Genomic DNA, 50909 nt, shown 5'->3' with positions numbered 1-50909 from the left:
GGCGGAATGAGATTACATTGCTATCCACTCGCTTTTCCGATTGTTCCTCACCAGAATCCTCTTTATTGGACTCTTCTTGCTTTTGCTCCGTTTTCGTCTCACGAGACTTTCGAAGCTTTTCGATAGCAGCTGCATTCTTAGGAGAAAGAGCAAGGAAGCTAAGGACATTCAATGTGCTTTCGTCTGGACGGACGGAAACGCGCTCTTTTTCAAAACGTATGTATAGCCCTTGGGAGTCACTTCGTAGGACGCGTTCAATCTTTTTTCCACTAATGTAAATGCGGACCTTCTTGCCGATCATCTCTTCTACTTGCTTGGCGTGTCGAACATTCATGAAAGATTTCTCCTCTCGTTTCAGAAATTTTGATAGGTTTTGATAAACCACCTTTGATATGATTGTGTAAGTACGTTACCACTTGTTAATTTAAATTATACACGCTTTTTCGTGTAAGTCAATAAGAATAACCGCTTTTTCGTGTAAAAAAATACGATAATTCGTGTGGAGGGAAAAACTATGAAAAGTATTGATAACATTGGGGTTCGCATTAAGTATTTGAGAGAAAAGAATGGCTTGTCTCAAGCTGCATTCGCAAAAAGAATCGAGGTTTCTGCCGGGAACGTCGGTGATTGGGAAAGTGAAAAGAAGAAGTCTTTACCGGGAGCAAAGGCTATACACGCAATTTCGGGTGAATTCGGAGTGTCAGCTGATTGGTTGTTGACTGGTGAGGAATACATAGGCCATTCTATTTCCGAAAATGGTAATATACTTACACAATCCGACATGTTGATTATCGACAAGGTTGTCGCTGGAGGTCGATTTAAGGAACCTGAAATGACGAAACGTGTCATGAAAAATGTCGTTTCTAACCTTCGGAAAGAGGGAAATACAGAAGAATTTAACGAAGACGATCTAGTGGACCTATTAAAAATGGGAGCTGCTCTTTATGAAGATAGACATATCCAGAAGAATACTGAAGAAGAAAAAGAGAAATCTATTGAACTATCAGGGGAGGCTCAAGAACTAGTTCAGATTTTCAATAGTTTAAGTGATAGAGACGCTATTGAACTCATGACGATCGCTAGAATGAAACGCGATCTAACTGTAAGTCCTGTTAAAAGGGGAACGTCGTCGAAGTCGACTTCCAAAACCGAAAGCGTAACTCCTGCACCTGAAAAGAAGCACGCCTAATTTTTTACCCTAAAACGGTAAGTATTTTACCGCTTTAAAAATCGTTAAAATTGCAACATCGTATTTTTAGAGATTGCTATAATAGAAGGAACGAAGGTTGCTGGTTGACAGCTTTCGTTATCCTTCCTTGTTGTGGGCCATCAATAGAAATGTTGGTGGTCCATTTTAATTACTTCTATAGAAGAAAGTCGCTGAAGGCCACTAGAACGAAATTAGATTTGATTTCTCATATCAACCTCCATTTAATCGCAAATTTAAGCCTTGTATCGAGTTTGAATTTATATATTATTTCTATACATAATAATGAATTAATATACAATAAAGATTGCGGAAAGCATTGCGGAAAGTTTTTCGAAGTTAAAATCCCGAATCGCTTGATATGACTGGCTTGAAGGTATTGCGGAAACAGTTCCGCATTTCCGCAATAAAATTTCCGCAATCATCATATTCGATTCGCTGATTTAAACATCCTTTTAAACGCATTTAAACGCTATATATCAAGGGTTTAAACGTTTTTAAAGAATTGGTATTTAAAAAACGGTTTCCAGTCCATATCGAACCGAAAACCGAAAAATTTCTCATTTTGATTAGTTTTTTATCACTTTGTTTTTTCTTCTCTCAAATTTCCTCTAACCCTTGATAACACTACATTTCTTTACGAGATTTCACTTCACTTTACGAGATATTACGCATCATATATATTTATCACTTTGTATGTCATAGTACACTTGCCTATGTGCATTCGTCTAGAAATGTGGAAACCGTTGTTCAATTTGTGGTTCAGTCAGTAAAGTTCTAGTAGAAAAAGGGATGCAGAGAATTGATGAATTTGTTACTGATAGATTTGTCTATACATCAAATAGAGTGACGCATAAGATGTATTATACTTTGAAAGGAGGTCATGTAAATGAGCTGTGGTTACGGATATGGAGATGTTAGAGGTGCTAGAAGTGGCTGTGATTGCGATACGTTCTTTAGACATGTAGCAAGAAATCAATATGTAAAAGTCTATTTAAAAGCTAGTAAAGCGGTAGAAGGATATTATGTTGAATCTAATGGCAATGAAGTAACATTGTTTGATTTTGACGAAGAGTGTCATACAGTAATTACGATTTGTTGTGACGATATCGTATCAGTAGCAGTAAGTCAAGAAAATGTAAGATGTAAATATGACAGCGGTAAAAAAGGCTGCAAATAATAGTCTTTTAAAATGATGATTTGGAGCTATCTAGTAAAGTTGAAAATGCACTTTATTTTAGATAGCTCCTTCTTTAATATGAAATTCGATTTTCTATGAAAAGTTTCCAGATTTAAGGGAGTCGTCTATACAAGCGTTATAAGCTTGGCATAAGATGTACTATCAGAAAGGAGGGAATACTATGTACGGATGGGGAAATACAAGAGGAGCGAGTTATAACCAAGCTTGTGATTGTGAAACTTTCTTTAGACATGTATCACGTAATCAATATGTGAAAGTTTTCTTAAAAGCATCTAAAGCAGTAGAAGGTTATTATATCGAAAGCAATGGTAAAGAGGCTACGTTATTTGATTTTGATAAAGATTGTCATACTTTAATTACGATTTGCTGTGACGATATCGTAGCAGTAGCAGTAAGTGATGAAAATGTAAGATGTAAATTTGATAAAGGCTGCAAAAAATATTAAGAAATAACCTCAGTGTTGGGTTAGGTGAGGGGGGATAAAAATGAGCTGGAATGAATTAATGTGGGGAAATCGTAAAGAAAGTGGTCAAGAAGTCACTGAAACAAGGTGTAGTGGCGTGGCTCTTTTTCGTAATATTGCTAGAAATTCGTTGGTGAAAATATATTTGCATTCGACAACACCGATTGAAGGTTATTTTGTTGAGGTAAAAGATGGTGAAGTTCTCCTTTATGATTTTAATCAAAGTGTTCATTCTGTCATTACGGTTTGTGCTCACTCAGTCATTGCTGTTAAAGTAACAGACCAGAACCGAGTACCTAAAAAAGAACGGATTCCAAAAAGGCAGAAAAAAGTTCATTCCCCCCTATTGTTCATTTAGAGCCCTCTTTTTTGAGGAGGACATATTTAAGAACACTCTCCAAGTTAAAGGACTAACTCAGAAGACCATTCACTATTGAGTGGTCTTTTTTTGTATGAAATGTGGAATAAAGTCGTAAGCGAATGAATAAGAGCCGCAAAGGGAATCAAAGGCCAGCAATGAAGTCAAAAGCCATCGAATAAGAGCCGCAAAGGGAATCAAAGGCTAGCAATGAATCCAAAAGCCATCAAATAAAAGCCGTAAAGGGAATCAAAAGAGTGCTATAATTCCGCACCTCCCCTGTAGTCCAAATCCGAAGAGTAATCTTTGTCGAAAAAAGTGAATTTTATCTTTGGCAGAATGAGGAATACGGTTCATTCCGATTTATTGTTCGCATAGAATGTAGAGGCTGAGGATTGGAGGTGTCATTATATGGGAGTTGTTCGAACAGATAAATGGCTCCAGTATTACCTTAAATACTGGAAGGAAAAAAAGAATGCAAAAGAAAGATATGAATGGCAACAAAGAATGCTAATCACACCAATTATTGATTATTTTAAAAATCATAAAATAGAAGAAGTTCATCGCTATTTTTTAGATTTAGGCTTATCGAATCCAGAGACTGATTTAACGTTAATGGAGGAGGATTTATTAAATAAAAAATGGTGGAGTGTAACACAAAATAAATTTTTACAATTAAGAAAAGAATGGACCGGACCGGATGTACCTATTTTTATTTTTCCAATTGAACGAGCAAAAGAGCATTTATGGAGAGAAGTAGGCGGGAAAACAGGACTTTCAACAGATATGATCATTTGTTTATTTATTGATCCTAACATTAATGAAGAGCAATTATTAGCTTTAATTGTGCATGAATATCACCATGTTTGTCGTTTGGCCGTTACGAATAATAAAGAAGAGGAAGTCTCCTTATTAGAGTCGATTTTAATGGAAGGGCTCGCGGAAGCAGCGGTGAAGGAGGAGCTTGGAAAAGACGCTTTAGCCCCGTGGGTTGAGCAATATCGGTTGTCTGATTGTTTACCTTTGTTCAATAATCACTATCGTGAACATTTAAAACTAAAGGGAAGAAACTACTATCGTCATTTGTTGAATGGAGATACAAGAGAGGGGATTCCTCGGATGCTCGGATATTCGATTGGTTTTTATATGGTTGAATCCGTTATACAGAAGTTTGCACTCACCACATTGGATTTGTTAAAGATGGATACTTGGTCTATTTATAAAAAATCAATTTTTTTTGAAGAATCAAATTAAGTGGTTACGGTCTTTATAATGAAATTTGTCGATTGAAAAAAAGGGTGCGTGGAATAAATTGGTTAACGCTTGACCATACTGAGGGTACAATTCTTTTCGATGTTAGGAGGAGTATCAATGGTCCAGATGCGAGATGTTTGGGTAAATTGGTTTGAGGGTGAAGAAAATGGTTACAATGTTTGTCATTTTTATGAGTGGAGAAGCGAGGACCGTGTAGAAGTGTTGGATCAAGTGATCGTGATTAAGGTAACAAAGGAATTATTCAACTTCATTGAAAATGACTTAGCCGATTTGCCAGACTATCTTTTGAAAACTGTTCATAACCAGAGTTTCTTAAGAAAAAACATGTCCCGTGTTCAGCTTGATTATTGTTTTATTGCGACAGATGGTGAGCGAATCATCGCTATTGATACGATGGGATATAAAACACCGATTCGAAAAAGCAGACTCTCACCAAGGCAAGAGCAATTAGTCTTTGAATTACTCGAACAAAATGAATGTGAATCATTTGAATTGGAAATGCCTATTGAAAGGAAGCAACACCACTTATTATCTCCAGATCCAGCTGATATGCAAGGGCTAACAAGAAAAGAACGTCAATTGAAACAAATATTATATATGGCTTTGGAGCAGTTATTTACATCAAGTGAAGAAGCAGAAATTCGTTATTGGTATACGGAATGGGCACCTGAAAGCTATCGTGCGATTCAAACGATGGATAAAGAAGAAGTTACGGCAAGGATGTATGACGAAATAAAAGAAGGCTGGACAGATAAACACCATCAACTTTGCCAATCATTAGTAAAGGGACAAGTGTTTTTTGAGAAATTATGGGATTTAGAGCAAGGAGAAAGTGTAAAGTAAATCGCTTTTAACGGTGAATTTAGAAGTGTGAATGGCAGGGTTAGCTAAAGTGTAACTCAAGGCAATTATGTGAAATTGGCCTTGTTGTTTAAGTGAATCGTTTACATGTTGGATGAACTCTCCTATAATAGATAAGAATAAGCATAAGGAGGGGAGTCTTTAACATGGAAACTTGGGATTCATTTGCTTATACAATTATGCAGATTCTTGCTGTAGTTTTACTTGTTGGAACTTTAGGACTTTCGTTTTTCGTAGGGAAAGTTTGGAGAAAAACGAACGGCTATTAAGCCCAAAAACGTTTCTTAGTTGATATTTTCAACGGAGGAACGTTTTTATTTTGCGTTTTTGTTTGGAAGAAGTTTATCACGTCACCCTCTTCCTAATTAGATGCGGAATAAAAAAGACCTCACAAAGTCTATTCTGACTTTATGAGGTAATGTCATTTATTATCTTCTTTTACGACCAAGTCCCATGGCACGTTCAGCTTTTTCAATCATTTTATTTGCAGCACGGTTTGCTTTTTCCGCACCACGATCTAAAATTTGGTCAAGTTCATCTGATTGAAGAAGTTCATGATAACGAGCTTGTACGGGCTCAAGTTCTTGAATGACAACTTCTGCTAAGTCCGCTTTAAAATCACCGTAGCCTTTTCCTTCGTACTTTGCTACGATTTCATCAATTGATAAGCCTGAGCATAATGAATAGATCGTTAAAAGGTTTGAAACGGCAGCTTTATTTTCGCGGTCAAGACGAATTTCGCCATCAGTATCAGTTACAGCACTTTTAATCTTTTTACGAATGGTCGCTGGTTCGTCTAACATAGAGATGAAGCTTTTTACATTAGGGTTGGATTTACTCATTTTTTTAGAAGGATCATTTAAAGACATAATCCGAGCTCCAACTTTTGGAATTTTAACCTCTGGAATTGTAAAGATTTCATTATATTTTTTGTTAAATCGTTCTGCTAAATCTCTCGTTAACTCGAGATGTTGTTTTTGGTCTTCGCCAACTGGTACGATATCTGTTTTATATAAAAGAATATCGGCGGCCATTAATGGTGGATATGTAAGAAGGGCCGCAGATACAGCTTCTTTACCATCTGACTTATCTTTAAACTGAGTCATACGCTCTAATTCACCGATGTATGAAGTACATTGCATCATCCAACCTAGTTGTGCATGAGCCGGTACTTCAGATTGAATAAATAAAGTAGATTTCTCCGGATCAATGCCGACTGCTAAATAAAGAGCAGCAAGGCTACGGATATTTTCACGAAGTTTTAAACGATCTTGTGGTACGGTAATCGCATGTTGATCGACGATACAAAAATAACAGTTCGCCTCCTCTTGCATCTCCACAAAGTTTTTCATTGCTCCTAAATAATTTCCGAGTGTTAATGTTCCACTAGGTTGAATACCAGAAAATACTGTTTTCAAAATGTTCATCCTTTCAATATAAGTTCACAATCTTCTCTTTAGCTTAAGGAGAAGCGACTCCAATTAATATCATTACTTACTTTATCTTAACCAAATCTTCTCAAAAGGTAAACGACTTCGCTTAACTTCTCCAGATTTTAAGAATAAAAACAAATTAAATTTGTATATTAATAAGAAAGAAGATTTTTGAGAGAGTAGGGAGCAAATGGATAGTCAGCCACTTATTTTTTCAGCTTCAATTGGACAAGGTCATCAGCAAGCTGCTCTATCTCTGCAAAAAGAGTTAATGAGAAGTAGTTCATATAAACCAGAGATTATTGATATTTTTAAATGGATCCACCCAATGCTTCACTTTGGGATACGTAGCTCTTACTTGTGGATGTTAAAGAAAAAGCCTCAAATGTGGGGGCGTTTTTATTCACGGTTAAATCGCTTTAATTTTTTTGAAAGAAAAGCAATGAAGTGGCTCGCTTCTCAGCTTGAACAATTTATTTCAAAAAGAGAGGTGCCTTTTGTCATTTCCACTCACCCCCTTGCGACGTGGTTGTTAAGTATTGCAAAGGAGGAAGGAAGAAAAAGGTTCCCGCTATTTAGTGTTATTACAGATTTTCGTTTTCATCCTGCGTATATTTCTGAGCAGGTGGATGGTTATTTTACAATTGATGAAACGGCTGACTTGGTATTAAGGCAATTAGGTTTAAATAATCAACGTGTTTTTCAAACGGGAATTCCTTTTCCTTGTTCTCCATCCTCTTATGATCAAAAAACATTGAGAGAACAGTTTGAAATTAATTGTGAACAACCAGCGATTATGTTAGCAAGTGGTAGTGATGGTTTAATGGATTTTTTAACCATTATTGATAATCTAGAGGAGTTGCCTCTTGAAGTGACGGTATTATGTATGGTCGGACATAACCAAACCATGATGAAGAAACTGCAAACAAAAAAAAGCAAACATCGAATTCTCATTCGACCATTTACTTCCCTTTTTTTAGAATATATTCAGTCATGTGATTTAATTGTTACAAAAGCAGGCGGTTTGACAGTTAGTGAAGCATTGGCGTGTGAAACACCGATTGTTCTCTATGAACCGATTGTCGGTCATGAAGAAGAGAACGCACTTATTTTAGAAAAGTGGGGGGCCGCTTTATTCGCCAAAGATTCGAGTGAGCTCATCAAAGATATTTATTCGGTGATTGCCAATCAAGAAACAAGAAACGAGCTTTTAACCCGAGCGAGAAAGTACCGTAAGCCAGAAGCGGCAAAGGAGATTACGACACATATTCTTCATTTACTTATTCAATATCCTCTTGAGAGTCAGCATTCTTACGAGAGTTACGACGTTCTACCTGTCGCCAAATCCAAAGAGCAAGGTTAATGAGTGCTAAAATGGTAAAAATAACTTGGTTTACTTGATCGCTTGAATAAGCGATAAAAATATACAAAAGTAATGGAATGAGAGCGATAATTTGTAAGATTTGTATTTTAGTCATTTTATAAATCCTTTCATAAATTAATCTAACTTTTATTATAAAGGAGACTTAATGTATTAGCGACTTTTATTCATCAGAAACTGCTGTAGTTAGGAGGTTACAAAATGAAATTACTATTGATAAAACGATTCCTTTTACTTGGTTCTGTCTTAGTTGTAGGAGCGTTCTATTATCAATTTGAAACGATTTTTTCAACATGTGGACGAGGCATTGGCAGAAGAAGTGAAAGATGGAGTGAGAATTGGGAATCAAGCATTGCCGATTGAAGGGAAAACGTTAAGGGGCGATGGCTTTCATTTACAACAATTGCAAGGGAAACTTGTTGTCGTTAATTTCTTTGCTTCTTGGTGTCATCCATGTCAGGAAGAGATGCCATTAATTGTTGATTTGGAAAGGAAGTTAAAAGAGAATGGTTCCGAATTTGTAGCCATAAATTTGACGAGCCAAGAACGAAGCTTGTTAGACGTAAAACCATTTTTGGATAACTATCAAGCGAGCTTTGACCCGGTATTGGATTCCGATGGGAAAATCATGCAAGATTATCAAATTATCGGAATTCCAACGACCCTTGTGATCGATCAGAATGGCCTTATCGTGCAACGGATTGATGGAATGTTAACCCCAGAAATTATTGAGGACTTGATTCCGTTGCGAAATGAGTGACAACGGAAAGGAAAGCGGATATTAGTTGTGGGTGAATAGCTACACTTCTTATGTGGTGGTGATTTCATTTAGTGGGTCTTAAAAAATATTGCCGAATTCAGTATAAATTTTAAGCTAGAGCAGTCATTACACAGCTCTAGCTTAAAGTCTGTTAAACATCTATTTTGGGCTTAGTTACGAATCTTTTTGTAATGGAAGGGGATCTAATGCTTCATTTACGAGGTTGTCTAATTGTGTCAGCATTCGGCGCGCTCTTTTATCGGAAATGACCCGATAGTGGTGACCGCCTTTTGGTTCTTCATCTTGTTCATCAGCTAAAGCGACGATACGCTGCAAAGGAGTCAACTCTAATGAGCCTGTTGGTAAATAAGAGTCGGTGTGCAATAAAACCGCTAAGGCGATTTCTTTAGCGGCAACAGGGTGTTCTCCTAATCGAATCAGAAGTTTGTGAGCTCGTTCGGCTCCTTTTATTGCATGAATATCATTTGTTCGATATAGTTCGTAATCCCATTTTCCATCCCTATACCATGTGTAATGGCCGATGTCGTGTAGAAAAGCTGCTTTTGTAGCTAAATCAGGATTAACGTTGGATTGTTTGGCAAGATGAAAAGCGTGGTAAGCACATGAGATTGCATGTGCCATCCCTGAACGATTAACATATTTTTGCGTAATTCTATGGTTATATAAGTCCATTAACGTAACATATCTCATAGCTCTACTCCTTTTCCGGCATTTTCTCTAAATAATCAGGAAGCTCATCGTATCATTTCCTGACATGAAAAAAATATATTTTATCTATTATATAGGTGTTCAGTTACTGATGCAACGGATAAATACCTTTTTTGTGTATTTTCTTTTTTAATGAAAAGTATTATTTCTGTTATACTAGAACCGAAGCTAATGAAGGAGTGAATAAAATGGCGACAACCCATACCTTCTCTAAGTCAGAGGAAATAGCTAATGCAATCACGCATGGAATTGGTGCTATCTTAAGTGTAGCAGCACTTGTGTTATTAATCGTTTTTTCAAGTTTATATGGAACAGCTTGGCATATCGTCAGCTTTACGATCTACGGAGTTACGATGTTATTGCTTTATATATCTTCAACACTGTTGCACAGCTTACCTAAAGGAAAGGGTAAGGATGTTTTTGAAATATTAGATCATGCCTCTATTTACTTATTTATCGCGGGTACTTATACACCATTGATGTTTATTGTCGTACAAGGCAGTCTTGGTTGGACGATTTTTGGAATTGTTTGGGGTTTAGCGATTACGGGTATCGTTTTTAAAGTTTATTTTGTGAAACGTTACCTGTTTGTTTCGACATTGTTCTATATTGCAATGGGATGGCTAGTCATTGTTGCGATTAATCCAATTATCGAAGGTTTGCCAGCAATGGGACTATATTTATTAGTTGGAGGAGGACTCTCTTATACAATTGGGACGATTTTTTATATGTGGAGAGGCTTTAAATTTCATCATGCGATTTGGCATCTGTTCGTTTTAGTTGGTAGCATTATGCATTTTTTCCTTATCTTCTTCTTTGTATTACCACTTTAACCTTTAAGAAAAACCTAAATCGTTGTTTAATGATTTAGGTTTTTCTCTTTGATAGTAAGTATTTATATAAAAAGAGGCTTTGGAAAAAAAGGACAAACTTCATTGGCACAGAGAATTAGAGCGGTTATACTTTAATTAGGGGAGCGGATATATGTACATAACGATTTCAGAACTTGCCAATTTTTTAGGAGTGAGTGAACAGTATCTTTTTAAAAGAATTCAAAATGGGCAAATTACCGCTGTATTTGATGGTTCACATTATTTATTAAATAAAGAACAGTTTAAGTGGCATAAAGAGCAATTAGATTTAAAAAGAAGACAAATCATCGCAGGTCAGGAAGAGGAATTACCAGAAGATTGGGATGCTAAAGATGAGGATTAAGTGCAAGATAAAAAGAAGCATTAAATTTCTAAAAAGGCAGTGATAATCATGGGGAAAAAGTTATTTGGTCTTCTGTTTGCACTACTATGTGTATTGGTAGTACCTTCAATTATGTTGGCAGATGAGCAAACAGAAAAAGGAGAAACAGAAACAAGAGGCGAAAATCATCCGTTGATGCTCGTTGAAAAGCAATTATTTACGGTACCACAGTCATTAGCGCGGTTTTCGCACCAATCCGATTACAGCTTTGAATACCCTGAAGATGGAGTTCGAGGGATTTATGTAACCGGTCATTCAGCTGGAGGGGCACGTTTTAATTCGTTAGTAGAACTTATAAATAATACCGATTTAAACTCGATGGTCGTTGATATTAAAGATGATCATGGTTATTTAACATTTCGACCTGAACCTGAATCGAAGTATTATGATATTTCCCAAAGCTATATAAACGACATTGAGGGATTTATGGAGAAACTTGAGGAAGAAGAGATTTATCCAATTGCCAGAATTGTTGTTTTTAAAGATACGGTTTTAGCTGAAAAAAAGCCGGAATGGTCTTTTAAGGATAATGGTGAAGTATGGAAAAATGGCCGAGGAGAAGCATTTGTTAATCCTTTTTTAGAAGAAGTGTGGGAGTATAATGTAGAGCTTGCAAAAAAGGCAGCAAAATTAGGGTTTAAAGAAATTCAATTTGACTATGTTCGTTTTCCAGAAGGTTTTGAACGACGTGATGAAGATTTACAATATGAGGTAGGTAAATATAGTGGTGGAGATAGCGATAACATTCAAAAACGGGTTACGGCTGTGACGGATTTTGTAGCTTATGCACGGGAACAATTATCTTCATATGATGTTGATGTATCTGTTGATATTTTTGGATATGCAGCAACGATCAGTGAAGCACCTGGTATTGGTCAAAACTTCTCAAAAATCTCAGAAAATGTCGATGTCATTTCATCCATGATTTATCCAAGTCATTGGACACCGTATTTTGGGATTGATAAACCAGATACACAGCCTTATGAGTTAACAAAAGCATATGCTGAAGTGGAAAACGAAGTGTTAGGTGCATTAGATGATCCGCCTATTTCTAGACCTTGGATTCAAGACTTCACAGCGACCTGGCTTGGTTCCGGGAATTATATCCAATATGGCAAAGAAGAAGTGGAAGCTCAAATTCGGGCACTAAATGAAGCGGGAATTAATGAATTTTTACTATGGAATGCAAGAAACCGTTACACGGAAGGCGTTAATTATAAACCATAAAATGAGCGAAAAAGCTGCCTTGGCGTTTGTTGTTGAACTAGAGGCAGCTCCTTTTTTGACGTAATACTACATTGGTGCAGTTATTCGCCTGTTAATTTGTTTTCATATTCCAATAAAAAAGAGGTTTATTCTCACCAAACATGAGGAATATAAATAATATGAAGTATATAGATGGAGGCAAATAAAATAATGGATTGGTATGAGAAGTTAAAAAAATATTTTCCGATTGAGGAAATGAAATCAAAAGAGCACTTAGATGTATTATTGAAAGAAAAATCTGAAATTTATTATAAGGATGATGGACCAAATCATGTTATGATGTATGTAGAAACAGATGATTTTGTCTTTGTTGATTATTTATTTGTGTCAAAAGCTGCTCGTGGTCAAGGGCTTGGGAAAAAGTTATTAAATAAATTAAAAGCTAAACAAAAACCAATTATCCTTGAAGTGGAACCGATTGATTATGAGGATACAGATACAAAAAAGCGACAACGCTTTTATAATCGTGAAGGTTTTACCCACGCCAAGTCAATTGGTTATAAAAGAAGGTCTTTGGCTACAAATGAAGTAAATGAATTAGAAATCCTCTATTGGGCTCCAAACGGTGAGTCTGAAGAAACAATTTATGAGCAAATGAAGCATACGTATGAAAACATTCATACGTATAAAGACGAAGAGTTGTACGGAACAGCTTATGAAAGTGCTGATGAAGTCTTGACTTATAATAAAAAATTAGAAAATCGCTCTGAAGAGGAAAACACTGTTCAACCGTAAATAACTCCTAACTGGGAGGTGATTATTTATGAAGAAGAAGGAAAAGGATAAAAAAAGAAAGCAAAAAAATCGCGTCCTACAAGAATTGTGGAAAAAGAATTTAAAAGGTTGGAAAGAAAAGGCAAGTAATCAAGGCCCAATCACCCAATCTTCAAATAAAATCATTGCGTAAAGAGATGCAGTTCAAAGTCCTTAAATAGAAAAGAGGCCGGGACAAAACTAGCTATAGAAAGTAGTAGGCGAGTCCAAAGAACCTATTTTAGCTGTTTTTCGGTTCTTTATTTCTCTGTTTTGAATTTAGTCACTTCATGCTATGTCCCCCCAATTATGATAAAGAAGATTATCTTGTGCACTAGTGGACGAAAACATGCGGAGACTCCCGTGGGAAGTAGTGGCAGAGCCGAAATCCGCTAGCGAGGCTAGCTAGTTCGGCGCCACCCCACAGGACGCGGAGCATGATTTTCGGGAGCGGTGAGAAGAACGCTATCCACTTCCGTTTCAATACATATAATGAAAGCCGGTGACATTTTACAATGAGTAAAATGTTACCGGTTTTTTCATATCAGAGGAGTTTTTTGTCCCAGCCTCTTGATTATTTTTGAATGAGATTAGTGAGGAGGATCCCGGTTCACCCCGTGCAGTATATTAACTAATGTAACCATATTTTAACGTGTATTCCACGGATCCATTCTTAAGAAGCTCATTTATAAGATAAAAGAAAAATTCATGATCTTTTTGAAACCTTTTGCAAGCTATGACGTATATGAATAAGAAGTGATAATAAATAGGCTTAATTATGAAAAACTTGTGGCTAAAATAAGTAAATCCTCACATAAAGAAAAAAACTTTCTAAACATATATGTATAGAAAAGCTTTTTTTTAGTATAATAGGTTTAGAGAGAAAAAACTTTGGGTAAATAAGTGGTAGGTTGAATAGACAAGTTGTGATATGAGACCTATACATATATTAACTGTTTATTTATATTTAACCCAAATAATATAAGTAAGCTTCACAATATAGATCTCAAATTTTGGAAGGAGAGGTCCGCCATATGGTTACTTTATTAACATCCCCTAGTTGTACTTCTTGTCGGAAAGCAAAAGCTTGGTTAGAAGAAAATGATATTCCTTTTGAAGAAAGAAATATATTCTCATCACCTTTAACAGTTGAAGAGGTCAAACAAGTAGTAAGAATGACGGAAGATGGAACAGATGAAATTATTTCAACCCGCTCAAAAGTATTTCAAGACTTAGATGTGGAAGTTGAATCGTTACCATTACAAACGTTATTTAAGATTATTAGTGAAAACCCTGGGCTATTAAGAAGACCGATTATTTTTGATGAAAAACGTTTACAAGTCGGTTATAATGAAGCCGAAATTCGTCGTTTTTTACCAAGGAAAGTACGCACATTTCACTTACAAGAAGCTCAAAAGCTTGTTAACTAATGATTATACATCCGTAGACTTTTAACACTTATCATACTAGTCATGGAAAGACGCAAGTTAAACATGAACAAGGCGATTTATAGTTAGAGAGTGTATGTCTACAGTTTAGACCTTCCAATTGTTCTGATTGGAAGGTCTTATTTTTTGACAATAGAACGAACATCCAGCAATGTAGAAGTGAATGATAAATTTGTTTTACACTGTATAAACCGTTCTATTTTTTGTATACCAACCTATGAGTAAAATCCCGATAATTAAAATGATTTGAAAGGCTACTTTAAATGATGGCCAATTGACAAATAGTGGTGAAAGCATTGGTTCATGTGTAATCATTTTAGATGAGGTGTAGGCGAGTATGGCTGCACCAATATATATGACTTGTGGAAATTTATCAAAGGCTAATAAAATTAATTTACTGCCCCATAAAATAATGGGAACTGAAATAATGAGTCCGAGAATAACTAATAATTGATTGCCATGAGCAGCTCCGGCAACAGCAATGACATTATCAAATCCCATAATAAAGTCTGCGATTAAGATGGCTTTAATAGCGGCAAATAGTGTCGTTGAACCACCATTAATTGAGGCCTCATGATCATTATTTGTAAGTAATTGATAAGCGATATAAGCAAGGAGACCACCACCAATTGCTAATAAAAATGGAATTGATAAAAGCTGTACGGCAATGACCGTTAGGCCCATTCGCATAAAAATGGCTAACGAGATGCCGATAATCATCGCTCGGTTTCTTAGTTCATGTGGTAAGTTCCGGCAGGCTAAGGCGACAACAATGGCATTATCACCGCCTAAAATAATATCGATGCCGATAATCGTTAATAACGATATGATAAATTCCATGTCCATGTTTTGTTCATCCTTTTTTAAAAGAATTGTCGTTTCTTTTTAGCTTGAGGGTCATTTTTAGCTTGTCTATTATAAACATATATTGAAAGATCGATTAGAATATGATAACAATACTAATAATATCTTTTTTTCGAGTCACCTTTTTCTGTAATTTGCTTTTCTTTTGTTCTCGTTTTATCATAAAATAGAAGGAAGCAATCCTTTTGGTATCGTCCAAAAAAGGTTATGATTTTATTAGGATTATAAAATGGATAAAAAGGGTAAGGTACCGTAATGTAGTATGGAATTAAATTATTTTCGCTCGTATCTTTTTACAACCTTTTATCTAAATAAAGATTCCTAATAAGTAAAAAGAGCGTGATAATTTTGGTTCACCTTAATGATAGGAGGGGGAGCGAACATGGATATTGAACGCGTAAATGATTCAACGATTAAATTTTTTATTACTTATAACGATATGGAAGACCGAGGTTTTGATCGGGATGAAATTTGGTATAATCGCGAACGTGGAGAAGAGCTCTTCTTTGAAATGATGAATGAAGTTAATGAGCGTGATGAATTTGTTTTAGATGGCCCATTATGGATTCAAGTTCACGCCTTAGATAAAGGTTTAGAAATCGTTGTAACTCGTGGTCAAGTTTCAGATGGTCATGTTAAATTAGAAATTCCTGTGACGCAAGAAGAACTCGATGACGATGACTTAATCGATGATGGAAAACAAGTTCTTGAAATGGATGAACCAGAATTTATTGAATTAATGATTGGTTTTTCTGACATTGAGGATGTTATTTCGTTAAGTCAAAGCTTTAACAATGAAGAAGTTGAAAATGATCTCTATTTCTTTGAAGGTACTTACTATTTGCATACTATTTTTCATTATGAACGCTTTTCGGAAGACGAGCAGGATGATATGTTAAGTCAAATGCTTGAATTTGGTTATGAATCAGATATTTCTATTTACCGTGTAAAAGAATACGGAAAAGAAATTATGACTAAGCAAGCTCTTAAGCAATTAAGGGAGACTTTTTTATCTAAATAAGGGATTTAATAGCTAGCCCCTAACCTCATTGGAAAAAGGGGTTAGCTTTAAATCTTTAATTATTTGAATATTCATTTTATATTGGAGGTGGACAATTCTGCTAAATGCTAAAATAAAAACAGGAATTCAAATATCGATGGCAGATGCTTGGAAGAAGGAGGAGTTACATGTATTAAGGAAAAAGACGACTTTTCTCTGTCCAGCTTGTCAAAAAGAGGTACTATTAAAACTAGGAGAGAAACGGGTTTGGCATTTTGCCCATAAAGCCAACCATGTGTGTAAACTCGACCTTGAACCGGAAACGGAATACCACTTAAAAGGGAAAAAGCAGCTGTTTCAATGGCTAAAATCTCAAAGGTTAGATGTAGCTTTAGAAGTTTATTTACCCATTATACGTCAACGTCCTGATCTTCTTGTTAGAACATCCCAGCAACTGTATGCGATTGAATTTCAATGCTCGCCAATTTCTATCGAGCAAATACGAAAAAGAAATGAAGGCTATCAACAAATTGGGGTTATTCCGATTTGGATTATGGGTGGCAATCGTTTAAAAAGAAAAAAGAGCTCTTCTTTTACTGTCCAAGCGTTTACTTGGGAGATGATGCAACAAGATGGGGTAGAGAAGAACCTCAAATTGCTGTATTATTGTCCACAAGCTAATAAATGGGCTTTCTTGAATGAAATTCTTCCATACTCAAAGACATTATGTCAAGCTAAGCTAGTGGAGCATTCGCTTAGTGATTGTACCTTTTACACTTTATTAAAAGAAACCAATCTTCAGACTTCCTCTTATCAAAAATGGTGTTCTATTCGCAAACAATGGCGGATGAACCCTCCAGCACCATACCCTACTAAAACTTTAAAAAAATTTCAAATGCTATTATATCGTCACCATCTTCCTCATTCTTATTTTCCAGTTGCAGCTGGTTGGCCAACAAAATATTTTTATCAGATTGAAGCTTCTCCTCTTATTTGGCAAACCTCTTTTATACTCGAATGTTTGGAATACCAACCTTTTATGAAACCACTCGATTTTCGGATGCTTTTTCAATGGTTTTTAACGTTTCTTCATTCTTCCCATATATCCATGCGCTTTGATAATTTAAAATTAACAGAAGACGCTTTCTATCACTATTTACTTTGGTTATGTGAGCTTGATTTGTTGAGTCAAATAGAAAGTTCTGATAAAATCTTCCTTAGACTTCATAAATCATTAAGCTTCGCAACTCTTCAAGAGGCACTATTGTTAGATGATGAATTGACTGAAAATTTTATGAATTACGAACGGATAAAACCTAAGAAAATTCTATTCTAAAAAAGGATTTACAGTTAGGAAAGCGAATGTAAAAAGGGGAAGTCTACTAATTTTCTTATTTTGGTGAATAATAGGTACAAAACTACGGAGGTGCGTTTTAATGGCAAAACAATTAGCGAAACGTCATGAAATTCCTGAAGAAAAAACGTGGGATTTAGCAGCGATTTTTGAAACAGACGAAAAATGGGAAGAAGAATTTAAAGCAGTATCTGAACTTGTTCCTACTTTAAATCAATACCAAGGAAAACTTTCTGAGTCTGCTGACATATTATTTGAAGCATTAAAAAATGAGCATGAGCTTTCAGAGCGGTTAGGCAAACTATATACATATGCCCATATGCGTTATGATCAAGATACAACCAACTCTTTTTATCAAGGGTTAAATGACCGGGCTAAAAGCTTAGCTTCTCAATTTGGACAAGCTGTGTCGTATATCGTCCCTGAAGTATTATCGATTGAAAAAGAGAAAGTAGAAGCTTTTCTTAATGAGCATAGTGGGCTTCAATTATATCGCCAAATGTTCAATGAATTAAACGAACAACGTGATCATGTTCTTTCAGAAGCGGAAGAGGCGATTCTTGCTCAAGCGAGTGAAGTGATGGGGACAGCTAGTAATACTTTTGGAATGTTAAACAATGCAGACTTAAAGTTTCCGTCCATCACAGATGAAGATGGGGAAGAAGTTGAAATTACACACGGTCGCTACATCCGTTTTTTAGAGAGCAGCAATCGTCAAGTACGTGAAGACGCCTTCAAAGCTGTCTATCAAACATATGGCTCCTATCAAAATACATTTGCTTCAACTCTTAGTGGGCAAGTGAAGCGTAATCTTTTTTATGCAAAGGTTCGCAAATATGAATCTGCTCGCCAAGCAGCTTTAAGTAATAACCATATCCCAGAAGTGGTCTATGATCAGTTAGTTGAAACAGTCAATAAGAACTTACACTTGCTTCACCGTTATATTAAACTCCGGAAAAAGGTCCTTGGTGTCGATGAGCTTCATATGTACGATCTTTATACACCGTTAGTAAAAGACGTAAAAATGGACATCCCTTATGAAGAGGCTAAGGAGCTTGTTTTAAAAGGAGTTGCACCACTTGGTGAGGACTATGTTCAGACACTTAAAGAAGGTTTTGAAAAGCGCTGGGTCGATGTAGAAGAAAATGTTGGAAAGAGAAGTGGGGCTTATTCTTCTGGGGCCTATGGAACGATGCCTTACATTTTGATGAACTGGCAAGATAATGTCTCAAACCTTTTTACATTGGCACATGAATTCGGACATAGCTTACACAGCTACTATACTAGAGCGCATCAACCATATGTCTATGGAAACTATACCATTTTTGTCGCAGAAGTTGCCTCGACTCTTAACGAAGCTTTATTGAATGACTATTTAGTAAAAAATACAGATGATGAAAAGAAAAAGCTCTACTTATTAAACCATTTCTTAGAAGGGTTTAGAGGGACCGTTTTCCGTCAAACGATGTTTGCTGAATTTGAACAGTTAATTCATAAAAAATCAGCAGCAGGAGAAGCCCTTACTCCTGAATTATTAACAACATCATATTATGATCTCAATAAAAAATATTTTGGAGAGGATCTCGTTATTGATGAAGAGATTGGATTAGAGTGGTCAAGAATTCCACATTTCTATTACAATTTTTATGTATATCAATATGCGACAGGTTACAGTGCAGCAGCGGCTTTATCGAAGCAGATTTTAGATGAAGGAGAACCAGCTGTTGAGCGTTATTTAGGCTTCTTAAAAGCGGGAAGCTCTGATTACCCTATCGAGGTTTTAAAACAAGCAGGAGTCGATATGACTTCATCTGAGCCGATCGAACAAGCACTAGCTGTTTTTGAAGAAACATTAACGGAGATGGAAAAGTTGCTTGATAAAGTTGAGTAATCGTTTTTAGTGTATTTTGGCTAAACAAATGAAGTAGGACGACTTAAAAGCTAGATAAAAGGAAAAGTGACCAGAAAGTATTGCTCTGGTCACTTTTTTTAATGTCTCGCTTTTTTTGAATACGTAATGCTGTGCTGTATGTTAAAATCCTCTAAATTTCTTTTTGAACGGGGAGCTTGGTGTGAGTGTAAATAAAATCGAAAAAAATAAAAGTGGCATGGCAATCCATTTTGGAAAAATATTAATAAAAGAAAGAATGATTAAATAAAAACTCCCTATAATAAAACAGGTTCCTAGTAAATTCTTTAACCAATTCAACAAAACCACCCCTACAAACGAAAGTGTTCTATTTCTAATTCCTATGCACGGCCCAGCGTTTTTAGGACAGCTTCTTATCAATTTCGGGTATTTTCCGGTGGTCTGTTTTTTTATTCAACGCTAAACAATTCGAATTTAGCCTAATGAAATGTTTGTTTTGTGTCAAAACACTGAACGTTTCATTAGAGGTATTGTCAGGGAAAAGAGGGGATGGTATTCTATGTATGTGAAGCACATCACATTCTCTCCCCCATAGAGAATAAAGAGCGAACAGACTGAGTTTGCTCTTTTTTTTATTTTTTAGGAGCTTAGTGAATGCGAAAAAACCAACTAAGTTCGTTTGTTAACAAGGAACTCAGTTGGCTCATTAATACGTCTAATCTTAAGCTAAATATTTCCAAAAAGTACCGTATTTAACAGGGACTTGTTCGATCTTTTGTTGGAGGATAAGTGGCTTTAATTCTTTTTCTACTTCTTCAATTGTTAAGTCAAACACAACAGCAATTTCAATGGAAGCAACAAACTGAAATTTCTTTAAAAACTGTTCAATCGATATTTTTTCCCTCTTTTTTGGAACATAACCAAGCATTTCGGAAATCAATTGTAAATAAACCTCGTACTTATAAACACCTTGTACTTTAATCCCGTCTTGTTCAATATCATCATTGAAAAAAACGAAGCTAGGAACACATTCTACTTCCATTTCACTTGTTGTTTTAATATCACAATCAAGAGCTTGTTTTGCTGCAGGTGAATGAAGATCTTGTAAAAACTCATCAACGTCCATACCGATTTCATCACTACATGCTTTTAAAATATTTAGATCGGAAATATCTTGTTTTTCTAGAAATAATTTTTCTCTGAGCTTTCTTAAAAAGCGAGCTCCTAACTGAGGACCTTGAAGCTCGGCCGCTTTAATAGCTAATGCGGCTACATAAGGAGAAATTCGATTATTTTCTAGCCAGTAATCACCATCACAAGACATTCCTGTTTGGGTAGCAATCCGGTCCCAAGTATTGGCTAAATCCAACTTTTTTTCGTTACTATTTCGTTTATCTGGGCATATATTCCATGCTTTTAAACGACCAGCTAATAAAACTCTAATTCGAAAATAGTCTCCGTATTCAATGAGAAGCTTCTTCATGAGCGGTTCAAATGACCAACATTCTGCACTAAATGGGTCAATAAAAGCATAAATTTCGATTGGTTTTCCAGCTTTAGGTTGATTGGATTCTTTTGGATCTAGACCACAAACGCCTGTTATGTTGTTACAAATGTCGGTTTTCTTTCTAGGATTCAATGGTCATTCTCCTTTCTCATATCGTTTAATCCTGGCTGTTAACCATATGATAAGAGGTCATCCGTAGACGTTCTAACATATATTCTCGAATTGGTCCGGTAATATTTGTTTGTTCCATTGCTTCTTCCATACATTCTAACCAAGCTTTTGCTTGAGTGTCTTTAATGACAAATGGCATGTGACGAGCTCTTAGCATTGGATGACCATGTTCATCGGAGTATAAAGTCGGTCCTCCGAGAAATTGTGTTAAAAATTGTATTTGTTTGCGTTTCGTTTCCGTAAAGTCTTCTGGAAACAAAGGAGCAATATCAGGGTGCTCAGAAACATAGCCGTAGAACGTATCAATTAATTTCGTCAATACGGCTTCACCTCCGAGTGCTTCATATGGAGTTTGACCTTTTTCAGGCATTCTCATTCCTCCTAGTCCAGTATATGTTTTAGAACAGTTCAAAAATCCTATCAATTTGTTATTTTATCTTATTGTTATCAAACTGTCCTCAAAAATGTTCTTGTTCTAACACACATTGTAGCAAGGGAAGCTCGATCGGGCAAATAATCTGACTCAAAACAAGAAGAGTTGGAAAACATAGCAAACAAAGAAGTGGGTATTTGTTCGTTAAATTATGAAGTAGGTGTTTGAGGTAAGTTTTTTAAAAGGTCTTTGAAGAGACATCTGTTAACTAAAGAGGGAAAACTAAATGGAAACGATTAAATGGGGATAATGGATCACAATTGATACTAAAAAATCCCATCAAGCCTCAAAAGGGCTAATGGGATGTGTAATGTTAGGCTAAATATGTATTCATCACTTTTGGGACATAGTTTTGTGTTTCTTTAAATGGTGGGATTCCACCGTATTTATCGACATTTCCTGGTCCGGCATTATAAGCGGCAAGGGCTAATTCAATATTGTTGTCGTATTTGTTAAGCATTTGACGCAAATATTTTGCACCACCATGAATGTTTTGCTCAGGGTCAAATACATTTGTTACTTGTAAACCTCTTGCTGTTGCTGGCATAAGTTGCATTAAACCAGCTGCACCTGCTGGGCTTATCGCATGTGGATTAAAATTAGATTCATGTTTAATAACAGAATAGAGCAGTTTTGGATCAAGATTATACTTTTGAGCTGCTTCCTCTATATATGGCAGATATACGGCTTCTTTTGCATTTGTATACATATTTGATTGAGTTTCGACTTGAGAAGGGAACGGAACAGTTGCTTTGGAAACAGGTTGACTCATTCCATTAATCGTCTGGAAAAGGGAAGGCTGCCTATCCAATTGTTCCATACTCAAAAGACGTGATATTTGATCATGTCCAAAAGGAGCTCCTGAAAAAGGGCTTCCTTGAAGTTCTTGATTTAAGTAAGCATGAAATAAGCGATTTGTCTCAGATGAAAAAGGGGAGGACTGAGACGGGCTTTGATTTGTTGCCGAGTTAGTTGGCAATATGTTAAAAGGAGTAAAAAAAGAGACATTCACTTTTTAAATTCCCTCCTATTTTTTTAGTTATTCAACTTTCGAAGAGTATAATTGACTCTTAACCGTTGATAGAGATTGACTTTAGGGCGATACCATACTCCAATTGACTTTACATGAACGGTTCAATCGTTAACAGTCTGAACACATCTCTTCGTAGGCTGTTGAAGGAAACTGTTCTGTTCACTAAAATAAGCACTTCGGCTGTCGCTCCCAAAACCATACTCCGCGTCCTGCGGGAACCTGGCGAGCCTCCTCGGCAAGCCTTGCGGGGTCTCGCTCCACGGTTTATTCCCGCGGGAGTCTCCGTATGGTTTTGTCCGCTAAGTGTCGGGGAGATGCTTGATGATATGGCCATTCTCAATCAGCTATTTCTAACGCAGAAGGACCTTCTTCTTCACTTTGTTGGTTATGGAACTAAGTAGGGAGTTGTCACCCATCTTTTTCCTAAGTCTGCAGTCATGAAAAGACATGATTCAAATCGAAACCAGCTCGATCATCTAGCCAACCTACAGAGCATCAACACGGATTTTCTCGATGCGAAAGTTGAGATAGTTATTAGTAAAATAGTATCAATGATTTCTATTGAAGTGAATCCGACTTTTTAACTGTTGCATTTATTTTTTTAGTAGTTGTTTTCGTTCAAAAAAGCGTTGTACTTTATTTTTTGCTGGTATTGAATGGAGTTGGACTGATTGCAGAACCGTGTTTAGAGTCTCATTTGCATGTTCAAGTGTTTGTCCTTCAAATTCGATTTCATAATCGGTTAGATCTAAATAATGGCTTTGATCTAGGCATAAAGACCCTTTGTTATAAGCGATTTCCAATCTTTTCGTTTGAAGAGCGCCTAAGTAATGAAGCTCCTCGATTTTTATGTCAAGCTCTTCTAATTGGTTGACTACATCTCCTGTAGGGAGCTTTGCTTGTTTTCGAAAGGTTTGGAATTGCTGCTCTGTTAGTGGTTGATGTGTTTCTAATAAGCCAACTGTATGGGGTTGTTTCAGTGTTAATGTATATGAACGATTTTTTTCTCGTACCCTTAAAGCAGATCTTTTCTCCCTTAGCTGAAAGTCTTTTGTATCAAAATAATGGTTCTCCTGTTCAAAAGCTTCATTTTCACTAAGGTTAAATTGTTTAATCAGTGTTTGATACCCTTCTTTACTAAGCATTGATTTCACTTCAATTTCAACTTCTTTTGCCATTCCACTTTTCATTCCCTTCCGAATGGTTCTTTTATCTCTTCATTTATTATGTCATATCCCGATCGTAAGCTCAATGCCGACAACGTATGGAAACAAGATGGTTTCATATATCGAATCTAGAAAATGTGTTAAAATAAGATCAAAGTGATTATTGTATTGAGAGGTCGTGTTGTTTTTAATGAAAAAGTTAATCGCAAAAAAATTTGAAAAAAATGATGAAACAATGACTTTAATTTTGGAAGAGGTCATAGACGAACAATTGGCTCTTGAATTAAAGGATGGGGAACGAATGCTTGTTGATTCTGACCAACTTGCTTTTATATACATTTTAGAAGATTCGACACAATTTTATTATGTGACAATCCCACAGGAACTTTGGAAGGATTTAGCCGACATACATAGGCAAGAACAACGAGTTGATGTGAAATTAACTGATCAAGTAACGGTTGAGTTAAAGGCACTTCATCATGAGTTGAGCTTTTTATTAGAGAACATCGCAGGCAATGGCAATTACGGGGAAGAATTAGAAAAAGTCGTAACGAGTGAATTTATGTTATAAGTGAGAATGTTAACGGACGGTGGTTAAATGAGAAAATGGGAAATCCTTTTAACTCCTTATAAACAAGCTGTTGATGAATTAAAAGTGAAATTAAGAGGAATACGTGAACAATATCAAAAGTCTTCCAAACATACACCGATTGAATTTGTGACCGGGCGTGTGAAGCCGATTTCTAGTATTATTGATAAAGCGAGTCGAAAAAATATTCCACTGGATCGTCTTGAAGCAGAGTTGCAAGATTTGGCAGGATTAAGAATTGTGACTCAGTTTGTTGAGGATATTGAAACCGTTGTGGAGTTAATTCGTTCGAGAAAAGACTTTGAAATTATCGAAGAAATTGATTATGTTAGCGAGAAAAAATCTAGTGGTTATCGTTCTTATCATATGATCCTCAATTATCCTGTTCAAACAATTGAAGGGGAGAAAAAGATTCTGGTTGAATTACAAATAAGAACGATGGCGATGAATTTTTGGGCAACAATTGAACATTCATTAAACTATAAATATAGTGGAGAAATTCCAGCAGATGTCAAAATGAAATTGCAGCGTTCAGCTGAAGCGGCCTTTCTTTTGGACGAAGAAATGTCGATTATACGTGAAGAGGTTAGGGAAGCCCAAAAAATAATTACGACAAAACAAGAACAAGGGCGGAAGCTGTAGCTTTTTGGATGGAGGTAAAACGATGAAATTTGCAGTCACTTCTCGGGGAGATGACGTTTCAAATACACTTAAGCAACGAATTGAAACGTATCTTCTTGACTTTGGATTATATTTAAATGAAGATGAGCCTGATTTAGTTATTACAGTTGGTGGGGATGGCACGCTCTTACAAGCTTTCCATGATTATAGCCATCGTCTTGAAGATACAGCATTCGTTGGGATACATACGGGTCATTTAGGCTTTTATGCCGATTGGATGCCAGAAGAAGTGGAAAAGCTTGTCATTCATATTGCGAAAACACCTTATCATGTTGTCGAATATCCATTGCTTGAAGTGATTATCGTGTCCAAAGGTCATAAAGAGACACGCCATTTAGCCTTAAATGAATGTACTGTTAAAAGTATAGAAGGTTCGCTTGTTAGCAGTGTTGAAATTAAAGGCGAGGCATTTGAAATTTTTCGAGGAGATGGCTTATGTATTTCGACTCCTTCTGGAAGTACAGCTTATAATAAAGCATTAGGTGGAGCGATTTTACATCCATCACTCGCATCCATTCAAATTGCAGAGATGGCTTCCATTAATAATCGTGTCTATCGTACGGTTGGTTCGCCCCTTGTTTTACCTCAGCATCATACTTGTTTATTAAAACCTTTAAATAAAGTCCATGTTCAAGTTTCGATTGATCATTATAACCCTATTTTTGAAGACATTGTTTCGATTCAATGTCGGGTCGCGGATGAAAAAATTCGATTTGCTCGTTTTCGTCCATTCCCATTTTGGAAAAGGGTGAAGGAGTCCTTTATCGGTGAATAAAGAGCAAGTTCAATTAGCATGGACTGTAACAAAAGAAGATGAAGGCAGGTTATTAAGAGATTTTTTATTAGAAAGGCAACAAATCTCACGTCGAACCCTGGCAAAAATTAAGCATCAAGATGGAAGAATTGTTGTGAATGAGCAGGAGAAAACGGTGAGGGCGATTTTATATGAGGGGGATAAAGTAAGGATTATCTTACCGAGTGAAACACCGAGTGCCAATTTGTCGCCTGAAAATAAAAATCTGGATATTTGCTATGAAGATGAGCATTTATTAATTATTAATAAAGATATTCAAATGTTGACGATTCCATCTAAAGAACATCCAACGGGTACTTTAGCAAATGCAGTGCTCGGTTATTATGAGCAAAAGGGAATTGCGGCAACGTTTCATGCGGTGAATCGTCTTGATAAGGACACTTCAGGTTTATTAGTCGTGGCCAAACATCGACTTGCCCATGATAAATTATCGAAACTACAGCAGGATAAAAGGTTAAAACGCTATTATGAAGCGATTGTCGAAGGGTGTGTAACACCAAGACAAGGGGTTATTGATGCCCCAATTGCGAGGAAACTAGATAGCATTATCGAAAGAATGGTGCATCCAGCCGGGCAAAGGGCGAGAACACATTATGAAGTGATCGCACAAAGTGAGCAGTATTCTTATGTTCGGATTGAGCTAGAAACCGGACGAACTCATCAAATTAGAGTTCATTTTTCTTCACGCGGTTATCCTTTATGTGGAGATGATTTATATGGCGGGCATTTAAATTTCATACCAAGGCAAGCCCTCCATTGTTATAAACTTGAGCTCGTGCATCCATTTACAAACGAACAGCTCCTTATTAAAGCAGAGATGCCAAAAGATATGTGGCAGTTAAAGCAGAACTTGGGTTTGTCATAGGGGCAAAGAGTTCTTCACTGAAGTTGAAACTCATTCCAAAAAACAGACTAGCAAAGCTCTTTTTTTGAACTTTGCTAGTCTGTTTTCATTTCTTCTTTTTACGTAAATAATAAAAGAATGCTGCGGCACGGACGAGTCCTTTGACATTTTTTTGCTTGGTGACGTCAATGCCATCTTTGACATTTTTCATTTTTTTTATCTGTGAATTGAGCTAATGTTGCGGTTAAATGATGGGTCGCATTCCCGGCATCTTCAATAGTATCAAAAATAGGATCTAACTTTTTCACTTTTTGATTGACATCTAATAACGTTTCATTTGTGTTATAAAGAACAAGTTTTACTTCTCCTGTAATATCTTCTAAGCTTTTTTCGGCTTGGCCGATTACTTGAGCCGTGTTATCAAGTGTTTTTGTGAGCTTGTTTAAAACAGGAATTAAGAAACCGATGCCGACTGCGATGGCAATTGCTAAAATGAGTACTCCAATACCTAACCATTCCATTTTGATCACCTCTAATTTTATTTAGACACATTAAATTTGTGTTCTGTAATTTTCTACCATCTCCAAAAACTCGGCTACCCATTGACCGATAACCGGTAATGAACTCATTTGAATAAGAAGGAAAATGAAAATCCCGATAAATATTGCAGTTCCTAATGTTAAGCCAACTCCACGTGAAAGACCGGCAATAAAATTAACCTTGATCACTTCTTTTTTATCAGAAAAATGATAGGCCATGTCTTTTAAAAGACCTTTAGTCGTTATTTCATCTAACTTATCAACGATTTTTTCAAAGCGTTCATTTTGTTCAGTTCTTTTTTGGTCTTCGCGATATGTAGGAGGAACTTTTCGCCTCTCTTGTTCTGGACTTAACCCCAATATTATCACCTCTTTTAAAATAAAAAGCAATCCTTTGATAAGTGTACGATACCCTCTTTTAGCTTAAGTGAAACGAAAATATTAATAGTTTAACGGGTGTTTAAAAGAAAGAGATACACTTAAGTGGCATCGTCTATAAGAGACTATCTAAAAAAATGATTGACTTTTCTTCGGACCATTTTTATGATTAGAAGATATTTGAATCTAGTAGTGAAAAATGATAATAAAAATAAATGATTTAGAAGAATGAACGGAAGGTGTGGATTAAGTGTTTGCTCAACCTGTAACAGATCCTGTCTTAATATTTGCTATTGCCATGGTTATCTTCTTAATTGCTCCACTAATTATGGCTAAATTTAAAGTGACAGGAATAATTGGGTTAATCCTAGCAGGTCTCATCATTGGACCCAATGGTTTAGGTTTATTAGCAAGAGATTCGACGATATTGTTATTAGGGGCAGTTGGCCTTCATTTTATCTTTTTTATCGCCGGATTAGAAATTGATTTAGATGGTTTTAAAAAATATCGAAATCGAAGTTTAACGTTCGGGACATTGTCCTTTCTTATTCCTTTTATTTTAGGAACGGTCTCGACATTATTAATCGGCTATTCTTTACTCGCAGCGATTTTAATAGGTTCCATTATTGGTTCACATACGTTGTTAGCATACCCGATCGCGAGCCGGTTAGGTGTATCCAAAAATAAAGCGGTTACGACAACGATTAGTGGAACGATTATTACAGATACAACCGCATTCTTAATCTTAGCCGTAGTTGCTGGTGCTTCACATGGAGTGCTCAATGCTGAGTTTTGGGTGACAATGGTCATCTCCTTGCTGATTTTTGTTCTTGCTGTCTTTTTAATAGTACCTAGAATTTCTAAATTTTTCTTCCGGACTTTAGGAAGTGAAGGCAATTCCGAGTTTGTTTTTGTGATGTCGGTTTTATTCGTAACGGCTTATGGAGCAACTCTAGCAGGTATAGAAGCGATTATTGGTGCTTTCCTTGCTGGTCTGGCGCTTAATCGCTTTATCGTTGAGCAAGGAACATTAATGAATCGGATAAAGTTTGTTGGGAATTCGATTTTTATTCCGTTCTTCCTCTTATCGGTTGGGATGTTAGTTGATTTAAGGGTCATTTTAACAGATCCTGATACATGGATAATGGCAGGGATCGTCGTCGTATTTGTTATCCTCGGAAAGTTATTAGCGGCGATCATTACTGGAAAAATTTATAACTATTCGAAAGCAGAACAAATTTTAATGTTTGGTTTATCTGTTCCACAAGCGGCAGCGACTTTAGCGGCAACAATGGTCGGATATGAATTAGGTTTATTAGGTGAAGCGGTCGTAAACGCCATGATTATAAAAATTTTAATTACATGTTTAATTGGACCGTTCTTAGTAGAAAAATACTCAAAAGTTCTAGCGTTGCTTGAAGAGAAAAGACCATATGAATCAAATCAAGCTCCAGAGCGTGTGATGATTCCTGTAGCAAATCCGCATACGTTACAATCGCTATTAGATTTAGCTTTTATTGTTCGGGGAAATTCAAAGGAACCATTATATGCGTTGAGTGTTGCCCAAAGTGGTGAAAATTCATCCGAAACATTAGTGAAGGCAGAAAAGGTTTTAAATGAAGCCGTTAGTTATGGGGCGGGGGCGGAAGTACCTGTTCAAACGCTCACTCGTGTCGATCGAAATATCGCGACCGGTATGATCCGTGCGATGGAGGAAAGTCGAATTACGACGGCTGTTATTGGTTGGAATGGAAAATTATCGACTCCACAACGAATTTTTGGGAGTGTATTGGATCAACTTCTTGAGCGTTCAACACAAACGATTCTCGTGACTAAAATCGAATATCCTATAAATACAATGAAACGGTTAGTTGTCGTTGTACCAACAGGTTATACTCATAAAGCTGGGTTTTATGCGGCTATGGATGTGATTAGAACTTTCGCTACTGAACTTGGAATGTCGATTCATTGTATAATCATTAACGATGAAATCGCTCATTATAAGGAAGCTTATGCTACTTCTAATTCTAGTTTAAACTTAACGTTTGAAAAATTAGAAGAATGGGATCTATTTTATGAACGATTGGATAAGCTGAAAAAAGATGATCTCGTCATCGCTTTAAGTACAAGGAAAGGGACTCTCGGTTGGGACCCGCAACTAGAGAATTTACCGAGAAACTTATCAAAAACAGCATCAGAAAGTTTTATTGTCCTCTATTCTCCAGAAGAAAAGCATGTTGATTCAAGAGGAACAAAAGGGATTGAAGCACCAAAAAGTGTTTTAAATCCTAAAGCTTATCATTCTTAAAAAAGAGTAAAACATCAGGTGAATGGATTCATCTGATGTTTTTTTTAAGTTGTTTTTAGTTATTATTAGGTCGAGTGGAAGTGTGGATGAGATAGAACTTGTGTTGTATTTTGTGAAAAAAGTTTAATTAATAAGTAGCAAATGTGAATAAAGGGTAGCATCTTAATGAAAGGCTATTCAGTGAAAAGGAATTATGGTAAAATAAAAATTAGTACTTGATACTAATAACTACTATTAATCAAATGGAGGGAATTCAATGATTGAATTGTCGTTAACGGGCCGTACATATGTGGTAATGGGTGTGGCGAATAAAAGAAGTATTGCATGGGGAATCGCTCAATCGTTATCAAAAGCAGGAGCTCGCTTAATTTTTACTTTTGCAGGAGAGCGTTTAGAAAAAAATGTCCGTAGTTTAGCTGAAACATTAGATAACGAAGGTCATTTAATTTTACCATGTGATGTGACAGATGATGCAGAAATTGAAAAAACGTTTGCTGAAATTAAAGCAGAAGTTGGTGTTATTCACGGTATCGCTCATTGTATCGCATTTGCTAATAAAGAAGAGCTTGAAGGGGAATATTTAAATACAACAAGAGACGGCTTTTTGTTAGCTCATAATGTTAGTGCCTACTCACTAACGGCGGTTATGAAAGCAGCTCGACCATTAATGACAGAAGGTGGAAGCGTCGTTACATTGACATACTTAGGTGGAGAAAAAGTAGTCCGTAACTACAATGTCATGGGAGTTGCCAAAGCTTCGCTTGATGCGAGTGTTAAATATTTAGCGAATGACCTCGGAAAAGATGGCATTCGTGTTAATGCGATTTCAGCTGGACCTATTCGTACTTTAGCAGCAAAAGGAATTGGTGGGTTTAACGATGTCTTAAAAGAAATCGAAGAAAGAGCACCTTTACGCAAAACAACAACACAGGAAGAAGTTGGCGATACAGCTTTATTCTTAATGAGTGATTTAGCTCGTGGTATTACAGGAGAGCTGCTACACGTAGATGGTGGCTACAATATTTTATCGCTATAATAACGAAAGAAGAACAGGCTAGCAAAGGATTAACTTTGTTGGCCTGTTTTTTTTGTTGGGGAGAGTGCGTTGGTCGGGGATGGTGTGTAAAAAATACTCATCTTTTTCGCAAATGCAATATCAATCTTATAAAAGCAACGTATATATATAGGAAGTGAATTCAATTTATTAAGAGGGTTGATAATATGGAATTGTCATGGATGGAGTTTGTCATTATTGCCTTGGCTACTTTTCGATTTACCCATTTAATCGTGTTTGATAAAATTACAAATTTCCTCAGGAAGCCGTTTCAAATGATTCGCGAGGAGGAAATGAGTAGTGGTGAGGTTTTTGAGTTTGTTTCTCCTAGAGGAAAGGGGATACGACGATTTATAGGTGAGCTCCTTAGTTGTTATTGGTGCTCTGGGTTATGGGTGGCGATATTATTTGCTCTATTATTTTGGTGGGTACCTACGATTATGTGGCCAATCTTTATTGTACTTGCTATTGCTGGGGTGGCATCCTTTTTAGAAGCGTTATTAAAAGGTTAATAATAAGTAAAAGCTATCGAGCATTGAGTCGATAGCTTTTACTTATTAAAATATATTGCACATGATTTGATTGTCAGCACTTTTCCCTTCCGAAATTTCTCTGCCATATATATAAGCATCAACGACAAAGGATGGATTATCTACTCCTTTTGGAATTTCAATTTCAAAATCAGAAAAACTGAGTGTTTCATTTGGTTCTAACTTCTGAATATTATTAGGTCGAAGCCAATATTGGCCGGTTTTCTTTGCTTCTTTCCTTGACTGATTTTCGGTGAAGGACCAAGATTGTTCGAGGTTTTGATCATCCATTAAATACATATTTAAGTCTCTCTGTTTTGGGTGACTTATTTTTCCTGCTAAATTAGAAAGTTTAGGCTGATTGAAAACAAAACAAATGATTGGTTCATGTAATGGAGTTGTGCCAAGGTTTTTCATAATAAAATGACCTTTAATAGTGACAGTATGATCTTCCTTAGGGATCATCATTGAATAGGCAAAATAACTTTGGATAATAAAAGTATCCTCGTATAATTTAGGATCGACTGCCATTATTTCCTGAGGAATCTGCTTTATTTTTTCTTTAAGAGAAAGAATCGTATCTTGCTGTTCTTTAAGTAGTTGGTCTTTTTTTTGGCCTTCATTCGTTAGTTTAGTCACTTCAGAACGATAATGGAGAAGCTTTTGTTTATATTGAATTTCTTTATCGTGAAATGATGTAGTTGAAGGTGTTTTAGACATATACTCCCTCCTATTTATCGATGGTTATTATATATCTATGTATGGTGAAGGGATTTAAGAAGAAAAAAACGAGGAGGGGGTTACCCTCTCCTCGTTATGCCATTCTTTCTAATAATCCTTGGTCATTCCTGGGAAGATGACATCACAGTTTGGTGGACGCTTTTTAGTTCCGCATACGACATCATTAATCGGTAATTCATTACGAGGGTGACAGTAAGCTGCTTCGACTTCAATCTTTACGAAGTCAGTTACAAATACATCTAAGCATAAGCTTACAGAAATATCTAATTGCTGGAAGTTTTCTGTACAAACAAACTCAGCGTCACATTCTCCTTCAACGATACACGCTTCTACACATGTTCCTTTTGGAGCACATAAATACAACGTTTGAATCGTGAAGAACTCAACTGGCTCATTTAATGTGAAGCAATCATCATCATCCATAACGGCGATTTCCATTTGTCCCTTTGCTAAAATTTTAACCCGGTATAAAGTAACCGTTTCGCCATTTGGTAATGTGACTTCAACCTTTTGACGACCGTGAGATTGAGTAATTTCTTGCGTATAAAGTGTATCCTCTAACACACGGCATTTTGTTGTGTAGCAAGGATGATTAGCCGTTAAGAATTGACAGAAATTGTCGTACTCAGTCGCGTCGTATAATCCTGCTGTTAATTCTGCTAAATCAGCATTTGTGATGCTGATTGGTTGCACTTCAACAGGACGCATAACCCAGTCATAAACTTTTTCTGCATTAATGCAAATATTATGTTTTTTGGATTTCATCATTTAACCTCCTATTTTTTTCACCTGCTTTTCGAATGAACGAAAGTAGGTATTCAGACTACTGTATATTATGATAATTCCCCAAGATTGTGTATTGTGATAAGGCGATTCGGTAAAAACGGGCGAATGCACATTTTTAAGAAAAAGATAAAAGTTGGGGAAGCCCTATACATATTGTATGTATGAAGAAGGAGGGGTGCGCTTATGAGAAAGTTTTATCAAAATAGAAAATCCGTTCGAAATGTTAAAAGATGGAGCTCTAATCAAATTACGAGAACTGAAGTAATTAGAAAAGAAGTAAAAAGAATGACAGCCTCAGATTCCGATTTAAAAGCGAAAAAAAATTGCTGCGGCCAAGGTGAATAATTCTCAATGGGATCATCTAAATGACAAATCTTATTTTATAGAAGATTTGTCATTTTTTATTTATAGAAAATCTTTCATTTTTGATTGATTTGGGTTAAGGCTTTAGTGGAATTTTCTAATAAATAGGTAAATCATACAAGCTAGATAGTTGATTGGCTAATAGAATGAACCATACAAATGAAAGGAGAGATTAATATGGATTGTTGTTCACCGCGTTATTTTATAAATGACACTGGTTTTTTACAAGCATGTCCAAAACGAAAGCGTAAAAGTTTTTGTCAAATTGTTACACCGAGCTTTTTATTTGCTTCCAATGCATCTCAAACTGTAACTCTTGATACAGCAGAACTACCAGTTCCACTTGTTCTGGATGAAAATGTTACGTTAAGAGGCTTTATCGCATCACCAGATTTTACCCAATTCGCCTCACAAAATTCTGGTATTTATAATGCGACTTATGATCTGACCATTGCAGCTACAGCGGGAGTTGGGGAGTCTGTAGTAGTAAGTATTTTAAGAAATGGCGAACCAATTGCCGGAACAGAACAAACAATTGTACTTGCAGCAACACCAGAACGTGTCACTTTACCAAACTTTCCATTAAGTATTTTTAGTGGTCAAGTTTATAGTTTAGCAATTACACCTGTAACTGGAGCGGTACTTCCAATCACTTTAGAGGTTACGAACGCATCCCTCTATTTGAATCGGATTGCAAATTTAGGAGGAAGTTAATTTGAGAATAAAAAGGTGGACCTTAAGTGGTTCACCTTTTTTTAATCTTCATTATTTTTCTTTTGAAAATTTCTATAAAACCAGCTGTTGCTTTTCTCTTCAGTAGATTGTGTTTTCTTAGTTGGATAATCACTATAATTCTTTTGTAAAAATGGATATATCTCTTCATCTTTTGTATTGGAATCTGTTATTTCAGCTGAATCATTTGTTACATTTTCTATTTGTTTTGTTTGTTGTATTTGTTGTATTTCTTGTTTTAATGATTCGTTTAGCTGTCTGAGTGTTTGAAGATCTTGTTCGTACTTTTCTTTTAATCGCGATACTTCTTTGAAGATATTTTTTGAATTTTTTTTCTCGTTTTGCAGTGCTTCGTTTAGTTCGTCAATTTCTTGATTTTTTAGCTCGTTTTCTTCTTTGAGTGTATCTATCAAATTATAGTGATAATTATTTTGATATTGCTCGACCAAGTATTTATATTTCTTTAACTCTGACTGTAAATGGATAATACGTTGTTGCAATTGAGTGGCCGTAAGCTTTGTTAAAGAATCTTTACTTATTTGATTAGTCATCAGGATACCTCCATATATGATGTCTTTTTTTATAAATATGTAGAGAGGCTGTCTCTTATGTTTTTTATCATTTTCCAGTGAGAAGACTCCTTTTGCAAAAACTGGCTACGATTATAGGTGGGAGTAGTTTTATGGGCGTTTGAATCATTTATTTATAAATGGTTGTAAATACAAGCCGGTTAGTCAGAGTTCACATAATATGAATCAAACACTGAAAGGAGTGAAAATATGAAATTTAAAAATAATAGAAGTTGTTGTGGCAGTCAAAGTAGATTACCGCTTAATTTTGCTGGTGGTATAGCTGGTCGTCGTGATCCGTTTGATCGCGGTGGAATTGGCCCACGAGGTCCACAAGGCCCACCAGGTCCAGAAGGTCCAACAGGAGCGACAGGTCCAGCAGGAGCGACAGGTCCAGCAGGCCCCCCAGGAGCGACAGGTCCAGCAGGCCCCCCAGGAGCGACAGGTCCAGCAGGCCCCCCAGGTCCCCCAGGTCCGACAGGTCCAGTCGGTGATGGTTCGATTATTCCATTTTCTTCAGGAACGGTACCAGCCGTTCTAACAACTGTTATTGGCGGTTTGGCCAACACGTCAAGTTTAATAGGTTTTGGTAGTTCAGTTCCTGGTGTAGAATTAGTAGGTGGAGTAATTGATACGACTGAGCTTTTAAATACGGCCTTTACCGTTCCAAGAGATGGAACGATAACATCGATCTCTGCTTTCTTTAGTACAACGCTTGGAGTAGATTTAGTCGGAAGTGAGGTAACGATAACGGCTCAATTATTTAGTGCTGAACCATTAAGTAATGAATTTACAGAAGTTCCAGGGGCAACTGTTACTTTAGAACCGCCGTTAACCGGAACAATTGTGGTTGGTGAAACGGCTGCAGGAACTACGGATGGTTTAAGTATCCCAGTTACTACTGGAACGAGATTGTTAATGGTCTTTTCTTCAGAAGTGACAGGTGGAGTAGATTTAGTTTCTGTAATTGAAGGGAATGCAAGTGCTGGAATAAATATTATTTAAGAAAGGTTTTTAACATCTAGTTATCATTTGTTTTAAGTCTGCCAAAGAGGTCTTGCTAAACAAGACTGTCGGTAGACTTTTTTTTTAAGACAATGGATTAATTAGCTAAATTATTTATCTAATCCATTAAGAATGTTGATTTGTAATAGAACTCTTCAATAGTTCTGCATATTTTATCATTATGTAAAGAAAGGGAGGGAGATAGTTTGAAACTTGGAATCATTGGATGTGGTCGGATTACAGAGAAGCATTGCCAAACGATAGATCAGTTAAAGGAACTTACAGTCGTTGCTCTAAGTGATTTATCAAGTGAGAGAATGAATCTTATTAGAAGTCATTTAAAAAATACTTCAAATTTGATTTTAATGCATAAAAAATATGAAGAAATGCTTTCTAATCAGAATATAGATCTTGTTTTAATTGCTACTTCGTCAGGCTTTCATGCCGAAATAGCTGAAAAAGCTTTAAAAGCAGGGAAACATGTTTTAGTTGAAAAGCCATTAACCTTATCTTTAAAAGAAACGAGTGATTTAACAGAGCTTGCTAAGAAGAGAGGGTGCTATCTATTTGTCTGTTATCAGCTCCGTTTTTTGACTTCGATGTTAAAAATAAAAGAAGTGTTGAAGCAAGGGTTATTAGGTGAAATCATTTATGGGGTAGGAACAATCGAAATTAATCGTTCAAAAGATTATTATGAGCAGGCTGCTTGGCGAGGTACTTGGAAACATGATGGGGGAATGCTTATTAATCAGGGCATTCATATGGTTGATTTATTAACGTGGTTTATGGGGGACTTAGAAAGTGTTCAAGGTGAGATAAAAAGGGTCCATGAATATAAAGAAACGGAGGATGTGGCCATTGGGATATTAAAATTTAAAAATGGTTCAACAGGGGTCATTGAAGCAAATTCGATTGCTTTACCAAATAACAGGGGATATTCGCTAAAATTATTTGCTGAGAAAGGAACGGTTGTAATTCGTGGTCAGAAGCTTGACGAGGTTGAGCGTTTTATCATTAACGGTCATGAGGAAGTCCCAATTGAAGGTTTGGATCATGATGGATTAGAACAAGTGAGAATGTATAAGGCATGTCTTGATTGTATAGCCGGAAGAAAGTCAGAATTTGTTGCTGATGGGGAAGAGTCAATACGTGCTTTGGAAACGATTTTTGCTTTATATCGTTCGGCATTAAATCAGGAAGTTGTTCAGTTACCATTAGAAGATTTTCAGACAGGTGAAATGAGTGCTTGGGAGGGTTCAAAATGAATGTTGATCCAACTGTTCAAATAGGAGATGAAGTTGAAATTGGTCAATGCGTAATCATTGAGGAAAATGTCAAAATTGGTAAGGGAGTCAAAATTGGCCATCATTGTGTGATTAAAAAGGATACGATTATTCAAGATCATGTCCGAATTGAAGATTTATCGATTTTAGGAAAATTACCTTCATCAAATAAAAAAATGGCGAGGAAACCTGAAGCTCATTTAGCACCGCTTATTATCGGAAGTCATACATTGATAGGAGCACAAGTGACTCTTTACCGTGGCAGTGAGATTGGTAATCATGCGTTTATTGCTGATCAATCTAGCATTAGAGAACAAGTAAAAATCGGCCAACAGACGATTGTTGGTCGACAAGTTATCATCGAACCAAATACAACGATAGGGGAAAAAACGACAATTCAAACAGGTTCTTATATTACGGCGGATACTGTGATTGAAGAGCACGTTTTTATTGGGCCGTGTTGTTCGATGTCCAATGATAAATATATGGCTTCTGGAAAAGGGAAACATACAGGACCGAGAATTCGTAAAGGAGCCAAACTTGGCAATCATGCGACTTTGTTGCCTAATATCGAAATCGGAGAAGAAGCGGTGGTTGGGGCTGGTGCTGTTGTGACAAAGGATGTGGCGTCACGGTCAACAGTCGTCGGCAATCCAGCCAAATTATTAAAAAGGGAGCCGTAGTATTCTAGAGTGAGGGGGAGAGTTGTGGTAACGATTAGTTTATGTATGATTGTTAAAAATGAAGAAGAAGTATTAGCAAGAGGATTGGATACGGTCAAAGATATTGTTGATGAAATTAATATTGTCGATACAGGGTCGACCGATCGAACTGTTGAAATTGCTAAACAATATACAGATCGAGTCTTCTTTTACGAGTGGACAGGAAATTTTGCCGCAGCAAGAAACGAATCTTTTAAATATGCCACAAAAGATTATATTTTATATTTAGATGCTGATGATGTTTTATTAAAAGAAGATCAAAAGAAACTGAAGGAATTAAAGAAAACGTTAAATCTATCAGTTGATTCTGTATCGATGTTTTATAATGCTGGGATGGATCAGTATGGGAATGTGACGCTTAGGTATAGAAGAAATCGTTTAGTAAAGAGAGAGAATAACTTTAAGTGGGAAGGGGATGTTCATAATTATTTAAATGTTTACGGAAAAATCATCAATTCAGATGTAGCCATTACTCATAAAAAACTAAAGCATTCAGTCAGTAGAAATCTGTCTATTTATAAAGAAAAGTTAGAAAGAGGAGATGTTTTTTCGGCTAGAGATTATTTCTATTATGGAAATGAACTAAGGGAAAACGGTTTTCCAAAAGAGGCGATAGAAGCATATGAAAAAAATATCGCCAAAAAAGATGGATGGAGCGAGGATAAATTTTATGCGTGTCTTAATAAAGCGGATTGCCATCGCCATTTAGGAGAACTGGATAAAGAGTTAGAATCGCTTTTTCAGTCTTTTGCTTTTTCTAAAACACCGAGGCCGGAAGTCTGTAGTCGTATTGGGTACCATAATCAGCAAAAAGGAGAATATGAGCATGCTGTCTACTGGTATGAGCAGGCAATTGAATTAAAGCCAGATTTAAATCAGTGGAGCTTTAGCTATCCTGCCTATTCGACCTGGTATCCTCATTTACAGCTATGTGTATGTTACGACAAGCTTGGTAATTATAACAAATCTTATTATCATAATGAAAAGGCAGGAGAGTATCGTCCGGAAGATCCATCTGTATTGCATAATAAAGCTTATTTAGAGAGCAAATTAGGAAGTAAAAAGAAAAAGGTTAAAAGCAAAAAAAGAAAGTAGAGTCTTTTGGAATTGGCTAAAAAACTATCGACAATTGTTCGGTAGTTTTTTTCTAGTTTAAATATTTTTTTTAGTGTTTGTATCATGTTTGTGTCTTTTACCTTTTTAATATTGTAGCAGAATTCAACGTTTGTTCAATCGTTCTGTAAGTTTGTTGCATATACTATCTTATTAGTTTGCAAGGAGGGATAAGGTTTTGGGACAAAAGAAACTCGTTATTCTTATTTTAGTAAGGGAGTTTTGGAGGAAATTCCCTAAACATAAAAGTTTGTATGATTTACTAAAACCATTACAATATTTTGCCGATGTTTATTATTGGCATGAAGATGGTCATATACAAGATATTTTAAACAAATTTCCGAAACAACCGGATTTTATTTTACATTATGATAATGCCAATAGAAGTGCTCTTGCTCCAATTATTACAGGACTAGAGACGGTTTCGATTCCTAAGGGCTGTGTTGTCATTGATGAAAGAACGGACCAAAGCTTGCGACAAAGGTATTTTATTCACAATAAAATTGATTTAATTTTCTCCGTTACAAAAGCTCCATTTTTAAAAAGTTTTCCGCAATTTAAAGCGCAATTTAGATGGTTTCCTTTTTCGATTAACTCTCGTGTTTTTAAAGATTGGAAGCTGCCTAAAAATATTTCAGGTTTATTGATGGGGCATATTGATAGTAAATATCCTTTTAGAGCAAAGGTGTTAGAAGAAATGAGAGGTGTGGGAGGGTTTAAATATCATCCGCATATGTCTCCTGTGGATAAGGGGATTTTTGATGAACAATTTTCAAAGGAATTGAACCGTTCTAAGATTTTTTTTACATGTGGTTCGATTTATGAGTATCCTGTCCGAAAATTTTTTGAAGCTCTAGGTAGTCGGACATTATTACTGGCAGAGTACGTTCCTGATATAGAAGAGTTAGGGTTTATTGATGGAATTCATTATGTTGTTTGTACAAAAGACAATTTTAAAGAGAAGTATGAGTATTATTTGAAACATGAAGAAGAACGAAAAAAAATTATCGATCAAGGATATCAGTTTGTTCAGTGCCATCATACATCGATTCATCGTGCACATAAGATGGTACAAGATATTAAAGCTTTTATTCAATCAAAAAACAAAGATAATATAAATTAAATGGTTAATTTATCATATATTTAAATTCTTAAGTCTTTGGAATGAGGAGGTTATTATGAGGTTAGGTCATGTCTTAATCACAGGGGGAGCTGGTTTTATTGGTTCCCAATTAGTAAAAAGGATTTTGCCAGAAGCCGATAAAGTGACAATTATTGACGATTTGACGACTGGCAATGAACATTCAATTCCTAAGTCTAAAAAAATTCACTTTTATAACGACAGTATATTAAATGAAGAGTTGTTAGCCGTGATCTTACAAGATGTCGATTATGTTTTTCATGTGGCAGCAAGGAATCTAGTGATGTCGATGCAAGAACTAAAAAAAGATTTAGAAGTGAATACGTTAGGGACGTTAGTTTTATTAGAGCAAACTAAGTTACATGCCAAAAGGTTAAAGCGATTCGTTTATTCTTCCACATCATCTATTTATGGGGTGGCTACAAATTTTCCGACAAAAGAAAAGGAAAAAAACATTAACACACCATATGCGGCTAGTAAATACTGTGCTGAGCAATATGTCACTCTTTATCAGCAAAATTACGAACTCCCTTGTACAATTGTTCGCCTATCTAATGTTTTTGGACCAGGGCAGCTAGCATCAAATCCGTATTGTGGTGTTGTAGCAAAGTTTTTTGAAGCGATAAAGTCAAATGAACCACTTCAAATACATGGAAATGGTCTACAGACTAGAGACTTTACTTATATAGACGATGCAATTGAGGCTTTTTTGACAGTTGCCACAAATGAGCGGGCTATAGGGGAGATTTACAATGTTGGAACAGGGATTGAAACAACGATAAATGATTTAAGTAAAATTGTTACATCTATTTATCGTAAAAAAGATTATCCAGTGGTTTATGTAGAAAAAAGAGATGTCGATACCGTGGAGAGAAGACAACTTTCAATTAAAAAAATGAAAAAACACCTAAATTGGCGTCCTGAATTTAAAGTGGATGAGGGGCTAAAGTGTACGTTAGAGTGGTTAAATGAAAAATAAACAAAAGGCTGTCGCATGAGTCGTATTGACCTTATGAACAGCCTTTTTTGATCCGTTTAGAGAATAGATTTGTATATTTGAGTGATTCTATCTGTGTTTTTTAAAATATCGTGATTTTTTTCAACATATGCTCTTGATTTTAGTCCGATTTGCGGTAAGGCATCAAGATTGTTTAAAGTGTTTTTTATAACATGATAAATGTTACTAGGGTTTGCTGAAATAATAGGTAAATCAGGGTGATAATTTTTTTTCATATAGTCACTAATATAGCAAATCACTGGTTTGGCCATCGCCATCGATTCAATCGCAAAGAGACCATAACTTCCGATGTGTAGCTGATCAATAATTAAATCAGCTTTTTGATAAATGGCTTTTGCTTGCTCGTGGGAGAGTCCTGTAACTAATTGAAAATCAAAATCGTATTCAAGCTTTAATTTATCGATTGCTTCTATAACGAACGAGGAGCCTTTAATATATGCATTTGTTGGTGCATGAACAACAAGAGGTTTTTTGTTTTTTCTTTGATAATCGGCTTATACTGTTCAAGATCAACCATTGATGGGACAATAAATGTTTTTTCATAATAATTTTTTGTGTATCGCAACAATTCATGATCAGGCACGATGCAGTATTTGATTTTAGTCGATAAATATTCTAATTTTTTTTGAATGGGCTAAAGTCATTTACCTTAATTTTTGCATAAGGGTTTACTGCTTTAGCGGTTTCTAAGTCTCGTACTTCGCTTCCCCAATGATGCATGAGCATAGGTTTATTCAGATGGTTTAAGATTTCAACGTCGGTTAAGTCAGGGAAGAGTGTAGTTGAAAAATGAAAGTGAAAAATATCAAAATTTGGAATGAGTGATTCTATAATTTTTTTTCTAAGTGGAGTAGTGTTAGGTAGTTTGAAATCATTTAATTGAAAATCGTCTACGTAATTTAAATACGATTGATAATAATTAAGTGTACGACCATTAATACCTTTTGCATGAAGCCCTTTAGCTATACTTGACATTTGGTTGGCAATTTCCATCGTTCCTAGAAGTACATTTTTATTTTGTAAAGAAGCTTTTCTACTGTTTCTATTTGAATTTCTCATTTTTTACCTCTTTCCAATGGCTATTAATATTTTATTATATGAACAATTTTCATTTTTGTTTGGGTAACCCATGACGAATGGACGTACAAATTAAGCTCAAATCGCATATGATAAACCGTTCAGTCAAGAATGTGTATTCATTGTTTAGAGCGAGAGGGTGAAGAATTTGATCTCAATAATACAAGTTGACAGGCAATTTAAAAGTTTAAAAAAGGAAATTTTAGCAGCGGTCGAAAATGTCATTGATAGTGGTCAATATATATTAGGTGTGGAAGGAAAACAATTTGAAAAAGAAGTTTGTCAGTACTTAAACATTGCACATGCGATTAATGTTGGCAATGGAACGGACGCTCTTGTATTAGCTTTAAGGGCACTTGATGTTGGGGTTGGTGATGAAGTAATGACGACTCCATTTACATTTTTTGCGACGGCAGAGGCGATTTCAAGAGTGGGGGCAACGCCAGTATTTGTGGACATCGATCCAAAAACATATAATATTGATCCAACGTTAATTGAGGATAAAGTAACGGCTCGAACAAAAGCGATTATTCCTGTTCATTTATTTGGTCAGGCTTGTGAGATGGATAAAATAAAACAAGTGGCGACTAAACACCACTTATATATCATTGAAGATGCGTGCCAAGCTTTTGGGGTTGAGTTAAATGGCGAAAAAGTTGGGACGATAGGAGATATTGGTTGCTATTCATTTTTTCCAACGAAAAACCTATCATCAATTGGTGACGGGGGATTAATTGTGACAAAAGATGAAAAAATCGCAAATAGGGTAAAGAAGCTAAGACACCATGGCAGTGAGAAAAAATATTATCACGATGAAATTGGTTATAATAGTCGGCTTGATGAAATTCATGCAGCTATCTTGAGAATCTGCTTAACAAAAATAGATGAATGGAATGGTTTAAGGGTAGAAAAAGCAAAAAAATATTCTGTAGTGGAGCATTTCAATGGTTTTTCCATACCAACTTCTAAAGGTAGTAAGACCCACGGCTATCATTTATATTGTATTGAACATCCAAAAAGAAATGAAGTCATTCATTATATGGAGAGTAAAGGAATAGGCTCCGGTATTTATTACCCATTACCTCTACATCTGCAAAAAGTCTATCAAAAATTAGGTTATCAAGTCGGCGACCTACCTATTGCAGAAGAGAAGGCAAAAAGATTACTAGCTTTACCAATGCATCCTTATTTAACAATTGCTGAACAAGAAGCAGTGATTGAAATATTGAGGGCGTATCAATAGTAGAGTGTTTATACTAAATGTATGTTAAAAAACCCCATTTTTCTATCTGGCCCTTACCAAAGAGTAAACCTCTTCATAAACATACAACATACGTGTTTATGTGTTTGGAAAGGAGTATAAAGAAATGGAGAGTAAAATAGCCATTATCGGATTAGGCTATGTTGGATTGCCATTAGCTATACTGTGCCACCAAAAAGGGTTCGATGTACTTGGGATTGATATAGATGATAGTAAAATATTAGCTTTAAATAAAGGCCATTCCTATTTAAGTGATCTTTCAGATGATGAGATTAAAGAAGTCGTTCAATCTCCTTTATTTAATTATTCAAATGATTATTCTTTACTTCGGGGAGTAGAAACGATTGTTATTTGTGTTCCGACTCCTTTAATTAATCATTCTGAACCAAATCTTTCTTTTTTAAAAAATACCTTTCATTCTATGATTCCTCATTTGCAGAAAGAGCAATTAATCGTTGTGGAGAGTTCAACATACCCTGGAACAACCGAAGAGGTTCTAAAACCATTAATAGAAAATGCGGGTTGGGAGATTGGTGATAATCTATTTTTAGGATATTCACCTGAAAGAATCGATCCTGGAAATAAAAAGTATTCATTAGAAAATATTCCAAAAGTTATTAGTGGAGTGACAAGTCAGTGCCTAGAGAGGTTAACAGAAGTTTACCAAAAGCTCTTTCATGAACTTGTCCCTGTTAAAAATACTAGAATTGCAGAGATGACAAAAATTGTCGAGAATACCCAGCGGTTTATTAATATCTCTTTTATGAATGAGCTAAGCCAAATCAGTCATCATTTACAAGTAGATATTTGGGATGTTATTAAGGCAGCTTCTACAAAACCGTATGGATTTACGCCGTACTATCCAGGTCCAGGAATTGGAGGACATTGTATCCCGGTTGATCCATTGTATCTTAAATGGAAAGCAGATGAACTGAAAATCAATACAGAATTTATAAATCTTGCTAAAAAAATCAACGATAACCAACCTGAATATATTGTAAAAAGAGTTCTAGATATTATCGGAAAGAAAGTTGGGAATGTGTTAGTGATTGGGTTGTCTTATAAAAAAGATATAAATGATATGAGAGAGTCAGCAGCTATTCCTGTTTTTCAAACGTTAATGGAAAGAGGAGTTAAAGTCGATTACCATGACCCATTCTTAAAGCAAATCGAATTGAATAATCAAGTTTATAAGCACCGAATCTTATCAGCTAAAATGATAGCTGACTATGATTGTGTCGTTATTTTAACGGAGCATACAAATATTGATTATGAATTAATCAAACAAGAGGCAAAGATCATTTTTGATACGAGAAATATTTATAATGAGAATGAGCCACATATTTTTAAGTTATAAGGCCAATTAGTAAAAATTCACCGCTCTCCAAAGTCATGCTCCGCGTCAATCGCCTGGAGTCGAACTCAGGAGCGGTGAACATACCTCTCACTTTATAAAAAGAAAAACAAGTGGGTCCTTCATATAACCCATCACAAAGATTCCGAAAGAATATGGACTCGTTTTCTATTTACTATAGCTAGTTATGTCCCCGCCTCTTTTTCCTTTTTATTTTTTTGTGAGAATGTAAGGCTTTCTAAATGAATAATGAAGAAGAACCTCTCTTTATACCCCTTCCCACTCCCGATAAAACTGCTCCAAAAATTCTTCCATAAACAAATGTCTTTTTTCGGCTTCTTCTTTTGCGCTTTCAGTATTCATTAAGTCTTTTAATTTAAATAGTTTCTCATAAAAATGATGGACGGCTGAAGATTTGCCGTTACGGTATTCTTCTAATGTCATATTATCGCGTACAGCAATCGTCGGATCATACATGGCTTGGCCTTTTTGTCCAGAATAAGTAAAGGCTCTAGCAATTCCAATCGCTCCAATCGCATCTAATCGGTCAGCGTCTTGAACAACCTTTGCTTCGATCGTCCGAAGTAATTGTCCGTTTCCAGCTTTAAAAGAAATCGACTGAATGATATCAAAGATAAGTGCTTGCTCCTCGGGAGTTACTTGGATGGAGTCGAGCCATTCTTTTATCGAATTTAAGGCTTTTTCTTCATTTTCTATTAATTTATCATCGGCTATATCGTGGAGTAATGAAGCCATCGTGACGATAAAAAGATCGGCTTGTTCTTTATTGGCAAGGACAATGGCTTGGTTTGTCACTCGTTTAATGTGATACCAATCATGTCCACTTTTCTCATCGAATAATTGCTCTTTTACCCATATTTCTGTTTTATTGATCATCTCTGTATGGTTCATTATCTCTTTTCTACCTCTCTTTAAGTGTTCAAGCTACTAGCTTTTGATATCATTTTTTGTGCTTCTCTTACAAATCGAGAACGTTGTGTTTGTTTACCGCGACGCATCATTGGAACGGATATAGATAAGGATTGAACCGCTCTTGTAATCGCCACATACATTAGTCTTCTTTCCTCTTCCAAAGGGTTGTCATTGCCTTCTCGCCATGCTTCAAGGGCATAATCATGGGGCAAGTTTCCTTCAACAGTACCTAACAAATAAACATGGTCATACTCTAATCCCTTAGCCCTATGGATGGTCATTAATTGGATCGCTTCTTTGGACGGGGGAAGTGACTTGATTTCTGTGTATTTGGCTATCATATGGTCAACATGTTCCAAAAAAGAGGAAATTGTTTCATGTTGTCTTGCCGCTACTTTTAAGTCCCTAACATCATCAGAACCGCGCTCCATCTTATTGCCCTCGTTGCCTTGTTTTTTGATATAGTCTTTTAAACCCATTTCAGACTCTATATACTGAATCGCTTTTTCAGGTGGCATTTTTCTTAGGGTTTGAAACTGTTTCGGTAATGCTTTTAACTTCTTCAATTGAAAAGGTAGTAGATTTTCTACATAAGAAAAAGCTTCAACTAATGTGCAGTCATGTGTAATGCTATATGCTTTTACATCTTGAACGACATTTTGTTTCAAAAATAAGGCACTTGTCATATCAGGGACGGCCTTCATATCATCTTCGTTTTGAGCCAATCTTAAGTAAGCCAAAATTTTACGAATGGTTTTACGGTTATAAAAGGATTCACCGTCACTTTCAATGACAAAAGGAAGACTGGAGTCAATTAATCGTTCAAATAAAGCTCTTGCATGCGTATTTGTTCGATATAAGATCGCAAAATCGGCAGGTCTTGCCCCGGATTCGATTCGTTTTTTTATATCGTTCACAATCATCGTTGCTTCTTCTTCCTCATCATAAGGATAAAAAAGGGTCGGATAGTTTTCAATGTGGTACTGAGCTTTTAATGTCTTTTTGAATCGTTTCCGGTTTGTGGCAATAACTTTGTTAGCGACTGAGACGATCGAATGATTGGAACGATAATTCTCATTTAGAATGATTTTTTTAGCTGATTGATAGTTTTGTTGGAAGGAAAGAATATAGTCTGGATCACTACCTCTAAAGCCATAAATCGATTGGTCGTCATCACCAACAACACAAAGATTATTTGATTTTTCCGTAAGCATTGTTATGATTTCCGCTTGGACTTTGTTAATATCCTGGAATTCATCGATCGAAACATAATTAAATCTTTGTTGATAACGAGCCCTTAAATGCTCATCTGATTTTAGTAGCTCATAACAACCGATTAACATATCATCAAAGTCAAACATTTGTTCATTTGTTCTTTTTTCTTCGTATCTTTTATATAGATATTGAACTTTTTCTTCCCATTGATCCGCTGCTTTTACTTGGTCAGGGGAAATTAAATGGTTTTTCCACCAACTTATTTGAGTTAATGCTTGGTCATAAGCAAAGTCTTTTTCATCAATATCAATTTCACGACCCGCTTCTTTTATTAATTTGTCCCTTTGCCAATCCATTTTTAACAATTTACTAGAATGCCAACGGTCGGGGTGATGGTGTAACAAAATTTTATAGAAGATACTATGAAACGTCCCGACCATTAATTGTTTAAGTGTTTGTTTCGAAAGGTTTGGATAAATTTCCATTCTAGCTTTCATTTCTTTTGCTGCTTTGGCTGTAAACGTGACGAGAATCATTTCTTTTGGAGAAATTTGCTTAACGGTTAACATATAAGCAGCTCTAGTCGTAAGTACTCTCGTTTTTCCACTTCCTGCACCTGCCAAAATGAGGAGAGGCCCCTCCGTTGTTTCAACAGCGGACCATTGATTATCATCTAAATAGATACCGTTGTTTTGTAAGAGGCTTCTATATTCTGATTGATAAGTCATGGTTGTTGACTTAGTAGGTTGAAAATCAGGAATCATCGTTAACGGCTCAGGTTTTTTCCAACTCGAATCATAGGTTTCGCTTGTTTGAGCGATAGAACGGTTTTGTGGGATTGAAAACCCATTTAACGCTTGTTCTTGTTTTTTCGGTTCTTCTTTTTTAGTAGAATATTTTTTTTCGAACGCATTCACTTCATCGACACAACTTAGAGTTGTGGGAGGGTGAAGGAATTGGGCCGGTTCTTCTATACTTAATTGTAGACGCATTTTTTCGCCACAATGAATACAAGTTAACGCCCCTTTAATACCTGCCTTATATAGTTGTTGCCATTCTGAACGATCAATAGTAGGCAAATGAATCACTCGTTTATGATAATAGGCAGTTTGCATGAACATCATCTCCTACAAACTAGCTTCTTTATTTTCCATCTTTATCGTAGCAAATTTTATATAAAAGGTGGAGTTTTTATTTTTTTCAATAGGGTAGCAGCGATTGATTTTGGACATAAAAAAAGACTGCCCAATGGTCTTAGCGACCTTTTGTTGCAGTCTTATTAATCACTGGGCTAGCTGGATTCGAACCAACGCATGACGGAATCAAAATCCGTTGCCTTACCGCTTGGCCATAGCCCACTGGTAAAATGTATTATAACCTAACATTCTCTTTTCATGCAAGATGAAGAGGATTATTTTACTAAATGTCGAATTTAACCGTAGAAAGATTAGAATGGAGGAATCAATATTGTACGAAGTCGAGCAATTGAGTCAAAATCTAATAAAAGAAGCGATTGTTAATCAAGCATCTGATTTACATGTCATTCCGACTAGTCAAGGTTACTTAGTGCAAATGCGTATTCACGGACAAATTAAATCAGTTAAACGATTACCGAGCAAACAAGCCGAAAGATTGATTAGTCATTTGAAATATCAATCAGGAATGGATATTGGAGAACGGAGAAAATCGCAAAGTTCGATGTTGCCTTTTGTTGAACAAAACCATAAGTATACATTACGTCTTTCCACCCTACCTGCTACCCCTTCTGAAAGTTTAGCGATTCGTATATCGAAACAAAACAGTTCCACAATGATTCAAAACCTCCCACTTTTACCAAAACAGCTTCCTTCATTATTCCAAGCGCTTCATTACACATATGGACTTTTGTTAATTACCGGGCCAACAGGTTCTGGCAAAACAACAACCCTATATTCCTTATTAAATGAGTTTATTTCGAAAAAGAACAGAAGGGTCATTTCGATTGAAGACCCGATTGAACAATCGATTGAACAGGCGGTACAAATTCAAATAAATGAAAAAGCAGGAATCACATTTGAAAGTGGATTACATTCGATCCTGAGGCATGACCCTGACGTTATTGTCATTGGGGAGATTCGTGACAAACAAACCGCCAAGTTGGCATTACGTTCAGCTTTAACGGGTCATTATGTGCTTGGCACTTTGCATACACATGACTGTTATTCGGCGATTATTCGTTTATTAGATTTTGGATTAACCCGTGCTGAGTTAGCGGAAGCGACACGAATGATTATGACACAACGACTTTTTTTACCAACTTGTCGTTATTGCGAACGAGAGCGAGCACAGGAATGTAGTCATTTTCTTTATAGAGGAAGAAAGGCGGTATACGAAACTCTTTTTGCAGAACGTTTGAGGGAAACGATATTGAATCAAGAGGTTCCGTATCGAAAATTGCGAAATGAAGTGAGGTTAGCATGGTCATTAGGCTATTTAGAGGAAGAGGAAATAGAAAGGCAGGGGCTATGGTGAAAAATAGAATAAGATTAAGAAAAAATCACCAAGCATTAGTGAACCAGCTTGCTCGTATTGCTCAATTGCTTGAACAAGGTTATCCACTTACAATCGCTCTTTCTTTTATAAAGTTACATGCTTCGATTGAACATCAACAGTTGTATGCGAAGGTTGAAGAAGATTTGAAAGCAGGTGTAAGTGTTTCGGAAGCGTTTGAAGTTTTTGCTCTACCAAACGATGTATTATCGTTTATTTATTTTTATGAGCAACAAGGAGATTTAGCAAAAGCTTTTAAACAAGCAAGCGACCTTTACAGAAAGAAAGAGAAAACGAAAAAGGAGCTATCAAAAATTTTACGTTATCCACTTGTTTTAATTTGGATTACGGTTTTGATGAGTTTAATGCTCCAGCAATTCATAGCCCCGCATCTAACGCAAATGTTCTTGAGTTTCCAAGGCACTCCGCCATTTATTACGTCCCTCTTTTTTTTAGTGATTGATTTCATGCCTCTATTTAGTGTCTCCCTTATTGGAACTGTATTTGTTATCGGAATATACTATCTTTATGTGATTAAAAAATCGAATGCCTCTAGAAAAATGAACCTTCTTTTAAAAATCCCCCTTATTAAATCATTTATGAAACAAATATTAACTTACTTTTTTGCTTTGCAGTTAGGGCATTTATTGGAATCTGGTATGTCTGTTCGTCATGCGTTGAGTATTTTTGAGAATCAGCATTATTTATCTTTTTTTCGTGAGGAGGTTAGCTTAATAAAATCGGAGCTCATTCAAGGCCATTCTTTATTTGAAATTATGAGTACACGGACTTTTTTTATGAATGAGCTTGCATTAGTAATTGAAAATGGTGAGAGAACAGGGTACTTAGGTAAAGACTTGCAATCGTATAGTGAATTATTATTTTTTGACTTGGAAGATAAAATTCAAAAGCTGTTTGCAATGATTCAACCAGCATTTTTTATTTTGATGGGTGGCTTTGTATTATTTCTGTTTTTAGCGGTAATGCTACCAATGTTTACGTTAATCGGAACGTTAAATTAATGGGGTAAATCAGCATTGGAAAAAATTTTATAGAAATTTTTTAAAAAAAGTATTGCAGGTTACAAATGTTTCGTGGTATAGTAATAAACGTCGCTGAGACATCAATGAATTAAGCGATATGGGGCCTTAGCTCAGCTGGGAGAGCGCCTGCTTTGCACGCAGGAGGTCAGCGGTTCGATCCCGCTAGGCTCCACCATGGAATATTACATATTACATATTATATATTCTAACGCGGAGGAATACCCAAGTCCGGCTGAAGGGATCGGTCTTGAAAACCGACAGGCGGGTTAAACCGCGCGGGGGTTCGAATCCCTCTTCCTCCGCCATATTTACTTCAGCACTTAATGGCTTTAAACCGACGCGGGGTGGAGCAACGAGCATTACATCAACGAGTAATCTCCGAGTAACATCGACGCAACAAACAACGAAGCATATTTAGAAGAGGAAGATGTCCTCATCATAGAGAAACATCATCCATTAACTTTATAACGACGCGGGGTGGAGCAACGAGCATTACATCA

Annotated in this window: 55 protein-coding genes and 3 tRNA genes; 40 read left to right on the top strand and 18 right to left on the bottom strand. The window is 36.1% G+C overall.

Translation table 11 applies throughout. The features are described 5' to 3' along the window. Window positions 1-334, bottom strand: a 334-nt coding sequence (locus BALCAV_RS10375; RefSeq protein WP_040323862.1) for a hypothetical protein, incomplete at its 3' end; no start/stop codon positions are given. A 180-nt stretch (window positions 335-514) separates the two neighbouring features. On the opposite strand from BALCAV_RS10375, the gene BALCAV_RS21175 reads away from it, so the two are divergent. The 7 genes from BALCAV_RS21175 (at window position 515) to BALCAV_RS23085 (ending at window position 5634) form a co-directional block, all read left to right on the top strand. Then, window positions 515-1189, top strand: a complete 675-nt coding sequence (locus tag BALCAV_RS21175; protein WP_052044367.1) for a helix-turn-helix domain-containing protein — start codon at window positions 515-517, stop codon at window positions 1187-1189. Between the two features lie 907 nt (window positions 1190-2096). After that, window positions 2097-2387 carry a hypothetical protein gene (locus BALCAV_RS10365; protein WP_003321235.1) on the top strand — a complete coding sequence of 97 codons (291 nt, stop codon included), beginning with the start codon at window positions 2097-2099 and terminating at the stop codon, window positions 2385-2387. A gap of 181 nt (window positions 2388-2568) precedes the next feature. After that, window positions 2569-2853, top strand: coding sequence for a hypothetical protein (locus BALCAV_RS10360; protein ID WP_003321234.1), 285 nt, complete (start codon window positions 2569-2571; stop codon window positions 2851-2853). Window positions 2854-2893: 40 nt separating this feature from the next. Then, on the top strand, window positions 2894-3229 hold the full coding sequence (locus BALCAV_RS10355; RefSeq protein ID WP_003321233.1) for a hypothetical protein: 336 nt from the start codon (window positions 2894-2896) through the stop codon (window positions 3227-3229). Window positions 3230-3640: 411 nt separating this feature from the next. Then, window positions 3641-4483 (top strand): DUF2268 domain-containing putative Zn-dependent protease, encoded by an 843-nt coding sequence (locus BALCAV_RS10350; RefSeq protein ID WP_003321880.1) that lies wholly within the window; start codon window positions 3641-3643, stop codon window positions 4481-4483. Between the two features lie 117 nt (window positions 4484-4600). Continuing rightward, window positions 4601-5347 (top strand): YjbA family protein, encoded by a 747-nt coding sequence (locus tag BALCAV_RS10345; protein WP_003321881.1) that lies wholly within the window; start codon window positions 4601-4603, stop codon window positions 5345-5347. 164 nt (window positions 5348-5511) lie between these two features. Then, entirely contained in the window at window positions 5512-5634 is a 123-nt protein-coding gene (locus BALCAV_RS23085) for a hypothetical protein (protein ID WP_003321882.1), read from the top strand. 159 nt (window positions 5635-5793) lie between these two features. Here the strand turns inward: BALCAV_RS23085 and trpS are convergent, their stop codons facing one another. Further along, window positions 5794-6786 (bottom strand): tryptophan--tRNA ligase, encoded by a 993-nt coding sequence (gene trpS, locus BALCAV_RS10340; protein ID WP_040323865.1) that lies wholly within the window; start codon window positions 6784-6786, stop codon window positions 5794-5796. 202 nt (window positions 6787-6988) lie between these two features. Between trpS and BALCAV_RS10335 the strand changes: the two genes are divergently transcribed. The 3 genes from BALCAV_RS10335 (at window position 6989) to BALCAV_RS10330 (ending at window position 8939) form a co-directional block, all read left to right on the top strand. Continuing rightward, entirely contained in the window at window positions 6989-8161 is a 1173-nt protein-coding gene (locus BALCAV_RS10335; protein WP_003321884.1) for an MGDG synthase family glycosyltransferase, read from the top strand. Between the two features lie 219 nt (window positions 8162-8380). Next, on the top strand, window positions 8381-8542 hold the full coding sequence (locus BALCAV_RS22780) for a hypothetical protein (protein WP_235213103.1): 162 nt from the start codon (window positions 8381-8383) through the stop codon (window positions 8540-8542). Next, complete coding sequence (locus tag BALCAV_RS10330) at window positions 8487-8939, top strand: TlpA disulfide reductase family protein (protein ID WP_235213102.1); 453 nt, start codon at window positions 8487-8489, stop codon at window positions 8937-8939. The genes BALCAV_RS22780 and BALCAV_RS10330 overlap by 56 nt, the downstream gene beginning before the upstream one ends. A gap of 174 nt (window positions 8940-9113) precedes the next feature. Here BALCAV_RS10330 and BALCAV_RS10325 read toward each other — a convergent pair whose 3' ends face one another. After that, entirely contained in the window at window positions 9114-9650 is a 537-nt protein-coding gene (locus BALCAV_RS10325; RefSeq protein WP_003321888.1) for an HD domain-containing protein, read from the bottom strand. A gap of 206 nt (window positions 9651-9856) precedes the next feature. Here BALCAV_RS10325 and trhA point away from each other — a divergent pair, with 206 nt between their 5' ends. The 6 genes from trhA to spxA all read left to right on the top strand — a co-directional run bounded on the left by trhA (window position 9857) and on the right by spxA (window position 14371). After that, complete coding sequence (gene trhA / locus BALCAV_RS10320; protein ID WP_003321889.1) at window positions 9857-10501, top strand: PAQR family membrane homeostasis protein TrhA; 645 nt, start codon at window positions 9857-9859, stop codon at window positions 10499-10501. A gap of 151 nt (window positions 10502-10652) precedes the next feature. Beyond that, entirely contained in the window at window positions 10653-10883 is a 231-nt protein-coding gene (locus BALCAV_RS10315; RefSeq protein WP_003321890.1) for an excisionase family DNA-binding protein, read from the top strand. Window positions 10884-10931: 48 nt separating this feature from the next. After that, a complete protein-coding gene (locus BALCAV_RS10310) occupies window positions 10932-12149 on the top strand; it encodes a putative glycoside hydrolase (RefSeq protein WP_003321891.1) in 1218 nt (405 codons plus the stop codon). A gap of 189 nt (window positions 12150-12338) precedes the next feature. Then, window positions 12339-12923, top strand: coding sequence for a GNAT family N-acetyltransferase (locus BALCAV_RS10305; protein WP_003321892.1), 585 nt, complete (start codon window positions 12339-12341; stop codon window positions 12921-12923). 28 nt (window positions 12924-12951) lie between these two features. Beyond that, window positions 12952-13095 carry a hypothetical protein gene (locus BALCAV_RS22300; RefSeq protein ID WP_160173405.1) on the top strand — a complete coding sequence of 48 codons (144 nt, stop codon included), beginning with the start codon at window positions 12952-12954 and terminating at the stop codon, window positions 13093-13095. A gap of 880 nt (window positions 13096-13975) precedes the next feature. Next, complete coding sequence (gene spxA / locus BALCAV_RS10300) at window positions 13976-14371, top strand: transcriptional regulator SpxA (protein WP_003321097.1); 396 nt, start codon at window positions 13976-13978, stop codon at window positions 14369-14371. A 195-nt stretch (window positions 14372-14566) separates the two neighbouring features. On the opposite strand, the gene BALCAV_RS10295 is transcribed toward spxA, so the two are convergent. Next, on the bottom strand, window positions 14567-15235 hold the full coding sequence (locus BALCAV_RS10295; RefSeq protein ID WP_003321098.1) for a TerC family protein: 669 nt from the start codon (window positions 15233-15235) through the stop codon (window positions 14567-14569). Window positions 15236-15635: 400 nt separating this feature from the next. Between BALCAV_RS10295 and mecA the strand changes: the two genes are divergently transcribed. The 3 genes from mecA (at window position 15636) to pepF (ending at window position 19498) form a co-directional block, all read left to right on the top strand. After that, window positions 15636-16274 carry an adaptor protein MecA gene (mecA, locus tag BALCAV_RS10290; protein ID WP_003321099.1) on the top strand — a complete coding sequence of 213 codons (639 nt, stop codon included), beginning with the start codon at window positions 15636-15638 and terminating at the stop codon, window positions 16272-16274. Between the two features lie 136 nt (window positions 16275-16410). Then, window positions 16411-17589, top strand: a complete 1179-nt coding sequence (locus tag BALCAV_RS10285; protein WP_003321100.1) for a competence protein CoiA — start codon at window positions 16411-16413, stop codon at window positions 17587-17589. 100 nt (window positions 17590-17689) lie between these two features. Next, entirely contained in the window at window positions 17690-19498 is a 1809-nt protein-coding gene (gene pepF / locus BALCAV_RS10280; protein WP_003321101.1) for an oligoendopeptidase F, read from the top strand. A gap of 700 nt (window positions 19499-20198) precedes the next feature. On the opposite strand, the gene BALCAV_RS10275 is transcribed toward pepF, so the two are convergent. The 4 genes from BALCAV_RS10275 to BALCAV_RS10255 form a co-directional block, all read right to left on the bottom strand. Beyond that, the gene (locus tag BALCAV_RS10275; protein ID WP_003321103.1) at window positions 20199-21116 is read right to left on the bottom strand and encodes a ClpXP adapter SpxH family protein; all 918 of its coding nucleotides are present in this window, start codon (window positions 21114-21116) and stop codon (window positions 20199-20201) included. 25 nt (window positions 21117-21141) lie between these two features. After that, entirely contained in the window at window positions 21142-21525 is a 384-nt protein-coding gene (locus BALCAV_RS10270) for a globin domain-containing protein (RefSeq protein WP_003321104.1), read from the bottom strand. A 376-nt stretch (window positions 21526-21901) separates the two neighbouring features. Next, complete coding sequence (locus BALCAV_RS21170; RefSeq protein WP_003321105.1) at window positions 21902-22600, bottom strand: lytic transglycosylase domain-containing protein; 699 nt, start codon at window positions 22598-22600, stop codon at window positions 21902-21904. Window positions 22601-23214: 614 nt separating this feature from the next. Further along, on the bottom strand, window positions 23215-23811 hold the full coding sequence (locus tag BALCAV_RS10255; protein ID WP_003322114.1) for a CYTH domain-containing protein: 597 nt from the start codon (window positions 23809-23811) through the stop codon (window positions 23215-23217). A 166-nt stretch (window positions 23812-23977) separates the two neighbouring features. Between BALCAV_RS10255 and BALCAV_RS10250 the strand changes: the two genes are divergently transcribed. From BALCAV_RS10250 to BALCAV_RS10235, 4 genes are read left to right on the top strand one after another with little or no spacing between them, the layout of a single operon-like run. Beyond that, window positions 23978-24358: a UPF0738 family protein gene (locus BALCAV_RS10250; RefSeq protein WP_003322116.1), complete on the top strand. Its 381-nt coding sequence runs from the start codon at window positions 23978-23980 to the stop codon at window positions 24356-24358. A gap of 27 nt (window positions 24359-24385) precedes the next feature. Further along, window positions 24386-25018: a GTP pyrophosphokinase gene (locus tag BALCAV_RS10245; protein ID WP_003322117.1), complete on the top strand. Its 633-nt coding sequence runs from the start codon at window positions 24386-24388 to the stop codon at window positions 25016-25018. Between the two features lie 22 nt (window positions 25019-25040). Next, window positions 25041-25832 (top strand): NAD kinase, encoded by a 792-nt coding sequence (locus BALCAV_RS10240; RefSeq protein ID WP_003322118.1) that lies wholly within the window; start codon window positions 25041-25043, stop codon window positions 25830-25832. Beyond that, window positions 25825-26736 carry an RluA family pseudouridine synthase gene (locus tag BALCAV_RS10235; RefSeq protein WP_003322119.1) on the top strand — a complete coding sequence of 304 codons (912 nt, stop codon included), beginning with the start codon at window positions 25825-25827 and terminating at the stop codon, window positions 26734-26736. Before BALCAV_RS10240 ends, BALCAV_RS10235 begins: the two co-directional genes overlap by 8 nt. Before the next feature lie 164 nt (window positions 26737-26900). Here BALCAV_RS10235 and BALCAV_RS10230 read toward each other — a convergent pair whose 3' ends face one another. Continuing rightward, window positions 26901-27236, bottom strand: a complete 336-nt coding sequence (locus BALCAV_RS10230; protein ID WP_235213101.1) for a DUF948 domain-containing protein — start codon at window positions 27234-27236, stop codon at window positions 26901-26903. A gap of 30 nt (window positions 27237-27266) precedes the next feature. Next, the gene (locus tag BALCAV_RS10225; protein WP_407920839.1) at window positions 27267-27623 is read right to left on the bottom strand and encodes a DUF5665 domain-containing protein; all 357 of its coding nucleotides are present in this window, start codon (window positions 27621-27623) and stop codon (window positions 27267-27269) included. A 259-nt stretch (window positions 27624-27882) separates the two neighbouring features. On the opposite strand from BALCAV_RS10225, the gene BALCAV_RS10220 reads away from it, so the two are divergent. The 3 genes from BALCAV_RS10220 to BALCAV_RS10210 all read left to right on the top strand — a co-directional run bounded on the left by BALCAV_RS10220 (window position 27883) and on the right by BALCAV_RS10210 (window position 31506). Continuing rightward, window positions 27883-29940, top strand: a complete 2058-nt coding sequence (locus BALCAV_RS10220; RefSeq protein ID WP_003322122.1) for a cation:proton antiporter domain-containing protein — start codon at window positions 27883-27885, stop codon at window positions 29938-29940. Window positions 29941-30199: 259 nt separating this feature from the next. Then, window positions 30200-30976: an enoyl-ACP reductase FabI gene (fabI, locus tag BALCAV_RS10215; protein ID WP_168771615.1), complete on the top strand. Its 777-nt coding sequence runs from the start codon at window positions 30200-30202 to the stop codon at window positions 30974-30976. A 185-nt stretch (window positions 30977-31161) separates the two neighbouring features. Next, a complete protein-coding gene (locus BALCAV_RS10210) occupies window positions 31162-31506 on the top strand; it encodes a DUF1360 domain-containing protein (RefSeq protein ID WP_003322125.1) in 345 nt (114 codons plus the stop codon). 45 nt (window positions 31507-31551) lie between these two features. Here the strand turns inward: BALCAV_RS10210 and BALCAV_RS10205 are convergent, their stop codons facing one another. Both BALCAV_RS10205 and BALCAV_RS10200 read right to left on the bottom strand, forming a co-directional pair. Then, window positions 31552-32244, bottom strand: a complete 693-nt coding sequence (locus tag BALCAV_RS10205) for a hypothetical protein (protein ID WP_003322126.1) — start codon at window positions 32242-32244, stop codon at window positions 31552-31554. A 108-nt stretch (window positions 32245-32352) separates the two neighbouring features. Next, complete coding sequence (locus BALCAV_RS10200) at window positions 32353-33030, bottom strand: BMQ_0737 family morphogenetic spore coat protein (protein ID WP_003322127.1); 678 nt, start codon at window positions 33028-33030, stop codon at window positions 32353-32355. Between the two features lie 204 nt (window positions 33031-33234). Here BALCAV_RS10200 and BALCAV_RS22295 point away from each other — a divergent pair, with 204 nt between their 5' ends. After that, on the top strand, window positions 33235-33396 hold the full coding sequence (locus BALCAV_RS22295) for a hypothetical protein (RefSeq protein ID WP_003322128.1): 162 nt from the start codon (window positions 33235-33237) through the stop codon (window positions 33394-33396). A gap of 195 nt (window positions 33397-33591) precedes the next feature. Beyond that, window positions 33592-34128: a hypothetical protein gene (locus BALCAV_RS10195; RefSeq protein WP_003322129.1), complete on the top strand. Its 537-nt coding sequence runs from the start codon at window positions 33592-33594 to the stop codon at window positions 34126-34128. A gap of 41 nt (window positions 34129-34169) precedes the next feature. Here the strand turns inward: BALCAV_RS10195 and BALCAV_RS10190 are convergent, their stop codons facing one another. Continuing rightward, window positions 34170-34697: a hypothetical protein gene (locus BALCAV_RS10190; protein ID WP_003322130.1), complete on the bottom strand. Its 528-nt coding sequence runs from the start codon at window positions 34695-34697 to the stop codon at window positions 34170-34172. A gap of 228 nt (window positions 34698-34925) precedes the next feature. On the opposite strand from BALCAV_RS10190, the gene BALCAV_RS10185 reads away from it, so the two are divergent. From BALCAV_RS10185 to BALCAV_RS10160, 6 genes are all read left to right on the top strand, one after another. Next, entirely contained in the window at window positions 34926-35720 is a 795-nt protein-coding gene (locus BALCAV_RS10185; protein ID WP_040323859.1) for an exosporium glycoprotein BclB-related protein, read from the top strand. A 206-nt stretch (window positions 35721-35926) separates the two neighbouring features. After that, window positions 35927-36985, top strand: a complete 1059-nt coding sequence (locus tag BALCAV_RS10180; protein ID WP_003322132.1) for a Gfo/Idh/MocA family protein — start codon at window positions 35927-35929, stop codon at window positions 36983-36985. Then, window positions 36982-37686, top strand: coding sequence for an N-acetyltransferase (locus BALCAV_RS10175; RefSeq protein ID WP_003322133.1), 705 nt, complete (start codon window positions 36982-36984; stop codon window positions 37684-37686). The genes BALCAV_RS10180 and BALCAV_RS10175 overlap by 4 nt, the downstream gene beginning before the upstream one ends. Before the next feature lie 24 nt (window positions 37687-37710). Then, the gene (locus BALCAV_RS10170) at window positions 37711-38820 is read left to right on the top strand and encodes a glycosyltransferase (protein WP_003322134.1); all 1110 of its coding nucleotides are present in this window, start codon (window positions 37711-37713) and stop codon (window positions 38818-38820) included. Window positions 38821-39016: 196 nt separating this feature from the next. Continuing rightward, window positions 39017-39961 carry a glycosyltransferase family protein gene (locus BALCAV_RS10165; RefSeq protein ID WP_003322135.1) on the top strand — a complete coding sequence of 315 codons (945 nt, stop codon included), beginning with the start codon at window positions 39017-39019 and terminating at the stop codon, window positions 39959-39961. Window positions 39962-40016: 55 nt separating this feature from the next. Then, window positions 40017-40958: an NAD-dependent epimerase/dehydratase family protein gene (locus BALCAV_RS10160; protein ID WP_003322136.1), complete on the top strand. Its 942-nt coding sequence runs from the start codon at window positions 40017-40019 to the stop codon at window positions 40956-40958. Between the two features lie 56 nt (window positions 40959-41014). On the opposite strand, the gene BALCAV_RS22055 is transcribed toward BALCAV_RS10160, so the two are convergent. Further along, window positions 41015-41254, bottom strand: coding sequence for a glycosyltransferase (locus BALCAV_RS22055; RefSeq protein WP_152563042.1), 240 nt, complete (start codon window positions 41252-41254; stop codon window positions 41015-41017). Between the two features lie 358 nt (window positions 41255-41612). Next, on the bottom strand, window positions 41613-42056 hold the full coding sequence (locus BALCAV_RS21165; RefSeq protein WP_052044365.1) for a hypothetical protein: 444 nt from the start codon (window positions 42054-42056) through the stop codon (window positions 41613-41615). Between the two features lie 166 nt (window positions 42057-42222). Here BALCAV_RS21165 and BALCAV_RS10150 point away from each other — a divergent pair, with 166 nt between their 5' ends. Beyond that, window positions 42223-43317, top strand: a complete 1095-nt coding sequence (locus BALCAV_RS10150; protein ID WP_003322140.1) for a DegT/DnrJ/EryC1/StrS family aminotransferase — start codon at window positions 42223-42225, stop codon at window positions 43315-43317. A gap of 124 nt (window positions 43318-43441) precedes the next feature. After that, window positions 43442-44692, top strand: a complete 1251-nt coding sequence (locus tag BALCAV_RS10145) for a nucleotide sugar dehydrogenase (protein WP_003322141.1) — start codon at window positions 43442-43444, stop codon at window positions 44690-44692. A 264-nt stretch (window positions 44693-44956) separates the two neighbouring features. Here BALCAV_RS10145 and BALCAV_RS10140 read toward each other — a convergent pair whose 3' ends face one another. From BALCAV_RS10140 to BALCAV_RS10130, 3 genes are all read right to left on the bottom strand, one after another. Further along, complete coding sequence (locus BALCAV_RS10140; RefSeq protein WP_003322142.1) at window positions 44957-45601, bottom strand: HD domain-containing protein; 645 nt, start codon at window positions 45599-45601, stop codon at window positions 44957-44959. Window positions 45602-45621: 20 nt separating this feature from the next. Beyond that, complete coding sequence (locus BALCAV_RS10135; RefSeq protein ID WP_003322143.1) at window positions 45622-47952, bottom strand: ATP-dependent helicase; 2331 nt, start codon at window positions 47950-47952, stop codon at window positions 45622-45624. A 171-nt stretch (window positions 47953-48123) separates the two neighbouring features. Further along, a tRNA-Gln gene (locus tag BALCAV_RS10130) sits at window positions 48124-48195 on the bottom strand. Between the two features lie 109 nt (window positions 48196-48304). Between BALCAV_RS10130 and comGA the strand changes: the two genes are divergently transcribed. The 4 genes from comGA to BALCAV_RS10110 all read left to right on the top strand — a co-directional run bounded on the left by comGA (window position 48305) and on the right by BALCAV_RS10110 (window position 50714). Further along, a complete protein-coding gene (gene comGA / locus BALCAV_RS10125) occupies window positions 48305-49348 on the top strand; it encodes a competence type IV pilus ATPase ComGA (RefSeq protein ID WP_003322144.1) in 1044 nt (347 codons plus the stop codon). Then, complete coding sequence (comGB, locus tag BALCAV_RS10120; protein ID WP_160173404.1) at window positions 49345-50388, top strand: competence type IV pilus assembly protein ComGB; 1044 nt, start codon at window positions 49345-49347, stop codon at window positions 50386-50388. Before comGA ends, comGB begins: the two co-directional genes overlap by 4 nt. A gap of 120 nt (window positions 50389-50508) precedes the next feature. Beyond that, window positions 50509-50584: transfer RNA gene (locus BALCAV_RS10115), tRNA-Ala, on the top strand. A 37-nt stretch (window positions 50585-50621) separates the two neighbouring features. Next, window positions 50622-50714 (top strand) — tRNA-Ser (locus BALCAV_RS10110). Window positions 50715-50909 lie beyond the last annotated feature (195 nt).

The organism is Alkalihalobacillus alcalophilus ATCC 27647 = CGMCC 1.3604, assembly GCF_000292245.2.
Lineage (GTDB): Bacteria > Bacillota > Bacilli > Bacillales > Bacillaceae_D > Alkalihalobacillus > Alkalihalobacillus alcalophilus.
This window is presented reverse-complemented; position numbering and strand designations above follow the sequence as displayed.

What these genes read in the sequence shown, in the direction of transcription:
- BALCAV_RS21175 (WP_052044367.1), top strand. Translation starts at nt 515, where the DNA reads ATGAAAAGTATTGATAACATTGGGGTTCGCATTAAGTATTTGAGAGAA.
- BALCAV_RS10365 (WP_003321235.1), top strand. Translation starts at nt 2,097, where the DNA reads ATGAGCTGTGGTTACGGATATGGAGATGTTAGAGGTGCTAGAAGTGGC.
- BALCAV_RS10360 (WP_003321234.1), top strand. Translation starts at nt 2,569, where the DNA reads ATGTACGGATGGGGAAATACAAGAGGAGCGAGTTATAACCAAGCTTGT.
- BALCAV_RS10355 (WP_003321233.1), top strand. Translation starts at nt 2,894, where the DNA reads ATGAGCTGGAATGAATTAATGTGGGGAAATCGTAAAGAAAGTGGTCAA.
- BALCAV_RS10350 (WP_003321880.1), top strand. Translation starts at nt 3,641, where the DNA reads ATGGGAGTTGTTCGAACAGATAAATGGCTCCAGTATTACCTTAAATAC.
- BALCAV_RS10345 (WP_003321881.1), top strand. Translation starts at nt 4,601, where the DNA reads ATGGTCCAGATGCGAGATGTTTGGGTAAATTGGTTTGAGGGTGAAGAA.
- BALCAV_RS23085 (WP_003321882.1), top strand. Translation starts at nt 5,512, where the DNA reads ATGGAAACTTGGGATTCATTTGCTTATACAATTATGCAGATTCTTGCT.
- BALCAV_RS10335 (WP_003321884.1), top strand. Translation starts at nt 6,989, where the DNA reads ATGGATAGTCAGCCACTTATTTTTTCAGCTTCAATTGGACAAGGTCAT.
- BALCAV_RS22780 (WP_235213103.1), top strand. Translation starts at nt 8,381, where the DNA reads ATGAAATTACTATTGATAAAACGATTCCTTTTACTTGGTTCTGTCTTA.
- BALCAV_RS10325 (WP_003321888.1), bottom strand. Translation starts at nt 9,650, where the DNA reads ATGAGATATGTTACGTTAATGGACTTATATAACCATAGAATTACGCAA.
- trhA (WP_003321889.1), top strand. Translation starts at nt 9,857, where the DNA reads ATGGCGACAACCCATACCTTCTCTAAGTCAGAGGAAATAGCTAATGCA.
- BALCAV_RS10315 (WP_003321890.1), top strand. Translation starts at nt 10,653, where the DNA reads ATGTACATAACGATTTCAGAACTTGCCAATTTTTTAGGAGTGAGTGAA.
- BALCAV_RS10310 (WP_003321891.1), top strand. Translation starts at nt 10,932, where the DNA reads ATGGGGAAAAAGTTATTTGGTCTTCTGTTTGCACTACTATGTGTATTG.
- BALCAV_RS10305 (WP_003321892.1), top strand. Translation starts at nt 12,339, where the DNA reads ATGGATTGGTATGAGAAGTTAAAAAAATATTTTCCGATTGAGGAAATG.
- BALCAV_RS22300 (WP_160173405.1), top strand. Translation starts at nt 12,952, where the DNA reads ATGAAGAAGAAGGAAAAGGATAAAAAAAGAAAGCAAAAAAATCGCGTC.
- spxA (WP_003321097.1), top strand. Translation starts at nt 13,976, where the DNA reads ATGGTTACTTTATTAACATCCCCTAGTTGTACTTCTTGTCGGAAAGCA.
- BALCAV_RS10295 (WP_003321098.1), bottom strand. Translation starts at nt 15,235, where the DNA reads ATGGACATGGAATTTATCATATCGTTATTAACGATTATCGGCATCGAT.
- mecA (WP_003321099.1), top strand. Translation starts at nt 15,636, where the DNA reads ATGGATATTGAACGCGTAAATGATTCAACGATTAAATTTTTTATTACT.
- BALCAV_RS10285 (WP_003321100.1), top strand. Translation starts at nt 16,411, where the DNA reads ATGGCAGATGCTTGGAAGAAGGAGGAGTTACATGTATTAAGGAAAAAG.
- pepF (WP_003321101.1), top strand. Translation starts at nt 17,690, where the DNA reads ATGGCAAAACAATTAGCGAAACGTCATGAAATTCCTGAAGAAAAAACG.
- BALCAV_RS10270 (WP_003321104.1), bottom strand. Translation starts at nt 21,525, where the DNA reads ATGCCTGAAAAAGGTCAAACTCCATATGAAGCACTCGGAGGTGAAGCC.
- BALCAV_RS10255 (WP_003322114.1), bottom strand. Translation starts at nt 23,811, where the DNA reads ATGAAAAGTGGAATGGCAAAAGAAGTTGAAATTGAAGTGAAATCAATG.
- BALCAV_RS10250 (WP_003322116.1), top strand. Translation starts at nt 23,978, where the DNA reads ATGAAAAAGTTAATCGCAAAAAAATTTGAAAAAAATGATGAAACAATG.
- BALCAV_RS10245 (WP_003322117.1), top strand. Translation starts at nt 24,386, where the DNA reads ATGAGAAAATGGGAAATCCTTTTAACTCCTTATAAACAAGCTGTTGAT.
- BALCAV_RS10240 (WP_003322118.1), top strand. Translation starts at nt 25,041, where the DNA reads ATGAAATTTGCAGTCACTTCTCGGGGAGATGACGTTTCAAATACACTT.
- BALCAV_RS10230 (WP_235213101.1), bottom strand. Translation starts at nt 27,236, where the DNA reads ATGGAATGGTTAGGTATTGGAGTACTCATTTTAGCAATTGCCATCGCA.
- BALCAV_RS10210 (WP_003322125.1), top strand. Translation starts at nt 31,162, where the DNA reads ATGGAATTGTCATGGATGGAGTTTGTCATTATTGCCTTGGCTACTTTT.
- BALCAV_RS10205 (WP_003322126.1), bottom strand. Translation starts at nt 32,244, where the DNA reads ATGTCTAAAACACCTTCAACTACATCATTTCACGATAAAGAAATTCAA.
- BALCAV_RS10200 (WP_003322127.1), bottom strand. Translation starts at nt 33,030, where the DNA reads ATGAAATCCAAAAAACATAATATTTGCATTAATGCAGAAAAAGTTTAT.
- BALCAV_RS22295 (WP_003322128.1), top strand. Translation starts at nt 33,235, where the DNA reads ATGAGAAAGTTTTATCAAAATAGAAAATCCGTTCGAAATGTTAAAAGA.
- BALCAV_RS10195 (WP_003322129.1), top strand. Translation starts at nt 33,592, where the DNA reads ATGGATTGTTGTTCACCGCGTTATTTTATAAATGACACTGGTTTTTTA.
- BALCAV_RS10190 (WP_003322130.1), bottom strand. Translation starts at nt 34,697, where the DNA reads ATGACTAATCAAATAAGTAAAGATTCTTTAACAAAGCTTACGGCCACT.
- BALCAV_RS10185 (WP_040323859.1), top strand. Translation starts at nt 34,926, where the DNA reads ATGAAATTTAAAAATAATAGAAGTTGTTGTGGCAGTCAAAGTAGATTA.
- BALCAV_RS10175 (WP_003322133.1), top strand. Translation starts at nt 36,982, where the DNA reads ATGAATGTTGATCCAACTGTTCAAATAGGAGATGAAGTTGAAATTGGT.
- BALCAV_RS10160 (WP_003322136.1), top strand. Translation starts at nt 40,017, where the DNA reads ATGAGGTTAGGTCATGTCTTAATCACAGGGGGAGCTGGTTTTATTGGT.
- BALCAV_RS22055 (WP_152563042.1), bottom strand. Translation starts at nt 41,254, where the DNA reads ATGGCGATGGCCAAACCAGTGATTTGCTATATTAGTGACTATATGAAA.
- BALCAV_RS21165 (WP_052044365.1), bottom strand. Translation starts at nt 42,056, where the DNA reads ATGAGAAATTCAAATAGAAACAGTAGAAAAGCTTCTTTACAAAATAAA.
- BALCAV_RS10145 (WP_003322141.1), top strand. Translation starts at nt 43,442, where the DNA reads ATGGAGAGTAAAATAGCCATTATCGGATTAGGCTATGTTGGATTGCCA.
- BALCAV_RS10140 (WP_003322142.1), bottom strand. Translation starts at nt 45,601, where the DNA reads ATGAACCATACAGAGATGATCAATAAAACAGAAATATGGGTAAAAGAG.
- BALCAV_RS10135 (WP_003322143.1), bottom strand. Translation starts at nt 47,952, where the DNA reads ATGCAAACTGCCTATTATCATAAACGAGTGATTCATTTGCCTACTATT.